Here is a 56,232-nt window from a genome sequence, read left to right on the forward strand (position 1 = left end):
CCTACAACCTGCCGGAACAAAACCGCAAGTTGCCGAACTTCCTGCGCAATGCGCTCAATCAACAGTTGTCGGCCGACCGGGTACCCGCGTGTTTCGTCTTGCAAATCCAGCGACAGGACGCCAACAAGTACATGCCGATTGAAGACACCAGCATTGAATGGCGCGAAAGCGATGCGCCCTTCGAGACGGTGGCGCAGATCAAGGTGCCGGCGCAGGACTTCGATACACCGGCGCTGAACCTGCAATGCGACAACCAGTCATTCAATCCCTGGTTCGGTATCGAGGCACACCGCCCTATCGGCGGCATCAATCGCCTGCGCAAAGCCGTTTATGAAGCTGTCAGCGACTACCGGCACAGCCGCAACGCCGAGCAATAACCGGGCAGACACAAAAAAAGCGATCCCGGGATCGCTTTGAGGACTGGCCAAATGCCAGACAGCAAAAAGCCCGCACAAGGCGGGCTTTCTGTGGTGACCTGGCGTTCAGTGTTCCAGGTTACCGAATATGGCGCAGCGGACGGGACTCGAACCCGCGACCCCCGGCGTGACAGGCCGGTATTCTAACCGACTGAACTACCGCTGCGCGAAACGCTTGAAACGAATGGTGGGTGATGACGGGATCGAACCGCCGACATTCTGCTTGTAAGGCAGACGCTCTCCCAGCTGAGCTAATCACCCTTCGCTTCGTTACGGGACGCATTATGCCACAAGTTTTCGTAATGTGTTGATTTAATTGAAGTTTTTTTCAAATAAATCCGAAAACCGGTAAAACGACACATCCCGCGGGTACAACGTACAAACTTGAGGCAGAAAAAAACCCGCTAGAGCGGGTTTTTCCGTGGTGACCTGGCGTTCAGTGTTCCAGGTTACCGAATATGGCGCAGCGGACGGGACTCGAACCCGCGACCCCCGGCGTGACAGGCCGGTATTCTAACCGACTGAACTACCGCTGCGCTAAACACATGAAACGAATGGTGGGTGATGACGGGATCGAACCGCCGACATTCTGCTTGTAAGGCAGACGCTCTCCCAGCTGAGCTAATCACCCTTCGCTTCGGTGTGGCGCGCATTCTACGGAGCGACCCAACCTCTGGCAAGCACTTTTTTAAATAATTTTCTCAGGCCTTCCAAAGGCTTAGAGAAAGGTTGGCCTATGGCACGGCGAAGACAATAATGCCCCCCTTTGTATAAAGGAGAGACTCACCCCATGTGGTTCAAAAACCTGCTTATCTATCGCCTGACCCAAGATCTGCCTGTTGATGCCGAGGCGTTGGAAACTGCACTGGCCACCAAACTGGCGCGCCCATGTGCAAGCCAGGAGTTGACCACCTACGGTTTCGTCGCGCCGTTCGGCAAAGGCGAAGATGCGCCACTGGTGCACGTCAGCGGTGACTTCCTGCTGGTTTCCGCGCGCAAGGAAGAACGTATTTTGCCGGGCAGCGTCGTACGTGACGCGGTCAAGGAAAAGGTCGAAGAGATCGAAGCCGAGCAAATGCGCAAGGTCTATAAGAAGGAGCGCGATCAGATCAAGGATGAAATCATCCAGGCCTTCCTGCCCCGCGCCTTTATCCGCCGCTCGTCGACCTTCGCCGCCATCGCGCCGAAACAGGGCCTGATCCTGGTCAACTCGGCCAGCCCGAAACGCGCCGAAGATTTGCTGTCGACCCTGCGCGAAGTGATCGGCACCCTGCCGGTGCGTCCGCTGACCGTGAAAATGTCGCCGACCGCGACCATGACCGAGTGGGTCACCACGCAGAAAGCCGCGGACGATTTCTTTGTGCTGGACGAGTGCGAACTGCGCGACACCCACGAAGACGGCGGCATTGTGCGCTGCAAGCGCCAGGACCTGACCAGCGAAGAAATCCAGCTGCACCTGAGCACCGGCAAAGTGGTCACTCAACTGTCCCTGGCCTGGCAGGACAAACTGTCGTTCGTCCTCGACGACAAGATGGTGGTCAAGCGCCTGAAGTTCGAAGACCTGCTGCAAGACCAGGCAGAACAGGACGGTGGCGACGAAGCCCTGGGCCAACTGGACGCCAGCTTCACCCTGATGATGCTGACTTTCGGCGACTTCCTGCCGGCGCTGGTTGAAGCATTGGGTGGGGAAGAGACGCCGCAAGGCATCTAAACCCTTGTGATCTCAAACTGTGGGAGCGGGCTTGCTCGCGAAAGCGGAGTATCAGTCAGTACTTATGTCGACTGACACTCCGCTTTCGCGAGCAAGCCCGCTCCCACATTTGGTTTTGTGGTGCTACTTAATAAAAAGGATCAAGCCATGCGCGCACTGGCTGCATTGAGTCGTTTTGTCGGCAACACCTTCGCCTACTGGGTACTGATTTTCGCCGTCGTGGCGTTCCTGCAGCCAGCATGGTTCATCGGCCTCAAAGGCGCCATCGTGCCGCTGCTGGGGCTGGTGATGTTCGGCATGGGCCTGACCCTCAAACTCGAAGACTTCGCCGAAGTCGCTCGCCATCCCTGGCGCGTGGCCCTGGGCGTGGTTGCCCATTTCGTGATCATGCCGGGCGTGGCGTGGTTGCTCTGCCAGGCGTTCCACTTGCCGCCGGAAATCGCCGTCGGCGTGATTCTGGTCGGCTGTTGCCCAAGCGGCACCTCGTCGAACGTGATGACCTGGCTGGCCCGTGGCGACCTGGCGCTGTCGGTGGCCATCGCCGCCGTCACCACCCTCCTCGCCCCCCTGCTGACGCCGGCGCTGATCTGGCTGCTGGCCTCCGCCTGGTTGCCGGTATCGTTCATGGAGTTGTTCTGGTCGATCCTGCAAGTGGTGCTGTTGCCGATCGTGCTGGGCGTGGTTGCCCAACGGGTGCTCGGCGACAAGGTTCGCCACGCCGTGGATGTGTTGCCGCTGGTATCGGTGGTCAGCATCGTGATCATTGTCACGGCCGTGGTGGCCGCCAGCCAGGCGAAGATTGCCGAATCCGGTCTGTTGATCATGGCCGTGGTCATGCTGCACAACAGCTTTGGCTACCTGCTGGGTTACTTCACCGGGCGCCTGTTCAAGCTGCCTCTGGCCCAGCGCAAGTCCCTGGCCCTGGAAGTCGGCATGCAGAACTCCGGGTTGGGCGCCGCGTTGGCCAGTGCGCACTTCTCGCCGCTGGCGGCAGTGCCCAGTGCATTGTTCAGTGTCTGGCACAACATTTCCGGGGCATTGCTATCCACATATTTCCGCCGCATGAGTGAAAAACAGGATCGGGAAATGCCGGCGCAACAGGTCAGCGACTGACTGGAAAACTTGATCCCCGGGTTAATGCTGGGCACTATATTGCCCATCGCGAGGACGACCTCGCGGCTCGATCGAGTCATTAATCAGGGGACGACCCCGTCAGACGATGGAGGTCTTCATGTCCTGGATCATTCTGTTTTTCGCCGGCCTTTTCGAAGTGGGCTGGGCCGTCGGCCTCAAGTACACCGACGGTTTCACCCGCCCGCTCCCCACTGTATTGACCGTTGCGGCCATGGCTATCAGCCTTGGCTTGCTCGGCCTTGCCATGAAGGAATTGCCGCTGGGCACAGCCTATGCGATCTGGACCGGTGTCGGCGCCGTTGGCACTGTGATCGCCGGGATCATTCTGTTTGGCGAGTCGATGGCGCTGGTGAGGTTGGCGAGTGTGGCGTTGATCATTAGCGGGCTCGTTGGCCTGAAGGTCAGCGCTTAGGCCACTGACCCCATCGCGGGCAAGCCCGCTCCCACAGGTTTCGTGTACTCCCACACATATAGAGCACACCATCAATCCTTGTGGGAGCGGGCTTGCCCGCGATGGGGCCCGCACATACAACCGTTATCTAACTGCCCCGCGCAACTCCCCCACCATCGCCTGCAACTTCAGCGGCTGCGCCACTTCAACCGCCACCGCCGGCCCGGCCACCAACGTCACCCGCGACCACAACCGGCGAAACAGCCCTTTATCCGGATCGCGGCTGAAGAAACTCCCCCACAACCCCTGCAAGGCCAGCGGAATCACCGGTACCGGCGTCTCTTCGAGAATCCGCGTCAGCCCGCCCTTGAACTCTTTGATCTCGCCATCGGCGGTCAATTTGCCTTCGGGGAAGATGCACACCAACTCACCGTCCTTCAGATACCGGGCAATGCGCGTGAAAGCTTGTTCATATATCTGGATGTCTTCCTGGCGCCCGGCAATCGGAATCGTCCCCGCGGTACGGAAGATGAAGTTCAGCACCGGCAGGTTGTAGATCTTGTAATACATCACAAAGCGAATCGGCCGACGTACCGCGCCGCCAATCAGCAAGGCGTCGACGAACGACACGTGGTTGCACACCAACAGCGCCGCGCCTTCATCGGGGATCAGGTCCAGATTGCGGTGCTCCACGCGATACATGGAATGGCTGAGCAGCCAGATCATGAAACGCATGGTGAACTCCGGGACAATCCTGAAGATGTAGGCGTTGACCCCGATGTTCAGCAACGACACGACCAGGAACAATTGCGGGATCGACAGCTTGACCACGCTCAGCAAGACGATCGAGACAATCGCCGACACCACCATGAACAGCGCGTTGAGGATGTTGTTGGCGGCAATCACCCGCGCCCGCTCGTTCTCCGCTGTGCGCGACTGGATCAGCGCGTACAGCGGCACAATGTAGAAACCGCCGAAGACGCCCAGGCCGAGGATGTCGAGCAACACCAGCCAGGTGTGGCCGAAACCGAGGATGTCGATCCAGCCATGGCCGGCGGCGCTGTCCGGAATTCCACCGGAATGCCACCACAGCAGCAGACCGAAGACGGTCAGGCCGAACGATCCGAACGGCACCAGGCCAATCTCGACTTTGCGTCCGGAGAGCTTCTCGCACAGCATCGAACCCAATGCGATGCCGACCGAGAACACCGTCAGAATCAGCGTCACCACGGTTTCGTCGCCGTGCATCCTTTCCTTGGCATAGGCCGGGATCTGCGTCAGATAGATCGCCCCGACAAACCAGAACCATGAATTGCCGACAATCGAGCGTGACACCGCCGGTGTTTGCCCCAGGCCCAGTTTCAATGTGGCCCAGGACTGGCTGAAAATGTTCCAGTTCAGGCGCATTTGCGGCGTGGCGGCCGCCGCCCGGGGAATGCTGCGGCTGGCCAGGTAGCCGAGCACGGCAATGCCGATGATCGCCGTGGACACCACCGGCGCGTAATGCGCCGAAGACATCATGACCCCGGCGCCAATGGTGCCGGCGAGGATCGCCAGGAAGGTGCCCATTTCCACCAGGCCGTTGCCGCCGACCAGTTCTTCCTCACGCAGGGCCTGCGGCAGGATCGAGTACTTCACCGGCCCGAACAGCGCCGAATGGGTGCCCATGGCGAACAGCGCCAGCAGCATCAGCGACAGGTGATCGAACATAAAGCCGACCGCGCCGACCGCCATGATGGCGATTTCCCCAAGCTTGATCAGGCGGATCAACGCGTCCTTGGCGAACTTTTCCCCGAATTGCCCGGCCAGGGCCGAGAACAGGAAAAACGGCAGGATAAACAGCAGCGCACACAGGTTGACCCAGACAGAACGGTCACCCTCGATGGTCAGCTTGTACAAAATCGCCAGGATCAACGACTGCTTGAACACGTTGTCGTTGAATGCCCCAAGCGACTGGGTAATGAAGAACGGCAGGAAGCGCCGGGTACGCAACAAGGTGAACTGTGAGGGGTGACTCATCTTCCATGTGTCCCTGATTATGTAGAGAGTGGCCTGGATACTGTAATTGGAGTATCGAAACTCGATCCAGGCCACACCTTACCTAATCTTTCCCGGTTATTTCTTCAAACCGGCAATGCATGGCGAGACAAACAGTTCGCCACGCCAGGCGCCCAGCACCGTGCGCTTGCCGACGATCAGCCACATCACCGCCAGCAACGCCACCAGCACACAGCCAAACACACTGAAAAACGTCAGGGTCAAGGTACTGGCCAGCTTCAACGTCGCCAGAGAATAGACGCCCAACGGGAAGGTGAAGCCCCACCAGCCCAGATTGAATGGGATGCCGGCACGCAGGTAGCGCACAGTGATCAGCAACGCCATCAGCATCCACCACAGGCCGAAGCCCCACAGGGTGATGCCGGCCACCAGGCCCAGTCCCGCCGCAATCTCACCGACGCCCGGCAAACCGTTGGCCGCGAAAATCAGCGGTGCATCGCCGCCCAGTACCAGCATGCCCAACGCGCCGGTGCCGATCGGGCCAAGGGCCAGCCAGCTCGAGGCGGCCATGTTTTCGTGGGGCAGTTTATGCAGGGCCATGCGCAGCAACAGAATGGTCAGGATGCTGAAGGCCACTGGCAAGGAAAATGCCCAGAGCACGTAGCTGGTCACCAGCACCACCAGTTGCGAGTGAGCGTCGGCCAAATGCGGCGCCAACAGGCCACCACTGACGGCCGCCACTTCTGCCGCGACCACCGGCAACAACCAGACGGCGGTCATCTGGTCGATGCTGTGCTCCTGACGCGTGAACATCATGTAGGGAATCAGCACGCCGCAGGCCAGCGACATCGCCACATCCAGCCACCACAGCGCTTCGGCGAGGTGAATGACACCGTCGCCCCAGCGCGGCAGGCCGAACACCAGGAAGCCGTTGATGATGGTCGCCAGGCCCATCGGGATGGTGCCGAAAAACATCGAGACCGTGGAGTGGCCGAAGATCCGTCGTGCTTCGTCGAAAAACAGTAGCCAACGCGCGGCGTACAGCGCCGTAAACAGCAGGAACAATGCGATGTTGAACAGCCACAAGGCTTCGGCAAAAGCGTGCAAGGCGGGCATGGCGACCGGCAATTGCGCCAGTGCCAACGCCAGCACACCGGTGCCCATGGTGGCCGCGAACCAGTTGGGCGTGAACTGGCGGATCACTTCGCGTGGGTGCTGCAGGTGACTGAACGGTTTGATTCCGGGCTTGATGCTGTTGGCGCATGTCATGGCGAACTCCTGTCCTCTCGTGAGGTAGAGCCCATCTTAGATCCGAATCGAATATCTATATAACGGGTAATATCTCTATATGTTATCTATTACATAGATACTTAATCAGGAACTGGCCTCGCATGCCCTGCCTGAACGCGGGCGCATCAAACCTGCCAAAGCGCCAAGGGCCAGGAGTATCAACACCGCACCATAACCGTCGACGGTCGCCACCAAACCGAGGGTTCGGCTCAGGTTCCCGGCCAGCAGCGATGGCAGGCAGAAGGCGAGATAGCTCAGTGCGTAGTACGTCGACACCAGCCCGGCACGCTCATGGGGCAAGGCCAGCGGCACCAGACTACGCAAGGTGCCAAGAAAACCGGAGCCGAAACCACAGCCTGCGACCAGGGTGCCAAGGAAGAACAGCAGCAGGCTGGCACTGTGTACACCCAGCAAAATCATCACGACACCCGCCGGCATCATGATGGCACCCAATAACAATGACTTGCCGGCGGGTCGGTTGCGCATGCGGTAAATCATCAGCGCACCGGTCAACGTCAAGGCGGCAACGGTGGCCCCGCCGATCATGTTCGAGGTCGAGCCTGTGGCCGTGCGCACCAACGAAGGCGCCAGGGAAGCGTAGAAACCGCCAAGGGCCCATAGGGCAGTATTGAGCGGCAGCACCCGCCACAAAGTCGAGCGCGCCTGCCGCGGTACGTGCAGAGTCGGTCGCAACGAGGCCCAAACCCCGGCCTGCCGCGAGGCGCTTTCCGGCAAGCGCCAGACATACAACGCCTGCATCACAAACAACGCCAGCAGCAGCCAGTACGTCAGGTGCAACGGCGCCGGGGCGAACTCGGCCAACACACCGCAGCCCAGCCCGCCAATGGCCATCCCGGTCAAGGGTGCAACGCTATTGACCAGCGGCCCCCGTTCGCGGTCGGTATCCAGTAGGGTTGCGCCCAGCACCGCGGTAGCCATGCCGGTGGCAAAACCTTGCAGGATTCGGGCACTGATCAGCCAAGTGACGCTGTCGGCGTGAATAAACAGCAGCATCGCCAGGATATTCAGCACCACCGCCGTGAAAATCACCGGCTTGCGCCCCAGGTAATCGGACAACGAACCGACGGTCAGCAACGCCACCAACAGGCTGAGGGCGTACACGCCAAAAATCAGGGTCAGGGTCGCGGCCGAAAACTGCATCTGCTCCTGATACAGGTGATACAGCGGCGTCGGCGCCGTGGAGGCCGCCAGGAAACTGAGCAAGGTAACGGCAAGAAACCACAGGCTGGCACGGTTTGAATGAGAACTGGACATAGGCGGGCTCCACAAAAGCTAAGTTTTTGCTTTTGCGGAGTGTGCTACCGGATCCCTCTTAAAGCAAATTCTTTGTGTTAAGGTCCGAGGCATGGCTTTTACAGGAACCCCAAGATGACAGCTCCCACCTTACGCCCGGGCGGACGCAGCGCGCGGGTACAAGAGTCGATTCATTCGGCCGTGCGTCAACTCCTCGAGGAGCAGGACCGCACCAGCCTGACCGTGCCGCAAATTGCTGCGCGCGCAGGCGTTACACCTTCGACCATCTATCGTCGCTGGGGTGATTTGTCGGCGCTGCTGGCCGACGTCGCCCTCGCCCGCATGCAACCCGACAACGACCCCAACCACACCGGCAGCCTGCGCGGCGATATTCGAGCCTGGGCGGAACAGTACCTGGACGAAATGAGCTCCGAACCTGGTCGCAACATGCTGCGCGACGTACAGGCGGCGCTCAAGCCAAGTTATTGCGCGACGATCATTGGCGGGCAGTTGCAGACGATCCTTGACCGTTTTCCCAACGAGCCCGTGCCGGGTGTCGATCGGCTGATCAACCTGATCGCCGCCCCCATCGTTTTCCGCATTCTGTTTTCCGAGGCCGCACTGGAGGTTGAAGAGCTGCATCGGTTGATCGAGATTGCATTCAGTCAGTGAGGCCCCCATCGCGAGCAAGCTCGCTCCCACAGGGGGCGGCGAACACAGGACAAATGTGGGAGCGAGCTTGCTCGCGATGAGGCCACTCCAGACACTGCAAATCCCCTGCGACACCCCGCCACGCCACGACCTTGGTCGACACTGACTAACGCTGGCGGTCGTGCGAGACTGTCTGTCCGGGCGGGATGCCCGGAAGTCTTTTGTCTGGAGTCCCCATGTCGCTGTCCACCGGGCTGATTGCCGCCGTCGCCCTGGCCTATATGGCCATCATGTTCGCCATCGCCTTCTATGGCGACCGTCGCAGCGCGCCCTTGCCGCCGCGTGTGCGCGCCTGGGTGTACAGCCTGTCGCTGGCGGTCTATTGCACCAGCTGGACGTTCTTCGGCGCCGTGGGCCAGGCCGCCGAACAGCTCTGGTCGTTCCTGCCGATCTACCTCGGGCCGATCCTGTTGCTGGTCGGTGCGCCGTGGGTCCTGCAGAAAATGGTGATGATCAGCAAACAGGAGAACATCACCTCGATCGCCGACTTCATCGCCGCGCGCTATGGCAAATCCCAGTCACTGGCGGTGGTGGTGGCGCTGATTTGCCTGGTCGGCGTGCTGCCCTATATCGCGCTGCAACTCAAGGGCATTGTGCTCGGCGTGAACCTGCTGATCGGCGCCGGCGCCGACGCCATGGGCACCCGGGCCCAGGACACCGCGTTGATCGTGTCGCTGGTGCTGGCGCTGTTCACCATCGTCTTCGGTACCCGCAACCTCGACGCCACGGAGCACCACCGCGGCATGGTGCTGGCCATTGCCTTCGAATCATTGGTCAAGCTGTTCGCGTTTCTCGCGGTCGGCGCGTTCGTGACCTACGGCCTGTACGACGGTTTCGACGACCTGTTCGACCAGGCCATGCTGGCGCCGCGTCTCGAACAGTACTGGAAGGAAACCATCAACTGGCCGTCGATGGTGGTGCAGACCGGTGTGGCGATGATGGCGATCATTTGCTTGCCGCGGCAGTTCCACGTGACCGTTGTCGAGAACATCGATCCCCAGGATCTGCGCCTGGCCAAGTGGGTATTCCCGGCCTACCTCGCCCTGGCTGCCTTGTTTGTCGTGCCGATCGCCCTGGCCGGCCAGATGCTGCTGCCCAGCTCGGTGTTGCCGGACTCGTTCGTCATCAGCTTGCCCCTGGCGCAGGCGCATCCGGCGCTGGCCCTGCTGGCGTTTATCGGTGGCGCATCGGCGGCCACCGGCATGGTGATCGTGGCCAGCGTGGCGCTGTCGACCATGGTGTCCAACGACATGCTGCTGCCCTGGCTGCTGCGTCGCAACAACGCCGAGCGCCCGTTCGAAGTGTTCCGCCAGTGGATGTTGTCGGTGCGCCGCGTCAGCATCGTGGTCATTCTGCTGCTGGCCTATGTCAGTTACCGGCTGCTGGGCTCGACCGCCAGCCTGGCGACCATCGGCCAGATCGCCTTTGCCGCCGTGACCCAACTGGCCCCCGCCATGCTCGGTGCGCTGTACTGGAAACAGGCCAACCGCCGCGGTGTTTTCGCCGGCCTCGCCGCAGGCACCTTCCTGTGGTTCTACACCCTGATCCTGCCGATTGCCGCCCTCAGCCTCGGCGTTTCCTTGAGCACATTCCCGGGGCTGGCGTGGTTGCACAGCAATCCACTGAACCTGCCGATTACACCCCTGACCCAAGGCGTGGTGCTGTCGCTGGCTGGCAACTTCACGCTCTTCGCCTGGGTCTCGGTACTGTCGCGCACCCGGGTTTCCGAGCACTGGCAGGCGGGCCGCTTCATCGGCCAGGAAATCAGTGCCCGCCCCAGCGCACGCTCGATGCTGGCGGTGCAGATCGACGACCTGCTGCAACTGGCGGCGCGCTTCGTCGGCGAAGAACGCGCCCGTCAAAGTTTTATCCGCTTTGCCTATCGCCAGGGCAAAGGCTTCAACCCGAACCAGAACGCCGACGGTGAATGGATCGCCCATACTGAACGCCTGCTGGCGGGTGTGCTGGGTGCCTCTTCGACCCGCGCGGTGGTCAAAGCCGCCATCGAAGGCCGGGAGATGCAACTGGAAGACGTCGTGCGCATCGCCGACGAAGCCTCGGAGGTGCTGCAATTCAACCGCGCCTTGCTGCAAGGCGCCATCGAGAACATCACCCAGGGCATCAGCGTGGTCGACCAGTCGCTGAAACTGGTGGCCTGGAACCGTCGCTACCTGGAGTTGTTCAACTACCCGGACGGCTTGATCAGTGTCGGTCGGCCAATCGCCGACATCATTCGCCACAATGCCGAGCGTGGCCTGTGCGGCCCCGGCGAAGCCGAAGTTCACGTCGCGCGTCGCCTGCACTGGATGCGCCAGGGCCGCGCGCATACCTCCGAGCGCCTGTTCCCCAACGGCCGGGTCATCGAGCTGATCGGCAACCCGATGCCGGGCGGCGGCTTCGTCATGAGTTTCACCGACATCACCGCGTTCCGCGAAGCCGAGCAGGCGCTGACCGAAGCCAACGAAGGCCTGGAGCAACGGGTCACCGAACGGACCCACGAACTGTCCCAGCTCAACATCGCCCTGACCGAAGCCAAGGGCATCGCCGAGGCGGCCAACCAGTCCAAGACCCGTTTCCTCGCGGCCGTCAGCCATGACCTGATGCAACCGCTGAACGCGGCACGCCTGTTCTCCGCCGCCCTCTCCCATCAGGAAGATGGACTCTCCGGCGAAGCGCAGAAACTGGTCGGGCACCTGGACAGCTCGCTGCGCTCGGCCGAGGATCTGATCAGCGACCTGCTGGACATCTCCCGCCTGGAGAACGGCAAGATCAACCCGAATCGCCAGCCGTTCGCGCTCAACGAACTGTTCGTCACCCTCGGTGCAGAGTTCAAGGTGCTGGCGCAGGAACAAGGCCTGGAGTTCCGCGTTCGCGGCAGCACGCTGCGGGTCGACAGCGACATGAAGCTGCTGCGGCGAATTTTGCAGAACTTCCTGACCAATGCGTTTCGCTACGGCAAAGGGCCGGTACTACTGGGCGTTCGCCGGCACAAGGAAGCATTGAGCCTGGAAGTCTGGGACCGCGGGCCGGGTATTCCGGAAGATAAACAACAGGTGATTTTCGAAGAGTTCAAGCGCCTCGACAGCCACCAGACACGGGCCGAAAAAGGCCTCGGCCTGGGGTTGGCCATTGCCGACGGGCTATGTCGCGTGCTCGGTCATACCTTGCGCGTGCGCTCCTGGCCGGGACGCGGCAGCGTGTTCAGCGTCAGCGTGCCGCTGGCCCCGGCGCAAACCGCAGCGCCGGTCAAAGTCGCCGAACTCAATGGCAAATTGCTCAATGGCGCACAGGTGCTGTGCATCGATAATGAGGACAGCATCCTGATCGGCATGAACAGCTTGCTCAGCCGCTGGGGTTGCCAGGTCTGGACCGCACGCAATCGCGAGGAATGCGCAACGCTGCTGGGCGAAGGCATGCGCCCGCAATTGGCACTGGTGGATTACCACCTCGATCACGGCGAAACCGGAACCGACCTGATGGCCTGGTTGCGTACGCAAATGGGCGAGCCGGTTCCTGGTGTGGTGATCAGCGCCGATGGCCGGCCGGAGACGGTCGACAAGGTGCATGCAGCAGGGCTGGATTACCTGGCCAAACCGGTGAAACCGGCGGCGTTGCGGGCGTTGTTGAGTCGGTATTTGCCGCTGTAGCGAGGTTTAACACAGCCTCCTGTGGCGAGGGGGCTCGCCCCCGTTCGGCTGCGCAGCAGTCGTCTGTCCGGTTTGGGGCCGCTACGCAGCCCAACGGGGGCAAGCCCCCTCGCCACAGGGTCCACGCTCGACCTAGGGCTACTCCGGCAATTCGACCAACCCATCGACATCGGTCATCGCCCGCTCCAGCAAATCCGCCGGCAGGCTCTTGCTCGCCCGTGCACCCAACAGCTTGAGTTGCTCACTGCGGCTGACCAGGTTGCCACGCCCCTCTGTCAGCTTGTTGCGTGCCGAACTGTAGGCCTTGTCCAGTTGCTGCAGGCGATTGCCGACCTCGTCCAGATCCTGAATGAACAGCACGAACTTGTCGTACAGCCACCCGGCCCGCTCGGCGATTTCCCGGGCGTTCTGGCTCTGGCGTTCCTGTTTCCACAGGCTGTCGATGACACGCAGGGTCGCCAGTAACGTCGTGGGGCTGACGATCACGATGTTGCGGTCGAATGCCTCCTGAAACAGTGTCGGCTCAGCTTGCAACGCGGCAGAAAACGCCGCCTCGATCGGCACGAAGAGCAACACGAAATCCAGGCTGTGCAAGCCATCGAGGCGCTTGTAATCCTTGCCGGCCAGGCCTTTGACGTGATTGCGCAATGAAAGCACGTGCTGCTTGATGGCGATCTGGCCGATGGCCTCGTCCTCAGCCGCGACGTATTGCTGATAGGCCGTCAGGCTGACCTTGGAGTCGACCACCACCTGCTTGTCGCCCGGTAGATAGATGATCACGTCCGGCTGGAAGCGTTCGCCGTCCGGTCCCTTGAGATTGACCTGGGTCTGGTACTCGCGGCCCTTCTCCAGCCCTGCATGCTCGAGCACACGCTCAAGGATCAGTTCGCCCCAATTGCCCTGGGTCTTCTGCCCTTTCAAGGCGCGGGTCAGGTTGGTGGCTTCGTCGCTCAAGCGCAAGTTCAGCTGTTGCAGGCGCTCCAGTTCCTTGGCCAGGGAAAAACGCTCACGGGCCTCGTTCTGATAGCTTTCCTCGACACGCTTTTCGAAGGACTGGATGCGCTCCTTGAGCGGATCGAGCAACTGCCCCAGGCGCTGCTGGCTGGTTTCTGCAAAACGCTGCTCGCGCTCATCGAAAATCTTCCCCGCCAACTCGGCAAACTGCGCGCGCAATTCGTCCCGCGAACCTTGCAGGTCGTCAAGGCGTTGCTGGTGGCTGTCCTGTTGTTCGCGCAATTCGGCGTTGAGTGACGCGGCCTGGGCATCCAGACGGCGCAGTTCGGCGTCTTTGCCGGCGCGTTCGATATTCCACGCATGGGCCGCATCCCGGGCGTCGTCGCGCTCGATCTGCAGCAGTTCGACTTCACGACGCAATGCAGCCAGATCAGCCTGCTTGGCGGAATTGGCCTGGGTCAGATCAGCGATTTCATCACGACTGGACTCCAGTTGTGCATTCAAGCCGTCCTGCGCCAGTTGCGCCATGGCCAGGCGTTCCTGCAGCAGTGCAACGTCTGACTGCGTGGTGCTGGCCCGACGCTGAAGTTGCCAGGCCAATACCAGCAACGGCAACCCTGCCGCTGCCAGACCCAGCAATACGCTGGTCAAGTCCATTGCCATAGCCACTCCTGCCATTCGGATAAAGCCTGAAGGTTAACCAAGGCGTCCGGTCTTGGACAGCTCAGTCTTCGATCAGCCCCAGTTCCTGTTGAGCGCGGCGATCGCCAGCCCGAGCGGCCTGACGCAGCAGGTCCTGACCGATACGGCGGTCCCGGGCATTCCCGCATTCGCGGCACATCAACTGGCCAAGGCGACTTTGCGCAGCCACCACGCCCTCACGGGCCGGTTGCTTGAGCAGACGTCCGGCAATGTGTTTGACGTTAGGGTTTTCGCCCAGGTGCGGACTGTCCAACAGCCACTCTGCCACGCGCATGGAAAAGCGCTTGGTAGGGGCAACAGAGGGTGGTGTGGAGGTAGAGGAAACAGGAGCTGAGCGAAACTTCATAAAGCACTGTGGGGCAGATCGGAAGGCGCGCAACTTTACTCTCTTTTTCTTACAGGTAAAGCTGAAAATGTCCCGGCACGCCCGTCCTAGAGCAAGCGCTCGGGACAATCCACAGAAGCTGTGGATAACTCAGTGGACAACCGCCCTTGAACCCGCTCAAAGCCCTGTGGAATGGGGTTCGCAGTCAAACTGACGATTTTTTCACCAGTAAAAAAAAGCGATGTTTTTCATTGACTTAAATTTTGGTTACAGGCAGCCATTGCGCTTGAACCTGAGATGACAGCGGGGTGACAGACTCTGCAACTAATGTGCACAAGTGCCTTTGCGACGGTTATATCAACGCACTTTTTCGGCGCGTTTTTTTGTCGTGCCTGGGGATAAGCCCTGGCAAACCCGGTGTTTAGACGGCTGCGATGCTACCAACGTCGATGACCGATGGTCGGATTTTGTTGTGCTACAGGGCCTATCCATCGGAGGCAGCGCCGCTTCATACGCTGGTCTGCAAGGTAAAACAGCCCGACCGAGCCCTGTCGGGGAGTCCTTTTTTGCTAACACACTTCCCTTATCAAGTTCAATCCGTTAGTATCCGCGGCGTTAGTACCAAGCTGAAAGTCAATTCTGGTCGAACAAATCCCCCCGGTCAGCCTTCCCGAAGGAAGCCTCCACCGAACAAGCGGGATCGACCACCTCGATGGTTTCCAGGTAAATCTTGCGCCGACACAACCTTTGAATCGAAAGCAAAGGGTGTTGCTCCGCCTGCCTACTCTGCTCGAACCAACCTGCAAATTGATCAGGATCTTCACCCCGGGCCCAGAACCTTTGCCCTCGATGTGTTGCCTGCCCTCCTAAGTACCTACCTGCCAGCCCAAGCGCGCCAACTTATCAGCGCTTCAAACTGGCTGCTTTGTTCCAGTCGGGTTCTTCGTTCGATCAATGGTGATCGACGTTACTGGAACGTTTTAACGTTGCACGGTTCTTATCCGTGTCATTTGTAGGAACACCAATAATGTCTACTCAAATCCACACTCAGGATGCCATTCGCACCCTAACCAACGCTTTTGCACCAATGAACTGCCTGATCATGGCCGCTCGCAAAGGCTGCTTCAGCTTCACCCTGGTCAACGAACACGGCATCGCTCGTCACAGCGAACGCCTGTACCCCGATCAATACTCCAGCGCCGAACCGCTGCAGGCCGTGATCGAGCGTACCCGTCAGGCCCTGGTTGCCTGAAACGCCAGAAAGGCTGAAAAACCCGAAAGCCCTGCCCGAAAAGCAGGGCTTTTTATTGCCCGATGTTTCCCCGCACTCGAACCACGACTAAGCACGATCCGATATAAGGGTTATAACTGGTCGCTGGAAATATTTTAAAAACAGTCCTTTACAGCGCGAATATGACACTACACTTCAACTCAAGCGGCTTGACCCGCTTGCGGCGAGCCTGAACCGATTTACAGCTGCCAAGCCCCCCCTTCAGGTATCGCCGTCCAATTCAGGTTTCGAGGGTTTTATGGGTATCGCTGCCAGCGAACTGTGCCGCTATGTAATTCGTCCGACATTGATCTACCTCGGACGCCATAGCGCTACTGCCGAATCCCTGCTGCTGGGCATTGCCGCCAGCCAGTCAGCCCTTGGTTCCGCCCTGCATGACCGCCGTGGGCACGGCCTGTACCGCATCGCCGAGCCCCGCCACCAGGCACTTTGGGACCATTACCTGGCCCTTGATCCGGAGCGTGCAAGCCTGGTCCGCGGCCTGGCCAGCCAGCATGCGTTTCTGAGCGGCCCGCACCTCGAGTTGACCGTCAACCTGCGTTACGCCACAGCCATCGCCTGGCTGCTGGTGGAGGAACAGAATACCCCCCTCCCCTCCCCTGATGATTTGTTGGGCATGGCCAGGATCTGGCGCCAGACATTTCATCCCCAAGGGCGTCTGCGTGATTTCACCAGCGCCTGGCAAACCTGTGTTTCACCTCTGAATCAGGTAGCCTGCTGACTCTTCTGGATCCAAACATCGCGTAACAGGTGGTGATTTTGGTCTGATTGTCCTACAAAACAGCTCTAAATCAAGGCATACAGCCTATGGCGCCAGGACGAAAATGTTGGTAATTTTCGCCCCGGTGATCACCAGGAGTTCTAATAATGAAAAAAGTAATGCTCAAAACCACCCTTAGCCTCGCCGTTACCCTGGCATCCACCCAGCTCTTTGCAAGTGGCTTTGCCCTCAACGAACAAAGCATCAGCGGGATGGGGACAGGTTTTGCCGGGCGATCTTCCTCTGCCGACGACGCATCCACCATTGCTGGCAACCCTGCCGGCATGTCCCGCATCAAGCGCGAACAAGTGACCGGCGGTGTTGCATTCATCGACGCGCACACTGACATCAGTGACGCCAGCTCCCGTCCGAACGGCGGTACCAACAAAGGTGACATGGTCCCTTTCATGGGCGTGCCGATGGGTTACTACGTCAAACCAATCGACGACCACTGGGCATTCGGTATCGGCGTGTACGCACCATTCGGTCTGGTCACCGACTACGAAAACAACTTTGCCGGCCGCTACTTCGGCAGCAAGAGCGAAGTTAGAATCGTCACCCTGCAACCGACTGTCAGCTACGCCTTCAACGACAAGGTCTCCATCGGTTTCGGCCCGACCATCAACCGCATCGACGGCACCCTGGAATCGAACCTGTCGATCACCCAGTCCCAGCCAGATGGCAAGGTCAAGATCGAAGGTGACGACACCGCGCTGGGCTACAACATCGGCGTGCTGGTTCAAGCCACCGACAGCACGCGCGTCGGCCTGACCTACCACTCGAAAGTGAAGTACAAGCTCGACGGCAACACCAAGGTCAACTACAACGTGCTGGGCTTGATCGGCCAGAACCCGAACCAGAAATACGACGCTTCGCTGGACCTGACCACACCTGAATCGGTGGACTTCTCGGTCACTCACCAGCTCGACGACAAGTGGACTCTGTACGCAGGCAGCACTTGGACCCGCTGGAGCCGCCTGAAAGAAATCACCGTTGAAAACAAAGGTGTTCCGGCCGTTCTGAATGGCCAGTTCGGTACCATCACCGAAGAACAGAACTGGCACGACACCTGGGCTCACGCCATCGGCGCGTCCTACCAGCTGAACAAGCAATGGGTACTGCGTACCGGTCTGTCCGTTGACCAGGCACCGACCAACAACGTTGACCGCTCTCCGCGCATCCCGACGGGCGATCGCAAGATTTTCAGCGTGGGCGCCGGCTGGAGTCCGACCGACGACCTGACCATCGACCTGGCGTATTCGTACCTGCGCGAAGAGTCGGTCAAGGTCAACAACAGCAACGACCGTGGCCAGAACTACAACGCCAAGTATGAAAACTACGCGAACGGTTTCGGCCTCGGTGCAACCTACCGCTTCTGATGATTCCCGGCGATCCTGAACCGCTCGCCACCGGACTCAAAAAAGCCCCGCTCTCTTCACTGAGGCGGGGCTTTTCATTTGTAGGAGCGAGCATGCTCGCAATGGACGCGAACGGTGACGCGTGCTTACTGGATGAACGAAGCGCCTTGAGGCGAGCAAGCTCGCCCCTGCGAGTCAGGGTGCAGAAGCAAGCGGTGCCGAAGCCAGGGCCTTTTCTACCGCGGCGATGAACTCGGGATCATCCGGCTTGGTCAAGCTGGAGAAGCTGGCGATCACCTTGCCCTGGCGATCCACCACATACTTGTAGAAATTCCACTTTGGCGCACCGGTTTGACGGGCGAGGACTTTGAACAAGTGTGTCGCATCGTCGCCTCGAACCTTCTGCGGTTCAGTCATGGCGAAGGTCACGCCGTAGTTGGCGTAGCAGACTTTCGCCGTCTCGGCGCTGTCTTTGGACTCCTGCTTGAAGTCGTTTGACGGCACGCCGAGTATTTCCAGCCCTTGCCCCTTGTAGCGCTGATTGAGTGCCTCAAGGCCCTCGAACTGCGGTGCGAAGCCGCAGAAACTGGCGGTGTTGACCACCACCAGCGGTTTATCGGCGTAACGCTGGCACAGGTCGATGGACTCCTTGGCCCGCAACTTCGGCAGCGAGCCCTGCAGCACCTCCGGGCAGTCAGCGGCCCAAGCCAGCCCGGACAACGTCATCAGCAACGCGGGAACAGCACACCAGCGCTTGAGCATCTCGAGCATCCTTGATAATTCGTCAAAAGCGACGTTACTCGCCCTCGCCGCTCACTAGCAAGCACCCATGCCCAACTGCATCAGCGCCAGCCCGCCCTGATGCCAGCCCCACCACGACAACGCCAGCAACAAGGCGCAGACGGCGGCTACAGCGATCCGTGGCCAAAGGCTGTTCATGTCGCACTCATTTGTGTTTGCAGGCGCGCCACCGGCCGTTCACGCACCGGCCAGTTGAGGGCGGCGGCCAACAGGCTGAGGAGAATTGCCACTTGCCAGATCAAGTCATAACTCCCGGTTCGGTCATACACCACCCCGCCCAGCCAGCCGCCCAGAAACGAACCGAGCTGGTGAAACAGGAAAACAATCCCGCCGAGCATGGACAGGTTTCGCACGCCAAACAAGGTCGCCACCGTACCGTTGGTCAACGGCACCGTCGACAGCCACAGGAAGCCCATGGCCATGCCGAACAGGTAGGCCGTGGTGGTGGTCACCGGTGCCCACAGGAACAACGCAATGACCACCGCCCGCAACAAATACAAACCGGTGAGCAAACGCGGCTTGGACATGCGCCCGCCGAGCCACCCGGCGGTATAGGTGCCGAAAATGTTGAACAGGCCAATCAGCGCCAGCACCGTGGTGCCGACCGTAGCCGGTAGATGCTGGTCCACCAGGTAGGCCGGCAAGTGCACACCGATGAACACCACCTGGAATCCACAGACAAAAAAGCCGAACGCCAGCAGCCAGAATCCGGAATGCGAGCAGGCTTCGCGCAGTGCTTCGCCAAGGGTTTGTTCGTGGCCCAGGACGGGCAACGGTTTGTCCTTGAGCATGCTCACCAGCGGTACGATCAGCGCCACCAGCAAGCCCAGCGCGAGCAACGCCGCAGACCAGCCAAGCCATCCGATCAAACCGAGCGTACCAGGCAACATCGCGAACTGGCCGAACGAGCCTGCAGCACTGGCGATCCCCATGCCCATGCTGCGCTTTTCCGGCGGTACTGCGCGGCCGACCACCCCCAGAATCACCGAGAACGACGTGCCGGACAGCCCGATGCCGATCAACAGGCCGGCGCTCAGGGACAGGGTCACTGCCGAATCGGAGAGCCCCATGCAAATCAGCCCCGCTGCGTACAGGACGCCACCGATCAGTACCACTTTCGCCGCGCCGAAGCGGTCGGCCAGCGCACCGGTGAATGGCTGGGCGAGGCCCCAGATCAGGTTCTGCAAGGCGATGGCGAAGGCAAAGACTTCACGACCCCAGCCGAACTCGGCACTCATCGGCGCCAGAAACAGCCCGAAGCCATGTCGAACCCCCAGAGACAACGCAAGGATCAGCGCACTCCCCAACAGAACCCAACCGCACGTACGCCACATCGATGTCATTGTTGTTCTCCGGTAGCGGGTATATACCCGCTTATGTTCGGAAAAACCGGCATCACGCCAGTTCGTCCAGCAGCTTCAATAAGGTTTCGCGCTTCTCGGCACCCAGGCGATCGATCAAGCGCTGCTGCGCGGCCTCCCAGGCCGGCAAGGCAGCCTTGAGACGCTCCGCCCCGGCCTCGGTCAGCAGGACGATGCGGTTACGCATGTCCTCGCCCTCGACCAGCGTCACCAGGCCGTCACCCTCCAGCACCCGCAAATTGCGCCCCAAGGTGCTGCGATCCAGGCCCATGGCCTCGGCCAGGGTTGAAATGCTCGGCTGATCCAGACGCTGCAGATTGCACAGCAAAGAATACTGCGCAACGTTGATCCCGAAGCCGTCGAGAGCGCCGTCGTAATGCCTGCTGACGCCACGGGCGGCGCGACGCAGGTTGATGCATAAACATTGGGAATCGAGCATGGTGCGTGTATATACCCGTGAGTCGGTTAAATCAAGTTACATGGTTCTTTCAATGACTGAGCGGCGCCTGGTAGACCGCCATCGCGAGCAAGCTCGCTCCCACAGTGATTTTCGGTGTGCCCACCATTTTGTCAACAAAACAGAAACCCTGTGGGAACGGGCTTGCCCGCGAAGAGGCCAGAACAGTCACCATCACTGCGCTCAGACTAATGCCAATCCAACCAACACCCCAACCTCCAGCAACTCCAGCATTGCCCCTGCCGTATCGCCCGTCGTTCCACCGAGCCGCCGCAGCATCACCTGCCGCAACCAGAAAAACCCGAGAACCGCCAACACCACCGCCACCACACCACTCAGACCGGCAATCAAAACACAAGCCAGTGCACTGCCAGCCAACACCCACCTGCCCGCCACACGCGGAAGATGATCGGCCAAGGCCTGCCCCAGGCCACCGGCACGCACATAGGGTGTGGTCAGGAACAAGCCGAGCAAGGCGCTGCGACCGATCAACGGCACGATGATCAAGGCCAGCGAATGCGGCTGTTCGATCAACGCCAACAGCGCAGTGAACTTGAGCAACAACACCAGCACCAGCGTCACCACAGCGATCGGCCCGCTGCGCGGGTCTTTCATGATGGTCAGCGTACGCTCACGGTCGCCAAAACCGCCGAGCCAGGCGTCGGCGCTGTCCGCCAGACCATCGAGATGCAACCCGCCGCTGAGCAGCACCCAAACACTCAGCAACAACGCCGCGTGCAGCAACGCCGGCGCACCCTGCAACAGCCAGCTCACTGCCCACAGAATCACGCCAAAGAGCAATCCCACCAACGGATAAAACAGCAGTGACCGCCCCAGTTCCCCAGGCTCAGGCATGCCGGGCAGGCGAATCGGCAGGCTGCTGAGAAATTGCAGGGCGATCCAGAATGGCAACATGGTCAGAGCACTTCCCTCAACAAACCAGCGGACTCCATCGTCAGCGAAAACAGTGCGCCATGCCCGACCTCAACGTTGAGCAGCTGCTCTCGCGGCAGCCCGCGAGCTTGTGCCAGCAACAGGCGCATCACCCCGCCGTGGCTGATCAGCAGAATGCGCTCACCGGCACAGGTCGCGTGCAAACGCTCCAGCGCTGCCAGCACACGTGTCGAAAAGTCTGCAACCGGCTCGCCCTGAGGCGGCGTGAACGAGTAAGGATCGGCCCAGAACAAGCCCAGCGCCTGCGCGTCGGTTTCCATCAACGCCGCCGCGCTCTGTCCTTCCCAGGCACCGAAATGCAACTCTTGCAGGTCTTTATCCAATTGCACCGGCACATCCAGTTGCGCACCGAGTTCCTCGGCAAACCGCGCACAACGCTGCAACGGCGAACTGACCAACCGGTCCCATGGCCCCTGCCCGACCACGGCGGCGCGCATCTGCGCCCAGCCCGTGTCGGTCAAGGCATCATCGATGCTGCCGCGCAAGCCACCGCCAAATTCGGTTTCACCGTGTCGCAACAGATCCACGCGCAGGGTCATGCCGGACGATCTGCCACGGAGGCTTCGGCGAAGGTCGCCATCTGCCCGTGCAGGTCGCACGCCAGACGCAACAGCGGCACAGCCAATGCCGCGCCACTGCCTTCGCCAAGCCGCAGACCAAGATCGAGCAAGGGTTGCGCATCCAAGGTTTCCAGCACATGACGATGTCCCGGCTCGGCGCCGCGATGACCGAACATCAGCCACTGACGGCATTCAGGATTCAAGCGCACCGCAACCAGCGCAGCGACACTGCAGATGAAGCCGTCCACCAGCACCGCGACACCTTCTTGAGCACAGGCGAGATAGGCACCGACCAGCGCGGCAATCTCGAAGCCACCGAGGTTGAACAGGGTCTGCAAGGCATCGCCACGCTGTGCACCATGCAATGCCAGGGCGCGCTCGATCACCTGGGCTTTGTGGCTCACACCTTCGGCGTTGAGCCCGGTGCCAGGCCCGGTCAAATGGCCCACCGGGCAATCGAGCAAGGCACAGGCCAGGGCGCTGGCGGCGGTGGTGTTGCCAATGCCCATTTCGCCACCGATGAACAACTGCGCACCGCTGGCAATCGCCCGCTGCACGCTGTCACGGCCTGCCTGCAAAGCGAGTTGTCCCTGGGCTTCGGTCATGGCTGGCCCCTGTACGAAATTCGCCGTGCCCGGGCCGACGTTCAGGTGACGCACACCCGGCAGGTTCAGCGACGGCGTCACCGTGCCAAGGTCAACCACCTCAAGGGAAGCGCCCAGTTGCCGCGCCAACACGCTGATCGCCGCACCACCGCTGACGAAGTTGAGCAGCATCTGCCAGGTGACTTCCTGGGGAAAGGCCGACACGCCCTCGGCGACGACGCCATGGTCGCCGGCAAATATCGCGATCCACACCTGTTCCAGACTCGGCTTGACCCGCCCCTGCAATCCCGCCAGTTGCACCGCCACCGATTCCAGCTGACCGAGGGAGCCGGCCGGTTTTGTCAGTTGCTGTTGCCGCGCCAGTGCCTGTTCGAGCGCTTGGGTATCGACCGGCCGGCACGGGTTCAGCCACCAGGATTGAGTCATAACGCAGTTCCTTTCAGAGTCAGGGGCAGGCCGGCGACGGTCAGGACGACACGCTGACAGCGCTCAGCCAGAGCTTGATGCAGCCAACCGGCTTCATCGACATAGCGGCGAGTCAACTCGCCCAGCGGCACGACACCCATTCCGGTCTCGTTGCTGACAAAAATAATTTCACCCGGCAGCGACGCCAGGCAGTCCAGCAGGGCATCACGCTCGGCGGCCAGGCGCCCGGCATCGTCGAGCATCAGCAGGTTGGTCAGCCACAGGGTCAGGCAATCCACCAGCAGGCAGTGGTCGGCACGGGCGCTTTCACGCAGTACCCGGGCCAGTTCCAGGGGTTCTTCAATCAGTGCCCATTCGGCAGGACGACGGGCACGGTGATGGGCGACCCGCTCGCTCATTTCGCCATCCAGTGGTTGGCTGGTGGCGATGTAGGTGACGGTCAGGGCGCTGTCGATGGCGAGTTTTTCAGCCAGGCGACTCTTGCCGGAGCGGGCGCCGCCGAGGATCAGTTGGAGCATTGCTTATTCCTTAAAATCTTCGGGGAGGCGACGGCCCTCATCGCGAGCAAGCTCGCTCCCACAATTGATCCAGGCTGAACATAAATTTTGAGTACACCTCGTAGCCTGTGGGAGCGAGCTTGCTCGCGATGGGGCCGCAACAGCCACCTCAGAACCCACAGAGCCGACGCAGCAGAGAAGTATCCAGATGCTTCTCCACCAGATCCGCCAGCCGCTCGATATCGCGCTCGCGCAAGGCGTGATAATCCACGTCCTGCACCTCCTGCAAACCGGCCCAGCGCAACAGCGCACTGCACGCTGCCGGCGATTCGAACAGCCCGTGCAGGTAAGTGCCGAAAATCTGCCCGTCCGCACTTTGCGCACCGTCGCAGCGGCCGTCATCCAGATGCACAGCGGCATTTTCCAGGGCGGCTCCGGTGGTCACGCCTGCGTGGATTTCATAACCCGATACCGGCGCATCTTCCAGCGCCAGGCGACCGCAGACATTGCGCAGTTGTTTCTCTTGTTCGAGCCGGGTCTGGAACGCCAGCAGACCCAAACCGGCACTGGAACCCGGCGCACCCTCGAGGCCAAGCGGGTCATGCACCTGCTCACCGAGCATCTGCAGGCCGCCACAAATCCCCAGCAGTTTTCCGCCGTATCGCAGATGCCGGGCAATAGCGGTTTCCCAGCCGTTGGCCCGCAGGTACGCGAGGTCGCTGCGGACACTTTTCGAACCCGGAAGAATGATCAGGTCGGCAGGTGGAACCGCTTGGCCGGGCCCGATGAATTGCAGGTCCACTTGCGGATGCAGGCGCAGCGGATCGAAATCGGTGTGATTGCTGATGCGCGGCAGCACCGGCACCACGACTTTCAGCACCTGCTCGGCCTTATCCGTCTGGCGTTGATCGATGCCGTCCTCGGCCTCCAGGTGCAGGTCCATCACGTACGGCAGCACACCCATCACCGGTTTGCCGGTGCGTTCTTCAAGCCAGTCGAGACCGGGTTGCAGCAAGGCGATGTCACCGCGAAAACGATTGATGATGAAGCCTTTGACCCGCGCCTGTTCGCTCGGCGACAGCAGTTCGAGGGTCCCCACCAGATGGGCGAAAACCCCGCCGCGATTGATATCGGCAATCAGCAACACCGGACAATCCACCGCCTCGGCGAAGCCCATGTTGGCGATGTCGCCAGCACGTAAATTGATTTCCGCCGGCGAGCCTGCGCCTTCGACCATCACCAGCGGATACGCCGCGCTCAAGCGCTCGTGGGAGGCCAGCACCGCTTGCATGGCAATGCTTTTGTAGTCGTGATAGGCGACGGCGTTCATGGTCGTGACGGCGCGGCCATGGATGATCACCTGGGCACCGGTGTCACTGTTGGGCTTGAGCAATACCGGATTCATGTCGGTGTGCGGTTCGAGGTGCGCGGCCTGGGCCTGAACCGCCTGGGCACGACCAATCTCGCCGCCATCGGCGGTCACCGCACTATTGAGTGCCATGTTCTGCGGCTTGAACGGCACTACCCTGACACCCTGACGCGTGGCCCAACGGCACAACGCAGTCACCAGCGTGCTTTTACCGGCATCCGACGTGGTGCCCTGCACCATCAGCGTAGTCATTGCTTTTCCTTGGCGAAATCTTCGAATGCCTGCGCCAGCCGCACCCGGGCGGCTTCGTCACCGGGCAGGCCGAATCGCAGGCTGCTGTTGTGCGTGAACAACCGCAGGAGAATGCCGCGCCGGGCCATGAACTCATGCAGTGCTTCGGCGCGCTCGGTGATCAGCCACTGGAACAGCGCACAGCCGCCATGGGGCTCGAAGCCGTATTGCTGCAGCAACGACGCCAGGCGCTCGCTGGCCTCTTCGGTGCGCAGCCGCTGCCGCGTTTGCCCCTCGGTATCGCGCAGGCAGGCCTGCCCCACTACCCGGGTTGCCCCGCTCACGGCCCAGGGCCCCACTTGTTCAGCCAGCAACTTGAGCAACTTGCGCTCGGCCAGCACAAACCCCAGGCGCACGCCGGCCAGGCCGAAAAACTTGCCAAAGGAGCGCAAGACGATCAGCCCGACCTGATGGGCAAACGGCGCCAGGCTCAGTTGCGGCGTGTTATCCATGAACGCTTCGTCCACCACCAGCCAGCCACCGCGCTGGGCCAGTCGCGTGTGCCAGTCGAGCAGGCGACTGGGGGTGAGGCTCAGGCCCGTGGGGTTATTCGGATTGACCACCACCAGCACGTCGATGCTGTCGATGAAGAAGTCGACTTCCTGCTCCAGCACTTCCCGCACGATGTAGCCGTTGCGACGCCACGCTTCGGCGTGCTCGGCGTAGCACGGCGACAGCACGCCGACCTTGCCCGCCCGACGCAATCGCGGCAGCAGCTGGATCGCCATTTGCGAACCGGCCACCGGCAATGCCTGCAAGGTGCCGTAGTAATCACAGGCTGCCTGCTCCAGACCATCGTCCGCCTCCGGCAAACGGGCCCAGGCCCGCAGCGGAATATCCGGCACCGGGAACGGCCAGGGCGCCAGGCCCGTCGACAAGTCCAGCCAGTCGGCTTCATCTATGCCGTATTCGAGCGCCGCCTTGCGCAATCGTCCACCGTGCTCAAGCATAAAATTCGGCCCCCAGGCAGAGAATCAGCAGCCATAACCATACCCCGCGCTGGACCAGTTGCCAGCCCCGGTCTATGGAGTCGGCGTCCGCGGGCACGCCTTCGCCCAGTTGCGGACGCTGGTGCAGTTCGCCGTGATAAATCGCCGCCCCGCCCAATTCGACGCCAAGGGCCCCTGCCCCTGCCGCCATCACCGGGCCGGCGTTCGGACTGTCCCAGGTCGGGCCCTGGGTGCGCCAGCATTTCAACGCCAGCCGGGTTTTGCCCAGCAGCGCGTAAGTCAGTGCCACCAGACGCGCTGGAATGTAATTGAGCACGTCGTCGATCTTCGCCGCCGCCCACCCAAACCGTTCGAAGCGCTCATTGCGATAGCCCCACATCGCATCCAGCGTATTGCTCAGGCGATAGAGCACCACGCCCGGCGCACCGGCCACGGCAAACCAGAACAACGCGGCGAACACCGCGTCGCTGCCGTTTTCCAGCACCGACTCGGTGGCGGCACGGGCCACTTCGGTTTTATCCAGGTCACTGGTTTTACGGCTGACCAGATAACTCACACGCTTGCGCGCTTCATCAAGATCATCACCGCGCAAGGCCTTGGCCACCGGCGTGACGTGTTCACCGAGGCTGCGCATGCCGAGGGCGCAATAGAGCGCGAGAATCTCGACGATCCAGCCAACGTAAGGCGCCCAGGAGAATGCCGTGACCAACAGCACCAGCGGCAGCACGGCGATCACCCACGCGGTGACGCCATGGCTGCGCCAGCCGCGACCGCCGCCGTTGAAACGTTGCTCGATGCGATCGGCAAAACGGCCGAACGCCACCAGCGGATGCCAGCGTTTGGGTTCGCCCAGCAGCGCATCCAGCGCAACCGCGGCGACACTCAACAACGCCACACTCATTGACTCACTCCCCAATAGTTCTCATACAGCAATTCATGCAGCGGACGCGCCTGCGCCCAACCTTCGAGCACCAGCATCGGCGCCGGGTAGAACGCCTTCACCGGTCCCAGGCACAGCACCGCCAGCGGTTTGGCTCCCGGCGGCAGCCTCAACAAGTCCGCCAGTGCCTGGGGTTCGAACAGCGACACCCAGCCCATCCCCAGCCCTTCGGCACGGGACGCGAGCCACAGGTTCTGGATGGCACAGGACAGCGAGGCCATGTCCATTTCCGGCAAGGTGCGGCGGCCGAAAATATGTTGCTCACGGTCGTCCATCAGTGCGGCGACCAGGACCTCGGCGCAATCGTTGATGCCTTCCACCTTGAGCTTCATGAACTCGTCGCTGCGCTCGCCGAGGGCTTCGGCGGTGCGGATGCGCTCCTCCTCCACGAGCCCCTGGATTTGCCCGCGCAAGGCGCGATCACTGATGCGGATGAAGCGCCAAGGCTGCATCAGGCCGACGCTGGGTGCCTGGTGCGCAGCCTCGAGCAGGCGCTGGAGCAACTCGGGCTCGACGCTGCCACCACTGAAGTGGCGCATGTCGCGGCGCTCGCCGATGGCGCGGTAGACCGCTGCGCGTTCGGCTTCGGTGAATGCGTTGTCGGTCATGGCCTCTTCGCGGGCAAGCCCGCTCCCACATTCAAAAGTGAGCTGCCTGAAGAAACGCAATCCCCTGTGGGAGCGAGCCTGCTCGCGAAGGCGGCCCCACGGTCCGGCGCAAACAATGCGGCAATCGCCGAGGGATTGGACGGAAAATAAAAGTGCACGTAGGAGGCAGTCATCCGCCCCTCGCGATAAACCGCTTCCGCTCCGCGCCCGCCATTCGGGCTCACGCCCCGGGCAATCGGCGCCAGTTCCGTGGTGGTCAGCGAATGGTGATAGGTGTGCCCGCGCAGCGATCCTTCCGGCAGTTCCACCGCTTGCAACGCCAGCGCCGCCAGACGCTTTTGCATGACCGCATCACCGGCCAGCAAGCCCGCCAGTTCGGCACGAGTGCCCTCGACATCGGTCAGGGAGTCGAGCAGATACAGCATGCCACCACACTCGGCGAGCAACGGTTTGCCGGCGGCGTGGTGCGCGCGGATCGCGTCGAGCATCGCGGTATTTTGTGCCAGCGCAACATGGTGCAGTTCCGGGTAACCGCCCGGCAGATACAGGCTGTCCGCCTCCGGCAATTGGCGGTCGCGGATCGGCGAGAAGAACGACAACTCGGCACCCATCGCCCGCAGCAAATCCAGGCTCGCACCGTAGGTGAACGCAAAGGCTTCATCACGGGCCACGGCAATGCGCACACCGGCCAGCAGCGGTTCGGCGACGATGACATCGGGGGCGGCGAACTCGACGGCCGGCGGAAGCGCGACCTCACAACTGCTGGCCAGGGCATCGGCCGCGGCATCGAGGCGCAGGTCGAGATCGTTCAGTTCACTGGCTTGAACCAGCCCCAGGTGTCGGCTCGGCAGTTCAATCCCGGTTTCCCGGGACAGCGCGCCGTACCAGCGCAATCCTTCAGTCAGGCTGCCTTCGAGCAGTTGCGCGTGGCGCAGCGTGCCGACGCGGTTGGCCAACACGCCGGCGAACGGCAGGTCCGGCTGATAACGCGCCAGCCCCAGGGCCAGTGCGCCAAAGGTCTGGGCCATGGCGGTGCCGTCGATCACACCCAGCACCGGCACACCGAAATGCCGCGCCAGATCGGCGCTCGACGGCGTACCGTCGAACAGCCCCATGACGCCTTCGATCAGGATCAGGTCGGCTTCAGCGGCCGCTTCCCACAGCAACCGGCGACTCTCCTGCTCGCCGACCATCCACATGTCCAGTTGATACACCGGTGCACCGCTGGCGCGTTCGAGGATCATCGGATCGAGAAAGTCGGGGCCGCACTTGAACACGCGAACCTTGCGCCCCTGATTGCGATGCAATCGGGCCAGCGCCGCGGTGACGGTGGTCTTGCCCTGGCCGGAGGCCGGCGCGGCAATCAGTACCGCCGGGCAATGACGAGGCTGGTTCACAGCTCGACGCCTTTCTGCGCTTTGATTCCGGCCTGGAAGGCGTGCTTGATCATGCCCATTTCGGTGACCGTGTCGGCCATCTCGATCATTTCCGGCTTGGCGGCACGCCCGGTAATCACCACGTGTTGCATTGGCGGCCGGGCCTGCAAGTCGCTGAGCACCTGATCGAGATCGAGGTAGCCGTGCTTGAGGGCGATGTTCAGCTCATCCAGAACCACCAGGCCGATGGACGGATCGCGCAGCAGTTCCCGCGACACCGCCCACGCAGCTTCAGCGGCAGCGATGTCGCGCTGACGGTCCTGGGTTTCCCAGGTAAATCCTTCGCCCATCACATGAAAACGCACCTGCTCGGGAAAGCGCCGGAAGAACAGCTCTTCGCCGGTACTGTTGCGGCCCTTGATGAACTGCACCACGCCGCATTGCATGCCGTGCCCCATGGCGCGGGCGAGCATGCCGAAAGCCGAACTGCTCTTGCCCTTACCGTTGCCGGTCAGCACCAGCAACAGACCACACTCGTTCGGGGAATTGGCGATGCGCTCGTCGATCACGGCTTTTTTGCGCTGCATGCGCGCCAGGTGGCGTTCGTCACGATCGGGGGTATCAGTCATGGGGGAGCTCTCCGTTGAGGCAGGAATAACGGCGGGCAGGCACAAGAATAGAAGGCAACAAGCCTGGCATCGCCCACCGTGATGCCGCTGGATGAATCAGGCCGGTCTCCGGGCTCATGAGTGGCGCAAAGCCAGACTGTGCGCCTTCCCGCATCGAATCGACACAGTGGCATCAGACACAGTTTTCACTCATTTACCGTTGCGGGGGCAGCGCCGGAATTGCGGTTCTTCGACCAACGAAAGAACTCGCTCACCGGCTTCCCTGTTTCACTCTGTCGACCCAAGTCACAGAGCACCTGAAACAAGCCGCGAAGGTTAGAGGGTTGGGGGTGGAGCGTCAATTAAAGCCGGGAGGCCATCCTCCGAATAACTGTCGCCAAGCAAAAAACTGACGTCAATCTTGTGCCTCGCTCTCAGCGGTGATATCAAAGAGCCATAACCTCACAACACAATAATAAGGGTGAGCCCATGCAAGGCATGATCATCAGCAATCCAAAGCTGGAATTCCTGCGTCCTGTGCTCGAGCGCTGGTTCGAATGCATCGACCGCTACAACGCCGTCCGCGGTGATGGCGACACCCCCTACTGGCACGACGAAAAAGCCAATCTCGGACTGCTGTCGGCCGCCGCCTGGATGGCCGAGATGGTCACACTGCAACAGACACCCACCCGCAAGCACACCGAAGAAGGTGAACGCAACAGCCGCGCCGACCTGTTCCTCGCCTCGCCCGAAACCCGCGCCTACATCCAGGCCAGCCAGCGCTGGCCACGGGTCAACAGCCTCAATCTGAGCCAGGCGCTGCTCGACATCGCCAGCGATGCGAAGCGCCTGAGCCACGCCAGCGACCTGAAACTCGGCTGCCTGTTCGTCGCCCCGCAAAAAGCCCAGCAAGGCGCGACACCGGAAGAACTGCAGGACATGGTCGACGATCTGCAAAAGGAACACACCTGCGCGGTCGCCTGGTATTTCCCTTATGCCTACCGCAAGTTGCGCAATGAAGCCGGTAACTATCACCCCGGCATTGCGGTGCTGTTCAAGGAAGCACGCGGCTAGAGGTTGAACCATTGGACGACGACGCGTCTCTATGATTAGAACAAGGCATTCATAGGGAACACCCGTATGCGCACGCCCCCGCTCGTTCTCGTTATCGCGATCTGCGGAGGGCTCGCCGGTTGCAGTGAGACCGCCGGCCTGCAAGTCTCCGACGGCACCGGCCCCTCTCCTCAACTGCCGCCCCCCAACAAAACCCTGCTCCCGACCGTGAACATCGCCCCGGCCATCGGCTGGCCCCAGGGCGCGAAACCCGTCGCCGCCGCGGGCACTCAAGTGGCCGCTTTTGCCGAAGACCTGGATCACCCCCGCTGGCTTTATGTGCTGCCTAACGGCGACGTACTGGTGGCGGAAACCAACGCGCCACCCAAACCCGAAGACGGCAAAGGCATTCGCGGCTGGGTCATGAAGAAAGTCATGGGCCGCGCCGGAGCTCGCGTGCCCAGCGCGAACCGCATCACCTTGCTGCGCGACAAGAACCACGATGGCGTCGCGGAAACCCGCACGGTGTTTCTGCAAAACCTCAACTCGCCCTTCGGCATGACCCTGGTCGGCAATGACCTGTATGTGGCCGACACTGACAGCCTGCTGCGATTCCATTATGAAAACGGCGATACGTCGATCAAGTCGCCGCCGGTCAAAGTGGTCGACCTGCCGGGTGGGCCGCTGAACCACCACTGGACCAAAAACGTCATCGCCAGCAAGGACGGTCGCAAGCTCTACGTCACCGTGGGCTCCAACAGCAACGTCGCGGAAAACGGCATGGACAAGGAAGAAGGTCGTGCAGCGATCTGGGAAGTGGACCGTGCCACCGGCCAGCACCGGATCTTCGCCGCCGGCCTGCGCAACCCCAACGGCATGGCCTGGGAACCGCGCAGTGGCGCGCTGTGGACCGCGGTCAACGAGCGGGATGAAATCGGCAGCGACCTGGTCCCGGACTACATCACTTCGGTCAAGGACGGCGCATTCTATGGCTGGCCTTACAGCTACTACGGCCAGCATGTCGATATTCGCGTCGAGCCGCAAAACCCTGGCCTGGTGGCCAAGGCCATCGCTCCGGACTATGCCGTCGGCCCACACACGGCATCACTGGGCCTGACCTTCGCTGAAAACAGCAAGCTGCCGCCGCCGTTCACCCAAGGGGCCTTCATAGGACAGCACGGCTCCTGGAACCGCAAACCCCACAGTGGCTACAAAGTGATTTTCGTGCCGTTCAGCGCAGGCAAACCTGCGGGACAACCGATTGAAGTGCTCAGCGGCTTTCTCAACGAAAAGGAAGAAGCCATGGGCCGCCCAGTGGGCGTGGTGATCGACCGGCAGGGCGATCTGCTGGTGGCCGATGATGTGGGGAACAAGGTGTGGCGGGTGTCGGCAGGAAAATAAATTCCAACTGCCAACATATTCCCCTGTGGGAGCGGGCTTGCTCGCGAATGCAGGCTGTCAGTCGACTGATGTTTTGACTGATACACCGCCTTCGCGAGCAAGCTCGCTCCCACAGGGTTCAGGGTTCAGGGTTCAGGGTTCAGGGTTCAGGGTTCAGGGTTCAGGGTTTAGCGTTTGCGACAGAGTGTGAGCCCGTCACCCAACGGCAACAACGACAAGTCCACCCGCACATCATCCTTCAACGCCAGGTTGAGCGCCTGGATCGCCCGGGTGTCCGCGCTCTCGGGGCTGGTCTCAAGCACGCGCCCGCTCCAGAGGGTGTTGTCGAACACCGCCAGCCCACCGACCCGTAGCAAACGCAGGGCATGTTCCAGATAACTGGGGTAGTTGGCCTTGTCGGCATCGATGAACACCAGATCGAATTGCTCGGCCTGTCCTTGCAGCTCAAGCTCGGCGAGAGTCTCCAGTGCGGGTGCCAGACGCAGGTCGATCCGCCCGGCGAGTCCCGCCTCCTGCCAGTAGCGCCGTGCGATGGCGTTGTAGTCGCCGGGGATATCACAGCACATCAGCGAACCGTCAGCCGGCAATGCCGCCGCCATGCACAGCGCGCTGTAACCGGTGAACGTACCGATTTCGAGCAAGCGTCTGGCGCCGGTCAGCTTCACCAGCAAGGCAAGAAACTGTCCCTGCTCCGGCGCCACCTGCCAGCGTGCCATCGGCAGCGCCTGGGTCTCATCGCGCAAGCGCTTGAGCAGGGGTGTTTCGCGCAGGGAAACATCGAGCAGGTATTGGTACAGGGCGTCGTCGAGATTGAGCGTGCGAGCAGTCATGAGCAGCAGCTCCGGACGTTACGGGTTGCGCGCAAGATGTTCAGGCTGCAGCACACGCTTGGCGCTCAGGTAGGCCTTTTGCCAATAGGCCTTGGATAGACTGTCGAGCTTCACGGTGCCGCCGGTGGCCGGTGCATGGACGAAACGCCCCTCCCCCACGTAGATGCCGGCATGACTGACCTGGGAACCGCCATTGGTGGCGAAGAAAAGCAGGTCGCCGGTTTGCAGGCCTTCCTTGCCGACATTCGCCGCTTGCATGGAGATCATCTCGCGCGTGGTGCGTGGCAAGGCAATACCGGCGACATCGCGATACACATAGGCGATCAGGCCGCTGCAATCAAATCCGGAATCCGGCGTGTTGCCACCCCAGCGATAAGGCGTACCCACCAGACCGAGCGCGCGAAACAGCACGTCTTCCGCTTCGGGCGAAAAAGCTTGCGGGGAACCAAACACGATGGGCGCGCGCACCACCGGCGCGGGAGGCGGTGTGCGGCTGGCGCAGGCACTGAGCAGCGCGGCGAAGAACATGATTGCGAGGCGGGCCGACGTCGTCATAAGCAGAGCATCCTGATCTGGCTGCGGCTTTTTCTGCCGGGAGTGCAGAAAAGAAAACCGCCTGCGCGGGACGCAGGCGGTTTGCCATCATTAATAGATCAGGATTCTAGCTGCTATGGGGCAAACTTCAAGTAAGACTTTAAGTTCACCCTACAATCTGTGCACTTATTTGCGGGCAGTAACGATTGGCGACGCGTTAGGTGCCATCGCCAGGGCGCGCTTGGCCTCGATGAAGGTCTTGCTCCAGTAGCTATCGCCCAGGCTATCGATGCGCACACCACCGCTGCGGCGGCTGCTGGAGTGGATGAACTGGTTGTCACCCAGATAGATACCGGCGTGACTGACGCGACCACGACGACCGTTGGTTGCGAAGAACAGCAGATCGCCCGGCTCAAGCTTGCTGCGCGAGACCAGCGGAGCGTCCACGTTGATCATTTCGCGAGTGGAGCGTGGCAGGTTCATGCCCGCTTCTTCGCGGAACAGGTAACCGATGAAACCGCTGCAATCGAAGCCGGCTTCAGAAGTGCCACCGAAACGGTAACGGGTACCGATCAGGGACATGCCGCGTTCGAGGATGCTGTCGGCCAGGACCGGAAGCTGGTAGGACTTGCCGCCAGCGAAGTCTGCGAGTTCTTTTTCGGTGGCCTTCTCTTCTTGGTAAAGAGCTTCCTGAAAGAGGGCGGAAGACTGGGCAGTGGCCGAGTTTTGAACCTGCTGTTGCGGCGCTTGCTGGACCACTGGAGTGTGAGCAGCGCAACCGAACAACAGGGTGACGAGTGCGAGAGGCACGAGGGGTGCGAAGCGATTTAGCATGGGCACGACCGTGGCTGAAGTTGTAAAGAAGTCGAGACTATGCCCGCTATCGACCTCATTTGCAAATTCAATCAATCTTTTTGTGACTTATTGGTTTCTCGTTTACATCTAAGCGCTTAAGCCCATTTTAAACATGCACGCGGCCTGCAACCTTGCAGGAAAGCGGAATTTCTGGCGCCTGAAATATGCCGAAACGGCTGTAAGCCCCGGTTTCAGAGGGTCTACCAGCCGAGGGTTTCTTTCAAAAACGGGATTGTCAGCTTGCGCTGAGCCTGGAGGGAGGCCTGATCGAGACGCTCAAGCAACTCGAACAGCGCACTCATGCTGCGGGTACCGCGAGTCAGGATGAAATGCCCGACCTCATCGGTCAGGTGCAGTCCGCGACGGGACGCGCGCAATTGCAGGGCACGCAATTTGTCCTCGTCGGACAGTGGACGCATCTGGAAGATCAAGGCCAGGGTCAGGCGCGACTTGAGGTCTGCCAGCTTCACCGGCAACTCGCGCGGTGATGTCGACGCGGCAATCAGCAGGCGCCGGCCGCTGTCGCGCAGCCGATTGAACAGATGGAACAGCGCTTCTTCCCAGTCCGCCTTGCCGGCAACCGCCTGCAGGTCATCGAGACAGACCAGTTCGTATTGCTCAAGGTTATCGAGAATTTCGATCCCACGATCAAGCAACTCGGCCAGCGGCAGATACACCGCAGGCTCTCCCAATTGCTCGAAGCGCAGGCAGGCAGCCTGCAACAGGTGCGTACGCCCTACCCCATCCTTGCCCCAAAGGTAGATCAGGCTTTCGGTCCAGCCGGCGTCGGCTTCGCATAGCCGCTCGACATAGCCGAGTGCAGCGGCATTGGCGCCTGGGTAGTAGTTGATAAAGGTGGCGTCGTCACGCAGACGCACACCTAGGGGCAACTGAATCGGTTTCATGCTGACTGAACAGTTCCAAAGGAACCGTTAGTGGCCTCTGTGTAAAGTTTGCGAAGTTTATACCCGTGAAGCGGGCCGCACAATGCGATAGACCACAAGCAAAATCAAAGGTTTGCGTTAACGCACCGGTTTTATGACAGTTTCTTTGGCGGTGCATGTGACAGTCGCGCTGTGTAATCAGGCGGACCCGGTACGAACCCGAGGCAGCCCGCCATCGCCCATCGACACCTTTTACAGCTGCTGTTCGTCAACGCCCCCGTAGATATCGGAATCCTTATACAAATCTTGCACATGGCGAACCAGCACCATGATCACCGCGGCGACCGGCAATGCCAGCAGCACACCGGTAAAGCCAAACAGCTCCCCCCCGGCCAGGATCGAAAAAATCACCGCCACCGGGTGCAGACCAATCCGGTCACCGACCAGCAGCGGCGTCAGCACCATACCCTCCAGCGCTTGGCCGACCATGAACACCGCGACAATGCCAAGCATCGGGTATAGATCGCCACCGAACTGGAACAGCCCTGCAATCAGCGCCGCACCGATGCCGATGATAAATCCCATGTACGGCACGATCGCTGCCATACCGGCAATCACGCCAATCAGCAAGCCCAGCTCCAGCCCGACCAGCATCAGGCCCGCGGCGTAGATCACCCCCAGGGCCACCATGACCAGCAACTGGCCACGAATGAATGCTCCGAGCACTTCATGGCATTCACCCGCCAGCGACACCGCTCGCTCCTCACGATCACGGGGCAGCAGGCTGCGGACCTTGGCCATCATCAGGTCCCAATCGCGCAACAGATAGAAGCTCACCACCGGGATCAACACCAGATTCGCCAGCCAGCCAATCAACGCCAGCCCCGAGGCAGTGGCATGACTCAGTACCACGCCGACAACATCGGAGGTCTGGCTCATATGTTCGCCGATGGCTGCCTTCAGCCGGTCGAACTTCCAGAAGCCCTCCGACAGGCCGAACTTCGATTGCGCCCAAGGCAACGCCGTGTGCTGCAGCCAGTCGAGCATCTGCGGGGCCAACTCATACAAACGAAACAGCTGTCGGGCGAGCAACGGCACCAAGACCAACAGCAGCGCGGTGAGGATCAATGTAAACAGGGCAAACACCGCCACTACACCCCAGGTGCGAGACAGCCCCGCCTTCTCCAGTCGATCCACCAGCGGGTCGAACAGATAGGCCAACAGCAGGGCCACCAGGAACGGCGTCAGGATCGGATGCAACAACCAGACAAAAACACAAAGCAGGACCACCCCACCGAGCCAGAACCAACGCCGCGTATCGGCCATGAACCACTCCATTGCTTCTATATAAAGAGAGAAAAACTACCAGCGAAACCGCAGTTGCGGAGTCGGGGCTGGCGCAGGTGCCGGGGCTGGCACCGCACCACCGGCGGCCGGCTGAACCGGCACTGCCGGCGTCGGTGCCTGAGCCGCCGGCGCTTCCTGCAACCGTGCCAGCGACAGTTGTGCACGCAACTGCTCGGCGCTGCCATTGACCCGGTAGACGATCCGGTCGCCGTCGACACTTTGCACGCGCCCGCCAAATGGCTCCAGCAAGCGCCCAAGGGACGCGTAGTGCTCAAGATTCATACCTTGCACTTCCAGCAATTGCGCGCTCGAAGCACCGGGCTTGGCGACAAACCGCGGCGCCAGGCGCTCATTGACCGCCAGCATCACAGCATCGGCCACGGCGGCCTGATCGGCGCCCTGCACGCTGCCTGCCTCTTTTTTATCCCCCAGCCACAATTGCCACTTGGCTTGCCACTGCCCGCCCTCCTCTTTGGCGTGTACCGCGAGCAGGGCGTCGGCGTTGTAGCGTTCCGATGCCGCAAGCAAAGGGCCGGAATCTGCGCCTTCCAGATTCGGCGCGGTCGCGACGATCTGTTCGTTCAAGTCCGCCAATGGCAAGCGCAATGGCAAGCCCCGGTGCTGGGCAGCCCGACGCAGCGGAGCCGCACTGGCCTGACCGTCGCCCACCAGGCTTGAACCCTCGGTGGAATCGTTGAGCCACCAGCCGAGGATCGACGGCCGATTGGCCCCCCACATGGCCAGTCCGGCGCGGCGCAGGGCCTGCTCGGTGGTACCCGGGTCGAAATCGACTTTCAGGACTTCCGGCGGACCGGCTTCAAAGCCGTATTGGCTGATGATCTGTTGCGGATCTTTGCGAATCGCCGCCAGCCCCGGATTTTGAGCGGCCTTGGGGTCACCGGTCAGGCGCAACACCAAAGTGTCCAATGCTCGTTGAGTCGCCTGGTCACGCTCCTCGGGCGACTGGCCATTCACCGGCTCACGTACCTGATAAAGGCCTTTGACGGTTTCGGCATGACTGACCAGGCTGACCACTGACAAACAACTCACTAGCAAGAATTTACAAAAACGCATGGAAGATTCCTGACGACAAGAGCGGCTGGAACAGACCGCATGAAGACGATCGAGCAAGGCTGTGACCATTGCCCGACGCAAAACATTCACACGTTCCGGGTAAGTTTTCGCACTGTCATAACGATAGACGGTTAATCGCGACACCTTATACAGCCATGCAGGATGCCATCGACACCGCGCATCAACGTTTTTTTTAACGGATATGGCCCTGCTGTCGGCCTGAGGATGGCCGCTGCGGCTCAAGCCTGATAAAATCGCGCGCCTTCGCAGACCGGCAACAGCCGGGCACTTTCGAAATTCGCGTGAGGCAATCGCCTTCGTCGATTTCGGCGGCCCCGCTGGACTCGGTCGTTACCCCTGAATCCCCCCTAAAGGCCTGGATCATGAGCAAGCAACCCTCCCTGAGCTACAAGGACGCCGGTGTAGACATCGACGCCGGTGAAGCATTGGTCGAACGCATCAAGAGCGTCGCCAAGCGCACTGCGCGCCCGGAAGTCATGGGCGGCCTGGGCGGTTTCGGCGCCCTCTGCGAAATCCCGGCCGGCTACAAACAGCCTGTGCTGGTTTCCGGTACTGACGGCGTCGGCACCAAGCTGCGCCTGGCATTGAACCTGAACAAGCACGACAGCATCGGCATCGACCTGGTTGCCATGTGCGTCAACGACCTGGTGGTGTGCGGCGCCGAGCCACTGTTCTTCCTCGACTACTACGCCACCGGCAAACTGAACGTCGACACCGCTGCCCAGGTTGTTACCGGCATCGGCGCTGGCTGCGAACTGTCGGGCTGCTCGCTGGTGGGCGGTGAAACCGCTGAAATGCCGGGCATGTACGAAGGCGAAGACTACGACCTGGCCGGCTTCTGCGTCGGCGTCGTGGAAAAATCCGAAATCATCGACGGCTCCAAGGTTGCTGCCGGCGACGCCCTGCTCGCCCTGCCGTCTTCCGGCCCGCACTCCAACGGCTACTCGCTGATCCGCAAGATCATCGAAGTGTCCGGCGCCGACATCGAAAACACCCAGCTCGACGGCAAACCGCTGACCGACCTGCTGATGGCCCCGACCCGCATCTACGTGAAGCCGCTGCTCAAGCTGATCAAGGAAACCGGCGCGGTCAAAGCCATGGCCCACATCACCGGTGGCGGCCTGCTGGACAACATCCCGCGCGTTCTGCCAAAAGGCGCGCAGGCTGTGGTTGACGTGGCCAGCTGGAACCGTCCGGCCGTGTTCGACTGGCTGCAAGAGAAAGGCAACGTTGACGAGAACGAAATGCACCGCGTGCTGAATTGCGGCGTGGGCATGGTCATCTGCGTGGCTCAGGAGCACGTTGAAACCGCGCTGAACGTTCTGCGCGAAGCAGGCGAACAGCCTTGGGTCATCGGCCAGATCTCCACCGCTGCCGAAGGCGCGGCTCAGGTAGAACTGAAGAACCTCAAGGCTCATTGATGTCTCAGACCTGTGATGTGGTGGTGCTGTTGTCCGGCACCGGCAGTAACTTGCAGGCCCTGATCGACAGCACGCGGACCGGCAACAGCCCGGTCCGCATCGCTGCGGTGATTTCCAACCGCGCCGACGCCTACGGCCTGCAACGCGCCAGGGACGCGGGTATCGACACCCGCACCCTGGATCACAAGGCTTTCGAAGGTCGCGAGGCCTTCGATGCCGCGCTGATCGAACTGATCGACGCCTTCAACCCCAAACTCGTGGTACTGGCCGGATTCATGCGCATTCTCAGCGCGGGTTTCGTACGCCACTATCAGGGTCGCCTGCTCAATATCCATCCCTCGCTGCTACCCAAATACAAAGGGTTACACACTCATCAGCGCGCACTGGAGGCCGGCGACGCCGAGCACGGCTGCTCCGTGCACTTCGTCACCGAGGAACTCGATGGCGGACCACTGGTCGTACAGGCTGTAATACCGGTAGAGTTACAGGATTCGCCGCAGAGTCTGGCGCAGCGGGTCCATGTTCAGGAACACCTGATCTACCCGATGGCCGTACGCTGGTTTGCCGAAGGTCGTCTGGCCCTCGGCGAGCAAGGTGCTTTACTGGATGGACAGCTACTCGCGGCCAGCGGCCACTTGATTCGAATCTAGGAGATTTTATGCGTCGCGCCCTGCTCTTCGCTTGCGCTCTGCTCGCTTTGCCCTTCGCTCAGGCGGCAGAACTTCAACCTTTCTCCGCCAGCTACACCGCCGACTGGAAACAGCTCCCCATGAGCGGCACTGCCGAGCGCAGCCTCGAAAAAACCAGCGACGGCAAATGGAAACTGAGTTTCAAGGCATCGATGATGATTGCCAGCCTGTCCGAGGAAAGCACCCTGACCCTGGACAAGGACACGCTTCTTCCGGAGTCGTACCACTTTGAGCGTGGCGGCCTGGGCAAGGCCAAGAAATCGGATCTGGATTTCGACTGGAACACCAAGATGATCACCGGCACCGATCGCGGTGACGCCGTCAAGCTTCCACTCAACCGCGGCATGGTCGACAAGTCCACCTACCAGCTGGCACTGCAACATGATGTCGCTGCCGGCAAGAAGACCATGAGCTATCAAGTGGTCGATGGCGGTGAAGTCGACACCTATGACTTCCGCGTGCTGGGTTCGGAAAAAGTCGACACCAAGGCCGGTCAGATCGATGCGATCAAGGTTGAGCGCGTGCGCGACCCGACGCAGAGCAAACGCATCACCGTGATGTGGTTCGCCAAGGACTGGGATTACCTGCTGGTCCGCCTGCAACAGGTCGAAAACGACGGCAAGGAGTACAACATCATGCTCCTGGACGGCAAGGTCAACGGCAAGACTGTCAAAGGCAGCTGATCCGGACCGACACGAAAAGCCCCGCCATCGCGGGGCTTTTTTTTGCTCTTCTGTAGGAGCCAGCTTGCTGGCGATGGACTCAAGTGCGCCGCGCTTATCCAGCTCACACGCGTCATCGTTAAAGCCCATCGCCGGCAAGCCAGCTACAGGTATTGCGTTATCCGTGTTTCCCGGTATTGCGCGATGAACCTTCTTCGCCCGTCATTCACACCGAAAACCGTGCCACCAGCGTATTGAGATCAACCGCCAACCGCGACAACTCCTGACTCGCCGCACTGGTCTGATTCGCTCCGGCCGAGCTCTGTTGCGCCAGGTCACGGATGTTCATCAAGTTGCGATCGACCTCCCGCGCCACCGCCGCCTGCTCCTCCGAGGCACTGGCAATCACGATGTTGCGCTCATTGATCACCGTGAATGCCGAGGCGATGTCTTCCAGGGCAACCCCCGCCGCTTTTGCCGCCTCCAGCGTCGAGCGCGCCCGGGTGTTGCTCTGCTGCATCGAGCTGACGGCCAGGTCGGTACCCTGCTGGATACCGGTGATCATCTGCTCGATTTCCCGGGTCGATTGCTGGGTGCGATGCGCCAGGGCGCGCACCTCATCGGCTACTACCGCAAACCCGCGCCCGGCCTCCCCGGCTCGCGCGGCTTCGATCGCGGCGTTCAAGGCCAGCAGATTGGTCTGTTCGGCAATCGCGCGAATCACGTCCAGCACGGTAGTGATGCCATATACCTTCTGCGCCAGATCTTCGACCTGAGCGACGTTGGTCGTGACATCTTCAGCCAGAGACTCGATCGACAGCACCGTCTGGTGCACTTGTTCGCGGCCGTGCTGGGCAATGCGGTCGGACTCGCGAGAAGCTTGCGAAGTTGCTGCGGCATTGCTCGCCACCTCCTCCACGGCAGCGGTCATCTGATTGACCGCCGTGGCCGCCTGCTCGATCTCCAGGCTCTGCTGATGCAGGCCTCGGGTAGCGTCTTCCGTGACGCAACTGAGCTCTTCCGAAGCCGAAGCCAATTGACTGGATGAGTCGGATATACGCTGGATGGTTTCGCGCAAACTCTGCTGCATGCTCTTGAGCGCGTGCAGCAGTCGCGCGGGCTCATCCTTGCCGGAAATGCTGATGGCTGCAGTCAGGTCGCCGCCGGCGACCACCTCCGCCACTTTCAATGACTGTGACAACGGCAACACGATGCTGCGCGTCAACAGCAGCGCCAGGCCAATGGTGATCAACGCGGTCACACCGATCATTACCCCGACCCAGACCCGCGACTGGCTGAACACCAGGCGACCCGCTTCGGTTGCCAGATTGGCGTTGTGCCGATTGAGCTCGACCAGCTCCCTGAGCGCAACCGTGATTTCATCGGCCAGAGGATTCATCTCGCCATTGAGAATGGCCGCCGCCTCTTCCACCCGTCCCTGGGTAGCTTCGGCCATCACCTGCCCCTGAAATTGCAGATACTTTGCTTCGGCGGCCTTGAAGCGGTCGAACAACACGCGCTCTTCAGGCAGCACGATCAACTTGTCATAACGTTGCTGTGCACCATCGAGGACAGTTTTGAGATCGTTGATCTTGCTGACGTTCTGCGCCTGTGCCTGCGGGTCGCGATTGATCAGCAGACGCATGGTCAATGCTCGCAGCCGCAACATGTCCTGACTCATATCACCGACCGCCATGACACTGGGCAGCCAGTTGTCATCGACTTGATCGGACTGCGCCCGCATGTTCGACATCTGCAGCAGAGCGAACGCACCCAAGCCAAAAACCATCAACGCCAACAGGCCAAAACCGAGACTCGCACGCGGCGCAATATTGAGACTTCTGATACTCATTCCCCTGGTTCCTTCCAAAAGCGCTGCGTCGGGCAGCGGGTTCTTTAGACGGTATCGGACTGTTGAAAAATTGCGTAAGACGAAAAAATGATATCAAAACAACATTACTGCTACGGTAACGATTCAGCGAAAAGCCCCATCTGTACAAGAAAACCGGAACGCACATCCGGCACCATGCTCTATACCTTCAAGGTCTTTTTGATCGAACAAATATCCCGTTGCTTTCGAGGTTTCCCATGACCGTTACCGTCAACACCGTTTCTGCCGAAGGCTTTCGCCACAGCGTACAAATCGATGACCACGAACTCTTCGCCGACGTGCCCGTCACGGCAGGCGGAGAAGGCACCGCGCCGGAACCGCATGATTATTTCGATGCCGCGCTCGGCGCCTGCAAAGCCCTGACCCTCAAGCTCTATGCGAAGAAGAAGGACATCCCGCTGACCGGTGTCGGCGTCGAGGTCAAGCGCGACAACAGCCTGGAACAGAAAGGCCAATACACGCTGCACGTCAAACTGACCCTCAAGGGCGTACTCACTGACGCCCAGCGCGACGAGCTGCACCGCGTGGCCGATCGCTGCCCGATCCACAAGCTGATGACCACCTCTGAAGTCAGCATCGAAACGCATTTGTCCGAAGGCGCCTTCAGCCAATAGCGGCAAGGGCTGCGCAAGCGGGTTATGCTCGAACGCATCACCCGCCCAGCCTGGAACGCACCATGAACACTCCGCTCGTGATCCGCCCCCGCACCGAAGACGTCGAAGGCCAGCCGATCCTGCGCCCACTGCCATCCGCCAAGTGCCGCAGCGTCGGGCCATTCGTGTTTTTCGATCACATGCTGGAAACCCGTTATCCGCCGGGCAAAGGCATGAACATCCGCCAGCATCCGCACATTGGCCTGTCCACCCTGACCTATTTGTTCCAGGGGCAAATCCAGCACAAGGACAGTCTGGGCTCCGACCAGGTTGTTGATACCGGCGATGTCAGCTGGATGACGGCTGGCAGCGCCATTGCCCACGTCGAACGCACGCCCGAGGCACTCAAGGAGAGCGGCTTCACAATGCACGGCTTGCAGATCTGGCTGGCATCGCCCAAGGACAAAGAACAGGGTCCGGGGCATTACAGCCACCATCCGGCGTCCACCTTGCCAGTCAGCGAAAACCTGGGGGTGAAGATCCGCATGATTGCCGGATCGGGCTTTTGCCTGGAGTCACCGGTGCCGGTGCTTTCTCCTACGTTGTACGCGGAATTGCACCTGCAAACGGCGACGACATTGCTGATTCCCAACGAGCATGAAGAACGTGCGCTGTATGTGTTGAGCGGCGAGGTGCAACTGGATGGCGAGCTGATAGAACCGCTTTCGCTGGTGGTACTGCCTGCCGGAGAAGAGTTGACTCTGTTTGCTGAAAGCGACAGTCACGCCGTGTTGTTTGGCGGCGCGCCGCTGGACGGGCCACGGCGGATCAACTGGAATTTTGTCGCAAGCGATCCGGCGGCGATTGATGAAGCGCGGCGGCGTTGGGCGGCCGGGGACTGGCCGACGGTGCCGGGAGAAAGTGAGAGGATCGAATTGCCTTAGTTTTTCTATCGTTAGTCAGGCCGCCTTCGCGGGCAAGCCCGCTCCCACAGTTTCCATGTTGTCCGCAAAAATTGCGCATGGACCAAATCCCTGTGGGAGCGGGCTTGCCCGCGAAGGGGCCGGCACTCACACCGACCCAATCATGGTCAGCCCCTGAACACTTCATCCAGCAAGTTATGCATCGAAGTGAACGCCCGGGCAGCCACCTTGGCGTCATACATCATCATGCCCGGCACATTCGCGTGCGGATCGGTGAACGAGTGAAATGCACCGCCGTAGCTCAGCAACTGCCAGTCCACACCGGCCGCGTTCATTTCATCTTCGAACGCCGGCAACTGTTCCTTCGGCACCAGTGGATCGGAAGCACCGTGCAGGACCAGCACCTTACCCTTGATATTTTTCGCATCGGCCGGATTCGGGGTGTCCAGCGTGCCGTGGAAGGATACCGCGGCCTTCACCGGCGCTCCGGTACGGGCAAACTCCAGGGCACAGCAGCCGCCGAAACAGAACCCGTAGGTCGCCAGCTTCGACGTATCGACTGCCGCCTCGCCCTGGCTCTGCAACTGCTCGAACGCCACCTGCATGCGCTTGCGCAGTAGCCCACGGTCATTCTTCAACGGCATCATTGCCGCCCCGGCCTCGTCATTGTTCGACGGACGAACCGATTGCCCGTAAAGATCAGCGATCAGCACCACGTAGCCCTTGGCTGCCACGGACCTGGCGATCTCCTCGGCACCGGCGCTGACGCCCATCCAGTTCGGTGCCATCAACAAACCCGGACGCGAACCTTTATGGTCGGCATCGAAGGCCAGACGGCTTTCGTAGGCTTGGCCATCGATCTGATAGGCAACGGAACGTACAGTGATTTGGCTCATTTCTGACTCCTGATTGTTGAACACCAGAATGAAAAAACCCGCCGAAGCGGGTTTTTCTGCAACACAGTTAAGCGGATAGCTCGACCAACAGTTTGTTCAGACGGCGCACATAGGCCGCCGGATCTTTCAAGCTGTCGCCGGCCGCCAGGGCCGCCTGATCGAAGAGGATGTGCGACAGATCGCCGAAGCGCTCGTCGCTCTGCTCGTTGTCGAGCTTCTCGATCAGCGGGTGAGCCGGGTTGAATTCGAATATCGGCTTCGAATCCGGAACCTTCTGCCCGCTGGCTTCGAGGATCTGGCGCATCTGCAGGCCCAGGTCCTGCTCACCGATGGCCAGAATCGCCGGCGAATCGGTCAGGCGATGGGACACCCGAACTTCCGCAACGGATTCGCCCAGTGCAGTTTTCAGACGCTCAACCAGACCTTCTTTGGACTTCGCGACTTCTTCCGCGGCCTTCTTGTCCTCTTCCGAGTCCAGGTTGCCCAGGTCCAGGTCACCGCGCGCCACGTCGACGAAGCTCTTGCCGTCGAAGTCGCTGAGGTAGCTCATCAGCCACTCGTCGATGCGGTCGGTCAACAGCAGCACTTCGATGCCTTTCTTGCGGAAGACTTCCAGGTGCGGGCTGTTCTTGACCTGCGCGTAAGTTTCGCCGGTCAGGTAGTAGATCTTGTCCTGACCTTCCTTGGCGCGCGCCAGGTAATCGGCCAGGCCCACAACCTGCTCGCCATCGTCACCATGGGTCGATGCGAAACGCAGCAGACCGGCGATTTTTTCCTTGTTGGCGAAATCTTCTGCCGGGCCTTCCTTCATGACCTGACCGAAGTTTTTCCAGAAGCCCTTGTATTGCTCAGGCTCGTTCTTCGCCAGTTTTTCCAGCATGTCCAGCACGCGCTTGGTCAGCGCCGACTTCATGGAGTCGATGATCGGGTCTTTCTGCAGGATTTCCCGCGACACGTTCAGCGACAGGTCGTTGGAGTCGACCACACCCTTGATGAAGCGCAGGTACAGCGGCAGGAAAGACTCGGCCTGATCCATGACGAACACGCGCTGCACGTACAGCTTCAGGCCTTTTGGCGCTTCACGCTGGTACAGATCGAACGGAGCGCGGGTCGGCACGTACAGCAGCGAACTGTATTCCAGCTTGCCTTCGACCTTGTTGTGGCTCCAGCTCAGCGGATTCTCGAAATCGTGAGCGATGTGCTTGTAGAACTCCTGGTATTCCTCGTCCTTGATCTCGGTACGCGGACGGGTCCACAGAGCGCTGGCGCGGTTGACGGTTTCCCATTCAACGGCCGGTTTGTCTTCGCCTTCAGCGGCCGCCACTTCTTTCGGCAACTCGATCGGCAAGGCGATGTGGTCGGAGTACTTCTTGATGATGTTGCGCAGGCGCCAGCCATCGGCGAACTCGTCTTCACCGGATTTCAGGTGCAGGACAATGCGAGTGCCGCGCTCGGCCTTGTCGATGGTCGCAACTTCGAAGTCACCTTCGCCCTTGGACGACCAGTGCACGCCTTCGCTGGCAGCGCTGCCGGCACGACGGCTATACACATCGACTTTGTCGGCGACGATGAAGGCGGAGTAGAAACCGACACCGAACTGGCCGATCAGGTGCGAGTCTTTCTTCTGGTCGCCGGTCAGGTGCTTCATGAAATCGGCGGTGCCGGACTTGGCGATGGTACCCAGGTGGGTGATCGCGTCTTCGCGGCTCATGCCGATACCGTTGTCTTCGAGGGTGACGGTTTTAGCGTCCTTGTCGAAGCTCACGCGGATTTTCAGTTCGGCGCCGCCTTCCAGCAGCTCTGGCTTGGCCAGGGCTTCGAAACGTAATTTGTCGACAGCGTCAGAGGCGTTCGAGATCAATTCGCGAAGGAAAATTTCCTTGTTGGAATACAGCGAATGGATCATGAGATGCAGCAGCTGCTTCACCTCGGTCTGGAAGCCCAGGGTTTCCTTTTGAGTTTCCACACTCATGGTCATCAAACTCCAATCAGATGGCATAAGCCGCGACCTTGAGGGTCGGCGGCGGGTTGTCATCAGAGTTTGGGGCTGAGTTCAGGATTTCAAGGGCTCCTCGAGTTTGAAATGTGCACGGGCCGTGGCAATGGGTTCGGCCTCGGTACTTTGCCAGGCGGTAATCGCCACGTTGGCAACCCGCCGTCCCTGGCGGCAAACCTGGCATCGGGCCCAGGTGTCGCGAAACTGCCCAGCCCGCAGGTAATCCAGGGAGAAGTCGATGATCTTCGGCACCCCGGATGATCCGGTAAACACCAGCAGGTGCAGCGCCGCTGCCAATTCCATGAACCCGGCGATCACACCGCCATGAATCGCCGGCAGCAAAGGGTTACCAATGTTGTCCTTGTTCGCCGGCAGCTTGAACAGCAGCTCATCGCCCACCCGTGAACATTCGACGCCAATCAGCCGGGCATAGGGAATCAAATCCAGCAGAGAGGCGTAATCGCCCTGCTCATGGGCCTTTTGCAATTGATCCTTCAGCGACTCGCTCATTGCGCACCTCCGGCAACTGCGCCACCAAAGCCCTTGGTGCCTTTGATGCCCTTGCCCATGCGCATGAATGTGCCCATCACATGGGCAATGGGTTGTCCGGGGTCATCCTGATAGGCGAAGCCACGGGCAAAAATCACGTCGGTGGTGACCCGGTAGCACTGGGCGAAGCCATAGACATCCTTGTGCGGTTCGGCGGCGTGCATATAGTCGATGCGCAGGTCTAGGGTCGGGCAGACTTCGAACTCCGGGAGCACACAGAGCGTCGCCATGCCACAGGCCGTGTCCATCAGCGAGGTCACTGCACCGCCATGAATCACGCCGGTTTCGGGATTGCCAACGATATGCGGGCTGTATGGCAGCACAATCGTCAGTCCTTCGCTGCTGGCGCTGTGAACGCTTAGTCCAAGTACCTGACAATGTCGCAGCGCCGACAGAAAGCGCTTCGCTCGCTCAAAAACGGGGTTCTCAGCCATTTGATAAACACTCTTGTTTAGGTTCGTGCAATGCGGTGGCAGTCCAGGTAAAAGTTCCGCATTAGAATAAAACTTATATATCTGAAAGAATTAAGGAACTTAACCCTGATGTGTGAGCTCTTAATGCCAGTACATGCTTTTCATCAGGAGAAACACCCCATGCGTAAGACTTTAGCTATTGCCTTGATGTTGACCGCTTCCCTCGGTCTCGCTGCCTGCGATAAAAAATCCGAGGACAAAGCTCAAGAAGCTAACAAACATGCTGAGCAAGCTCAGCAAGACATGAGCAAAGCTCAGGATAAAGTGAACGACGCGGCGAAAGAAAACGCCGAAGCTGCCAAAGCTCAGGCTGAATCGAACGCGGAAGCGGCAAAAGAGGCTGCTCCGGCCACTCCAGCCGCTCCGGAAGCGCCTAAGAACTAATCCGGTTTTTAGCGTGACAAAAGAAAACCCGCCAAGTGCGGGTTTTCTTTTGCTTTCAAAAAAATGCTTAGAGCAAAATCGTTCGAAAAGTCGGACTAATCATCAGCAACAGTGAGCAGATTAATCCCACCAGCCAGACCAGACTGCGTTGCCAGGCCAGGTCCTTCCAGTAACACACCAGATAAATAACCCTAGTGATCACAAAGATGATCGCGAGCAAATCGATGAGCCAGCCTGCCGTCTGCGTTGTATGCGCCATCAACACACCCACCGCAAACAATATGAAGGCTTCAAAACTATTCTGATGCGCCGCCAGCGCACGGGCACCGAAACCTGTGAGTTGGTCCTGCTGCTGACGCGGCAGGTGATTGTTGTAACCGCCCTGTTCTTTCATGGCTTTGGTCACGGGCATACGCGCCACGTAAATCAGCACGGCACTTATGAACACACACCAGAACGGAATACTCATCAAGCAGCCTCTTTGATCACCTCGGGCAATGGCGCCTCTGTAGGGGTATAGACCATCACGTCGAGAACGTCAGAGTGAAACTCGCGGCGGTACAACACGAATACCACGCCGGCACTCATCAACATGAACAACCAGGGGCTGACAAACCAGGCCAGCATGGTCATGCCGAAATAGTAGGAACGCAGCCCGAAGTTGAACTGGTTGGCGGCCATGGAGATGACGCGAGCCGCGCGGGAAGCAAACGCTTTGCGCTCTTGTTCCGACACAAGACGCTCGCCGACCATTGGCGCCGAACCTACCAGTACCGCCGCAAAGTTGTACTGGCGCATGCACCAGCTGAACGTGAAGAACGCATAGACAAACACCAGCGCCAGGCACAGCAACTTGATTTCCGACATACCCTGGGACGCCTGTTGCACCATCGGGATATCCGCCAGCAACGACACGGCCCTTTCCGAAGCCCCCAGCACCGTAAGAATACCGGCCAGGATAATCAACGTACTGGAGGCGAAGAACGAAGCGTTGCGCTCCAGGTTACCGATCACGCTGGCATCGGCGATGCGGTTGTCGCGCAGCAGCATGCGGCGCATCCAGTCTTCACGATAGAGGTGCAGCACACTGGCCAGGCACGCGGTGTCACGGCCTTTCCAAGTGGCATAGCGGGTGTATCCGCCCCAGCAGATGACAAACCAGATGGCGGCAAGGATGTGAATCAGGTTGGCTTGGATGAACGACATGCAGGTCCTTGTGATGTGCAAGAGGAGTACCGAATCCCTGTGGGAGCGGGCTTGCTCGCGAAGGCGGCTTATCATCCAACATGGATGTTGACTGAGCCACCGTCTTCGCGAGCAAGCCCACTCCCACATCAGGATTTGCAATGCTTCGACGTTAGCGCAACGCAAAAGACACCGCATCCCCCCATAAAAAAATGCCCCGTATCGATTGATACGGGGCATTTCTGTTTTTTTCACAGGCCCGCTTGTGGCGGGCCGGTAAAGCTTAAGCCAGCGCTTCTTCGCGCTTGCCCAGCAGACGGTCGCAGACCACGGCAACCACCAGCGTCATCACCGAAGGCACCAGCCAGGCCAGGCCCTGCTCGCTCAGCGGCAGGTGGGCCATTTGCGTCGGCATCCAGTCCGCCAGGCCTGCGCCCTTGAGGGCGTCGATCAGGCCGAAGATGAACGACACCAGCATCACCGGGCCGAGGATACGACCCTGCTCATGCCAGAAGTCCTTGCAGAAGCTCAACGCCACCAGAACGATGCACGGCGGGTAGATTGCGGTGAGCACCGGGATCGAGAACGCAATCAGCTTGGTCAGGCCCAGGTTGGACACCAGCAGCGAGAACGCCGCGAGGATGATCACCAGTGTCTTGTAGGACAGCGGCACCACACGGCTGAAGTACTCGGCGCAGGCACAGGTCAGGCCGACCGCGGTCACCAGGCACGCCAGGGAGATCAGCACGGCCAGGAAACCACTGCCCAGCGAACCGAAGGTGTGCTGCACGTAGGCGTGCAGCACCGCCGCGCCATTGGTAGCGCCAGCGGCCACTTCATGGCTGCCCGAACCGAGACGGAACAGGCTGACGTAAACCAGTGCCAGGCCGACACCGGCGATCAGGCCGGCGATGATCGCATAACGGGTGATCAGTGCTGGGGACTCGACGCCGCGGGAGCGAATGGCGTTGACGATGACGATGCCGAACACCAGGGCGCCCAGGGTATCCATGGTCAGGTAACCATTGATGAAGCCCTGGGAAAACGGCGCCGCCACGTATTCAGGCGTGGCCTGGCCAATGTCTCCGGCCGGCAGGGCGAATGCTGCAATGCCCAGCACGGCCAGGGCGATGATCTTCAGCGGAGCGAGGAAGCGCCCTACGGTATCCAGCAAACGGCCTGGGTACAGCGAGATGAAGAACACCAGCAGGAAGTAAACCGAGCTGTACAGGAACAATGCCAGCGGGCTCTCGCCGGTCAGCGGCGCCAGGCCGACTTCGAAGGAGACCGTCGCGGTACGTGGCGTCGCGAAGAGCGGGCCAACAGCGAGGTAGCAGGCCGCTGCCAACAGGCCACCGGCGACTTTACCGATCGGGCTGCTCAAGGCATCCATTGCGCCGCCGACCTTCGCCAGCGCCACAACGGTGATCACCGGCAGCCCAACGGCCGTGACCAGGAAACCCAGCGCCGCCATCCAGACATTAGGCCCGGACTGCAAGCCGACGATAGGCGGGAAGATGATGTTGCCAGCCCCGACGAACAGGGCAAACGTCATAAAACCAAGTGCCAGGATGTCCTGGCCTTTCAACACTTTCATTAAGGAAATACCACACTACTGAATCGGAATTTAGAGAGGGATTTCCCTATGGGTGAGGGAAATGCTGTCGGTCCGTATAAGACCAACCCTTTTAGCGCGTTGGTGCCTTGTGGGCCGCAGACGCAAAAATGGCGCGTAGCCTAACGAATTTGTCTGACAAACGCACTGTTTGAGGGCGAACTATCCGATACGCGACATTTCCGTGTCGCGTTTATGCATATAAATGGTTGGTGTCTGTAAGTCCGCCTTCGCGGGCAAGCCCGCTCCCACAGGGATTTGTAGTGGTCATGCAATCTGATCCATACCGCAAAAACTGTGGGAGCGAGCTTGCTCGCGATGAGGCCCTGCCAAACAACGCATAAACCCCGGAAATGACAAAGGCCACCCGAAGGTGGCCTTTGTTTGGTAAAGCGTCAGCCAAGCACGAGGCTTACTTGACAGCCCAACCAGTCAGCTCGGCCAGGGCCTTGCCGATGTCTGCCAGCGAACGCACGGTTTTAACGCCTGCGTCTTGCAGAGCAGCGAATTTCTCGTCTGCAGTGCCTTTGCCGCCAGAGATGATTGCGCCAGCATGGCCCATGCGCTTGCCCGGAGGAGCAGTCACACCAGCGATGTAGGAAACAACCGGCTTGGTCACGTGTGCCTTGATGTAGGCAGCCGCTTCTTCTTCAGCCGAACCGCCGATCTCACCGATCATCACGATCGCTTCGGTCTTCGGGTCTTCCTGGAACAGCTTCAGGATGTCGATGAAGTTCGAACCCGGGATCGGGTCACCACCGATGCCGACGCAAGTCGACTGACCGAAACCGGCGTCAGTAGTCTGCTTCACAGCTTCGTAGGTCAGGGTGCCGGAACGGGAAACGATACCGACCTTGCCTGGCAAGTGAATGTGACCTGGCATGATGCCGATCTTGCATTCGCCTGGAGTGATCACGCCTGGGCAGTTAGGGCCGATCAGGGTAACACCCAGCTCGTCGCACTTAACTTTAGCGTCCAGCATGTCCAGGGTAGGAATGCCTTCGGTGATGCAGACGATCAGCTTGATGCCGCCGAAAGCAGCTTCCAGGATCGAGTCCTTGCAGAAAGGAGCCGGAACGTAGATCACGCTGGCGGTGGCGCCAGTGGCAGCTACGGCGTCTTTCACGGTGTTGAACACTGGCAGGCCCAGGTGCTCGGTGCCGCCTTTGCCTGGAGTTACACCACCAACCATCTTGGTGCCGTACTCGATGGCTTGCTGGGTGTGGAAACTACCTTGCGAACCGGTAATACCCTGGCAGATAACTTTGGTGTCTTTATTGATCAGGACGCTCATTATTTGCCCTCCGCAGCTTTGACAACTTGTTGAGCAGCGTCGGTCAGGCTGGTAGCAGCGATGATGTTCAAACCGCTTTCTGCCAGTACTTTAGCGCCCAGCTCAGCGTTGTTGCCTTCAAGGCGAACAACAACCGGGATTTTCACGCCGACTTCTTTCACCGCGCCGATGATGCCTTCGGCAATCATGTCGCAACGAACGATGCCGCCGAAGATGTTGACCAGTACTGCAGCGACGTTAGTGTCGGACAGGATGATCTTGAACGCTTCGGTAACGCGTTCCTTGGTAGCACCGCCGCCCACGTCGAGGAAGTTGGCTGGCTTGCCGCCATGCAGGTTGACGATGTCCATGGTACCCATGGCCAGGCCAGCACCGTTGACCATGCAACCGATGTTGCCTTCCAGCGCTACGTAGTTCAGTTCGAACTTGGCAGCGTGCGCTTCGCGCGGATCGTCTTGCGACGGATCGTGGAAAGTCTTCAGCTTAGGCTGACGGTACATGGCGTTGGCGTCGATGTTGATCTTGGCGTCCAGGCAGTGCAGATCGCCGTCAGCCTTGATCACCAGCGGGTTCACTTCCAGCAGGGCCAGATCGTGATCCTGGAACAGTTTGGCCAGACCTACGAAGATCTTGGCGAACTGGGCAACTTGCTTGCCTTCCAGACCCAGCTGGAAAGCCAGTTCGCGACCCTGGAATGGCTGAGCGCCAACCAGTGGATCGATAGTGGCCTTCAGAATTTTTTCTGGAGTGTCGTGAGCGATTTTCTCGATGTCCACGCCACCTTCGGTGGAAGCCATGAACACGATGCGACGGCTCGAACGGTCAACGACAGCGCCCAGGTACAGCTCTTTAGCGATATCAGTGCACGATTCAACCAGGATCTTGGTGACTGGCTGACCATTGGCGTCAGTCTGGTAAGTCACCAGACGCTTGCCCAGCCACTGCTGTGCGAAGGCTTTGGCGTCTTCTTTGTTGCGAACCAGCTTGACGCCGCCCGCTTTACCGCGACCACCGGCGTGGACCTGGGCTTTGACAACCCACTCGCTGCCGCCGATTTTGTCGCAAGCTTCTGCTGCTGCTTCCGGGGTGTCTACCGCGTAACCGGTGGATACTGGCAGGCCGTACTCAGCGAACAGCTGCTTACCCTGATACTCGTGAAGATTCATGCTTATTACCGTCTTCGTTAGGTACTGCGCATTCGGTGCTGCACTCGTTCAAGTGCCGCACCACCTGTGACTGCTGCTTGCATAGCTGAGCTATGCAAGACTGCGTCCAGCGGATATTCCGCGGTGAGTCTTGCGTGCAAGGCTCACGACGGGCCAAACCGCCGTGGTTTCTTATTATGTCTTAACGCTTCTTGCGGTTGGCGATGTGGATGGCGCCGCCATTCACTGCCAAAGCAGCTTCGTGCAAGGCTTCAGACAGGGTCGGATGGGAGAAAACCATCATGCCCAGGTCTTCAGCGCTGGTGCCGAATTCCATACCGATCGCGCCCTGCTGAACCAGTTCGGCAGCGCTTGGGCCAATCACGTGGACGCCCAGTACGCGGTCCGTCTTGGCATCTGCGATGACCTTGACGAAACCACCGGTGTCGTTGGCAGCCATGGCACGGCCGGAGGCTGCGAACGGGAAGGTGCCGACGTTAACTTCAACGCCTTCGGCTTTCAAGGCCTGCTCGGTTTTACCAACCCACGCGATTTCCGGGTGAGTATAAATAACCGAAGGGATCAAATCATAGTTCATCTGGGCCTTGTGGCCCTTGATGCGCTCGACAACCATGATGCCTTCTTCGGACGCTTTGTGCGCCAGCATCATGCCGCGAACCACGTCGCCGATGGCGTAAACGCCCGGTACGGTGGTGGCGCAGTGATCGTCAACGTGCACGAAACCGCGCTCGTCCAGGGTCACGCCGCAGTCGGCAGCCAACAGATCAGTGGTCACCGGACGGCGACCAACGGCTACGATCAGCTTGTCGAAAGTGATGTTCTGTTCGCCATTGGCATCGGTGTAGTTCACCACGACTTCGTCGCCGTTCACTTTGGAACCGGTGACGCGAGCGCCCAGCTTGATGTCCAGACCTTGCTTGGTCAGGGTTTTCAGCGCTTCCTTGGAAACAGCGGTGTCGGCTGCCATCAGGAAGGTGTCCAGGGCTTCCAGGACAGTCACTTCTGCACCCAGACGCGACCAGACCGAACCCAGTTCCAGACCGATCACGCCAGCGCCGATCACGCCCAGACGTTTTGGAACGGATTGGAATTCCAGGGCGCCAGTCGAATCGACGATCACATTCTGGTCAACCGGAGCTGGCGGAATGTCGATCGGACGCGAACCTGGTGCCAGGATGACGTTTTCGGCTTCGATGATTTCTACCGAGCCATCAGGCTTGGTGACTTCGACTTTCTTGCCGGCCAGCAGCTTGCCGTGACCCTGGATGGAGGTCACACCGTTGGCTTTGAACAGGGTCGCAACGCCGGAGGTCAGGCCTTTGACGATGTTGGCTTTACGGCCGACCATCGCTGGCACGTCCATGGTCACGCCAGCGTGATTGATACCGTGGATCGCGAAACCGTCCTGGGCTTCGTGGAATTTCCACGAGCTGTCCAGCAGGGCCTTGGATGGAATGCAGCCGACGTTCAGGCAAGTACCGCCCAGAGCCAGTTTGCCTTCCTTGTCGGTGTATTTCTCGATGCAGGCAGTGGAGAGACCCAGCTGCGCGGCCTTGATGGCAGCGACATAACCGCCAGGGCCCGCACCGATCACTACTACGTCAAATTTCTGCGACATTCAAAAAATCCTCTTTAGCGAAAAGCTTCAAGCCGCGAGCGGCAAGCCAGGCTGCGGGTTTTCCGACAGCACGGGTTTGCAGCTCATGGCTGCTTCTATCAGATATCCAGCAACAGACGAGCCGGATCTTCCAGCAGGTTCTTGATGGTCACCAGGAAGGTCACAGCTTCTTTGCCATCGATCAGGCGGTGATCGTAGGACAGTGCCAGGTACATCATCGGACGGATAACGACCTGACCGTTGATGGCCATAGGACGCTGGATGATGTTGTGCATGCCCAGGATGGCGGCTTGTGGCGGGTTGACGATCGGGGTCGACATCATCGAACCGAAAGTACCGCCGTTGGTGATGGTGAACGTACCACCGGTCATTTCGTCCATCGACAGTTTGCCGTCGCGGGCTTTCTTGCCGAAGGTGGCGATGCCGCCTTCGATTTCAGCCAGGCTCATCAGTTCGGCGTTACGCAGAACCGGTACTACCAAGCCGCGATCGCTGGAAACTGCAACGCCGACGTCAGCGTAACCGTGGTAAACGATGTCGCCGCCGTCGATCGAGGCGTTGACAGCCGGGAAGCGCTTCAGTGCTTCGGTGGCCGCTTTCACGAAGAAGGACATGAAGCCCAGGCGCACGCCGTTGTGGGACTTCTCGAACAGGTCTTTGTACTTCGAACGCAGCGCCATGACTTCGGTCATGTCGACTTCGTTGAAAGTGGTCAGCATCGCCATGTTCGACTGGGCTTCAACCAGACGCTTGGCCACGGTGGCACGAACGCGGGTCATCGGAACGCGCTTCTCGATGCGGTCGCCAGCAGCGAACACAGGAGCAGCGGCAGCCGGAGCAGCAGCCTTGGCAGGTGCGGCAGCAGGAGCCGCTTTCTTGGCTTCGACAGCGGCAACCACGTCTTCCTTGGTTACACGGCCATCTTTGCCGGTGCCCTTGACGGAAGCCAGGTTGATGCCGTTTTCTTCGGCCAGCTTGCGAGCGGCTGGAGCGGCGATAGCGTCTTCGTCAGCGCCGGCAGCCGGAGCGGCAGCAGCAGCGGCCGGAGCAGCAGCGGCAGCCGGAGCGGCAGCAGCAGCGCCGCCTTCAACGATGGAGCCCAGGACTTCGTCGGACAGAACGGTGTCGCCTTC

General features: G+C 60.3%; 54 protein-coding genes, 4 tRNA genes and 1 riboswitch (2 of these 59 only partly in view). Of the genes, 17 read left to right on the forward strand and 41 right to left on the reverse strand.

Going from position 1 to position 56,232, the window contains the following annotated elements; genetic code table 11:
* On the forward strand, positions 1-377 hold the 3' portion of the coding sequence (locus tag KW841_RS08515) for a catalase family protein (RefSeq protein ID WP_218475215.1). The gene continues 760 nt to the left of window position 1, outside the view; 377 of the gene's 1,137 nt are visible here — the last part of the coding sequence; the start codon falls outside the window, past its left edge; it ends in the stop codon at positions 375-377.
* 128 nt (positions 378-505) lie between these two features.
* Here the strand turns inward: KW841_RS08515 and KW841_RS08520 are convergent.
* The 4 genes from KW841_RS08520 to KW841_RS08535 form a co-directional block, all read right to left on the reverse strand.
* Positions 506-582, reverse strand: a tRNA-Asp gene (locus tag KW841_RS08520).
* Positions 583-601: 19 nt separating this feature from the next.
* Positions 602-677, reverse strand: a tRNA-Val gene (locus KW841_RS08525).
* A 198-nt stretch (positions 678-875) separates the two neighbouring features.
* Positions 876-952, reverse strand: a tRNA-Asp gene (locus KW841_RS08530).
* Positions 953-971: 19 nt separating this feature from the next.
* Positions 972-1,047, reverse strand: a tRNA-Val gene (locus KW841_RS08535).
* A gap of 159 nt (positions 1,048-1,206) precedes the next feature.
* Between KW841_RS08535 and rdgC the strand changes: the two genes are divergently transcribed.
* The 3 genes from rdgC to sugE all read left to right on the forward strand — a co-directional run bounded on the left by rdgC (position 1,207) and on the right by sugE (position 3,673).
* On the forward strand, positions 1,207-2,127 hold the full coding sequence (gene rdgC, locus KW841_RS08540; RefSeq protein WP_007969735.1) for a recombination-associated protein RdgC: 921 nt from the start codon (positions 1,207-1,209) through the stop codon (positions 2,125-2,127).
* Positions 2,128-2,274: 147 nt separating this feature from the next.
* On the forward strand, positions 2,275-3,240 hold the full coding sequence (locus KW841_RS08545; protein WP_218475217.1) for a bile acid:sodium symporter family protein: 966 nt from the start codon (positions 2,275-2,277) through the stop codon (positions 3,238-3,240).
* A gap of 118 nt (positions 3,241-3,358) precedes the next feature.
* On the forward strand, positions 3,359-3,673 hold the full coding sequence (sugE, locus tag KW841_RS08550) for a quaternary ammonium compound efflux SMR transporter SugE (protein WP_007977599.1): 315 nt from the start codon (positions 3,359-3,361) through the stop codon (positions 3,671-3,673).
* Between the two features lie 123 nt (positions 3,674-3,796).
* Here sugE and KW841_RS08555 read toward each other — a convergent pair whose 3' ends face one another.
* The 3 genes from KW841_RS08555 to KW841_RS08565 form a co-directional block, all read right to left on the reverse strand.
* The gene (locus KW841_RS08555) at positions 3,797-5,671 is read right to left on the reverse strand and encodes an MFS transporter (protein ID WP_218475219.1); all 1,875 of its coding nucleotides are present in this window, start codon (positions 5,669-5,671) and stop codon (positions 3,797-3,799) included.
* A gap of 96 nt (positions 5,672-5,767) precedes the next feature.
* Positions 5,768-6,919, reverse strand: a complete 1,152-nt coding sequence (locus KW841_RS08560; RefSeq protein ID WP_218475221.1) for a TDT family transporter — start codon at positions 6,917-6,919, stop codon at positions 5,768-5,770.
* Positions 6,920-7,024: 105 nt separating this feature from the next.
* The gene (locus tag KW841_RS08565) at positions 7,025-8,215 is read right to left on the reverse strand and encodes an MFS transporter (protein WP_218475223.1); all 1,191 of its coding nucleotides are present in this window, start codon (positions 8,213-8,215) and stop codon (positions 7,025-7,027) included.
* Positions 8,216-8,329: 114 nt separating this feature from the next.
* Between KW841_RS08565 and KW841_RS08570 the strand changes: the two genes are divergently transcribed.
* The gene (locus KW841_RS08570; RefSeq protein WP_218475226.1) at positions 8,330-8,866 is read left to right on the forward strand and encodes a TetR/AcrR family transcriptional regulator; all 537 of its coding nucleotides are present in this window, start codon (positions 8,330-8,332) and stop codon (positions 8,864-8,866) included.
* A gap of 215 nt (positions 8,867-9,081) precedes the next feature.
* On the forward strand, positions 9,082-12,552 hold the full coding sequence (locus KW841_RS08575) for a PAS domain-containing hybrid sensor histidine kinase/response regulator (protein WP_218475230.1): 3,471 nt from the start codon (positions 9,082-9,084) through the stop codon (positions 12,550-12,552).
* Positions 12,553-12,690: 138 nt separating this feature from the next.
* Here KW841_RS08575 and rmuC read toward each other — a convergent pair whose 3' ends face one another.
* Both rmuC and KW841_RS08585 read right to left on the reverse strand, forming a co-directional pair.
* Entirely contained in the window at positions 12,691-14,055 is a 1,365-nt protein-coding gene (gene rmuC, locus KW841_RS08580; protein ID WP_167399541.1) for a DNA recombination protein RmuC, read from the reverse strand.
* Between the two features lie 175 nt (positions 14,056-14,230).
* Complete coding sequence (locus KW841_RS08585; protein ID WP_015096151.1) at positions 14,231-14,554, reverse strand: sel1 repeat family protein; 324 nt, start codon at positions 14,552-14,554, stop codon at positions 14,231-14,233.
* 1,006 nt (positions 14,555-15,560) lie between these two features.
* Here KW841_RS08585 and KW841_RS08590 point away from each other — a divergent pair.
* The 3 genes from KW841_RS08590 (at position 15,561) to KW841_RS08600 (ending at position 17,963) form a co-directional block, all read left to right on the forward strand.
* On the forward strand, positions 15,561-15,785 hold the full coding sequence (locus KW841_RS08590; RefSeq protein ID WP_007898912.1) for a hypothetical protein: 225 nt from the start codon (positions 15,561-15,563) through the stop codon (positions 15,783-15,785).
* A 277-nt stretch (positions 15,786-16,062) separates the two neighbouring features.
* Positions 16,063-16,545, forward strand: coding sequence for a hypothetical protein (locus KW841_RS08595; RefSeq protein WP_007977587.1), 483 nt, complete (start codon positions 16,063-16,065; stop codon positions 16,543-16,545).
* A gap of 146 nt (positions 16,546-16,691) precedes the next feature.
* Positions 16,692-17,963 (forward strand): OmpP1/FadL family transporter, encoded by a 1,272-nt coding sequence (locus tag KW841_RS08600; protein WP_218475232.1) that lies wholly within the window; start codon positions 16,692-16,694, stop codon positions 17,961-17,963.
* Between the two features lie 174 nt (positions 17,964-18,137).
* Here the strand turns inward: KW841_RS08600 and KW841_RS08605 are convergent, their stop codons facing one another.
* The 14 genes from KW841_RS08605 to cobO all read right to left on the reverse strand — a co-directional run bounded on the left by KW841_RS08605 (position 18,138) and on the right by cobO (position 29,766).
* Entirely contained in the window at positions 18,138-18,704 is a 567-nt protein-coding gene (locus KW841_RS08605) for a glutathione peroxidase (protein ID WP_218475234.1), read from the reverse strand.
* Positions 18,705-18,758: 54 nt separating this feature from the next.
* Entirely contained in the window at positions 18,759-18,881 is a 123-nt protein-coding gene (locus KW841_RS29635) for a hypothetical protein (protein WP_007977581.1), read from the reverse strand.
* On the reverse strand, positions 18,878-20,086 hold the full coding sequence (locus tag KW841_RS08610) for an MFS transporter (RefSeq protein WP_015096156.1): 1,209 nt from the start codon (positions 20,084-20,086) through the stop codon (positions 18,878-18,880). The genes KW841_RS29635 and KW841_RS08610 overlap by 4 nt, the downstream gene beginning before the upstream one ends.
* Before the next feature lie 52 nt (positions 20,087-20,138).
* Positions 20,139-20,543, reverse strand: a complete 405-nt coding sequence (locus tag KW841_RS08615) for a MarR family winged helix-turn-helix transcriptional regulator (RefSeq protein ID WP_046037619.1) — start codon at positions 20,541-20,543, stop codon at positions 20,139-20,141.
* A 201-nt stretch (positions 20,544-20,744) separates the two neighbouring features.
* On the reverse strand, positions 20,745-21,476 hold the full coding sequence (locus KW841_RS08620) for an adenosylcobinamide-GDP ribazoletransferase (protein ID WP_218475236.1): 732 nt from the start codon (positions 21,474-21,476) through the stop codon (positions 20,745-20,747).
* A gap of 2 nt (positions 21,477-21,478) precedes the next feature.
* Positions 21,479-22,054, reverse strand: coding sequence for an alpha-ribazole phosphatase family protein (gene cobC, locus KW841_RS08625; protein WP_218475238.1), 576 nt, complete (start codon positions 22,052-22,054; stop codon positions 21,479-21,481).
* Positions 22,051-23,106, reverse strand: a complete 1,056-nt coding sequence (cobT, locus tag KW841_RS08630) for a nicotinate-nucleotide--dimethylbenzimidazole phosphoribosyltransferase (RefSeq protein WP_218475240.1) — start codon at positions 23,104-23,106, stop codon at positions 22,051-22,053. The genes cobC and cobT overlap by 4 nt, the downstream gene beginning before the upstream one ends.
* Positions 23,103-23,624, reverse strand: a complete 522-nt coding sequence (gene cobU / locus KW841_RS08635; protein ID WP_218475245.1) for a bifunctional adenosylcobinamide kinase/adenosylcobinamide-phosphate guanylyltransferase — start codon at positions 23,622-23,624, stop codon at positions 23,103-23,105. The genes cobT and cobU overlap by 4 nt, the downstream gene beginning before the upstream one ends.
* Before the next feature lie 148 nt (positions 23,625-23,772).
* A complete protein-coding gene (locus tag KW841_RS08640) occupies positions 23,773-25,224 on the reverse strand; it encodes a cobyric acid synthase (protein ID WP_218475247.1) in 1,452 nt (483 codons plus the stop codon).
* A complete protein-coding gene (gene cobD, locus KW841_RS08645) occupies positions 25,221-26,213 on the reverse strand; it encodes a threonine-phosphate decarboxylase CobD (RefSeq protein ID WP_218475249.1) in 993 nt (330 codons plus the stop codon). Before cobD ends, KW841_RS08640 begins: the two co-directional genes overlap by 4 nt.
* Complete coding sequence (gene cbiB, locus KW841_RS08650) at positions 26,206-27,114, reverse strand: adenosylcobinamide-phosphate synthase CbiB (RefSeq protein WP_102701785.1); 909 nt, start codon at positions 27,112-27,114, stop codon at positions 26,206-26,208. Before cbiB ends, cobD begins: the two co-directional genes overlap by 8 nt.
* Positions 27,111-27,761 carry a 5,6-dimethylbenzimidazole synthase gene (bluB, locus tag KW841_RS08655; RefSeq protein WP_218475251.1) on the reverse strand — a complete coding sequence of 217 codons (651 nt, stop codon included), beginning with the start codon at positions 27,759-27,761 and terminating at the stop codon, positions 27,111-27,113. Before bluB ends, cbiB begins: the two co-directional genes overlap by 4 nt.
* Positions 27,758-29,158: a cobyrinate a,c-diamide synthase gene (locus KW841_RS08660; RefSeq protein ID WP_218475253.1), complete on the reverse strand. Its 1,401-nt coding sequence runs from the start codon at positions 29,156-29,158 to the stop codon at positions 27,758-27,760. Before KW841_RS08660 ends, bluB begins: the two co-directional genes overlap by 4 nt.
* Positions 29,155-29,766, reverse strand: coding sequence for a cob(I)yrinic acid a,c-diamide adenosyltransferase (gene cobO, locus KW841_RS08665; RefSeq protein ID WP_218475255.1), 612 nt, complete (start codon positions 29,764-29,766; stop codon positions 29,155-29,157). Before cobO ends, KW841_RS08660 begins: the two co-directional genes overlap by 4 nt.
* A gap of 81 nt (positions 29,767-29,847) precedes the next feature.
* Positions 29,848-30,081: riboswitch (cobalamin riboswitch) on the reverse strand.
* A gap of 153 nt (positions 30,082-30,234) precedes the next feature.
* Between cobO and KW841_RS08670 the strand changes: the two genes are divergently transcribed.
* Together KW841_RS08670 and KW841_RS08675 are read left to right on the forward strand one after the other, a co-directional pair.
* Positions 30,235-30,819: a hypothetical protein gene (locus KW841_RS08670; RefSeq protein ID WP_218475257.1), complete on the forward strand. Its 585-nt coding sequence runs from the start codon at positions 30,235-30,237 to the stop codon at positions 30,817-30,819.
* A gap of 66 nt (positions 30,820-30,885) precedes the next feature.
* Positions 30,886-32,199 (forward strand): sorbosone dehydrogenase family protein, encoded by a 1,314-nt coding sequence (locus tag KW841_RS08675; protein ID WP_218475259.1) that lies wholly within the window; start codon positions 30,886-30,888, stop codon positions 32,197-32,199.
* 167 nt (positions 32,200-32,366) lie between these two features.
* Here KW841_RS08675 and KW841_RS08680 read toward each other — a convergent pair whose 3' ends face one another.
* From KW841_RS08680 to KW841_RS08705, 6 genes are all read right to left on the reverse strand, one after another.
* Positions 32,367-33,029 carry a class I SAM-dependent methyltransferase gene (locus KW841_RS08680; protein WP_218475261.1) on the reverse strand — a complete coding sequence of 221 codons (663 nt, stop codon included), beginning with the start codon at positions 33,027-33,029 and terminating at the stop codon, positions 32,367-32,369.
* A gap of 18 nt (positions 33,030-33,047) precedes the next feature.
* A complete protein-coding gene (locus KW841_RS08685) occupies positions 33,048-33,584 on the reverse strand; it encodes a C40 family peptidase (RefSeq protein ID WP_104449855.1) in 537 nt (178 codons plus the stop codon).
* A 165-nt stretch (positions 33,585-33,749) separates the two neighbouring features.
* Positions 33,750-34,397: a C40 family peptidase gene (locus KW841_RS08690; RefSeq protein WP_218475263.1), complete on the reverse strand. Its 648-nt coding sequence runs from the start codon at positions 34,395-34,397 to the stop codon at positions 33,750-33,752.
* 221 nt (positions 34,398-34,618) lie between these two features.
* Positions 34,619-35,323 carry a DnaA regulatory inactivator Hda gene (gene hda / locus KW841_RS08695; protein ID WP_007898944.1) on the reverse strand — a complete coding sequence of 235 codons (705 nt, stop codon included), beginning with the start codon at positions 35,321-35,323 and terminating at the stop codon, positions 34,619-34,621.
* 231 nt (positions 35,324-35,554) lie between these two features.
* Entirely contained in the window at positions 35,555-36,628 is a 1,074-nt protein-coding gene (locus KW841_RS08700; protein ID WP_218475265.1) for an AI-2E family transporter, read from the reverse strand.
* A gap of 36 nt (positions 36,629-36,664) precedes the next feature.
* Entirely contained in the window at positions 36,665-37,723 is a 1,059-nt protein-coding gene (locus KW841_RS08705) for a DUF2066 domain-containing protein (RefSeq protein ID WP_102673324.1), read from the reverse strand.
* Between the two features lie 383 nt (positions 37,724-38,106).
* Between KW841_RS08705 and purM the strand changes: the two genes are divergently transcribed.
* From purM to KW841_RS08720, 3 genes are read left to right on the forward strand one after another with little or no spacing between them, the layout of a single operon-like run.
* A complete protein-coding gene (gene purM / locus KW841_RS08710; RefSeq protein WP_007984558.1) occupies positions 38,107-39,165 on the forward strand; it encodes a phosphoribosylformylglycinamidine cyclo-ligase in 1,059 nt (352 codons plus the stop codon).
* Complete coding sequence (gene purN / locus KW841_RS08715; protein ID WP_218475268.1) at positions 39,165-39,815, forward strand: phosphoribosylglycinamide formyltransferase; 651 nt, start codon at positions 39,165-39,167, stop codon at positions 39,813-39,815. Before purM ends, purN begins: the two co-directional genes overlap by 1 nt.
* Positions 39,816-39,823: 8 nt before the next feature.
* Positions 39,824-40,537 (forward strand): DUF3108 domain-containing protein, encoded by a 714-nt coding sequence (locus tag KW841_RS08720; RefSeq protein WP_007977541.1) that lies wholly within the window; start codon positions 39,824-39,826, stop codon positions 40,535-40,537.
* Between the two features lie 205 nt (positions 40,538-40,742).
* Here KW841_RS08720 and KW841_RS08725 read toward each other — a convergent pair whose 3' ends face one another.
* Entirely contained in the window at positions 40,743-42,368 is a 1,626-nt protein-coding gene (locus KW841_RS08725; protein WP_218475270.1) for a methyl-accepting chemotaxis protein, read from the reverse strand.
* Positions 42,369-42,604: 236 nt separating this feature from the next.
* On the opposite strand from KW841_RS08725, the gene KW841_RS08730 reads away from it, so the two are divergent.
* Both KW841_RS08730 and KW841_RS08735 read left to right on the forward strand, forming a co-directional pair.
* A complete protein-coding gene (locus tag KW841_RS08730; RefSeq protein WP_104449859.1) occupies positions 42,605-43,021 on the forward strand; it encodes an OsmC family protein in 417 nt (138 codons plus the stop codon).
* Positions 43,022-43,083: 62 nt separating this feature from the next.
* Positions 43,084-43,944 carry a pirin family protein gene (locus tag KW841_RS08735; RefSeq protein ID WP_218475273.1) on the forward strand — a complete coding sequence of 287 codons (861 nt, stop codon included), beginning with the start codon at positions 43,084-43,086 and terminating at the stop codon, positions 43,942-43,944.
* A 146-nt stretch (positions 43,945-44,090) separates the two neighbouring features.
* On the opposite strand, the gene KW841_RS08740 is transcribed toward KW841_RS08735, so the two are convergent.
* From KW841_RS08740 to KW841_RS08755, 4 genes are all read right to left on the reverse strand, one after another.
* Positions 44,091-44,819 (reverse strand): dienelactone hydrolase family protein, encoded by a 729-nt coding sequence (locus tag KW841_RS08740; protein WP_218475275.1) that lies wholly within the window; start codon positions 44,817-44,819, stop codon positions 44,091-44,093.
* 67 nt (positions 44,820-44,886) lie between these two features.
* The gene (gene htpG / locus KW841_RS08745; RefSeq protein WP_218475277.1) at positions 44,887-46,791 is read right to left on the reverse strand and encodes a molecular chaperone HtpG; all 1,905 of its coding nucleotides are present in this window, start codon (positions 46,789-46,791) and stop codon (positions 44,887-44,889) included.
* An 81-nt stretch (positions 46,792-46,872) separates the two neighbouring features.
* Complete coding sequence (locus KW841_RS08750; RefSeq protein ID WP_218475279.1) at positions 46,873-47,325, reverse strand: PaaI family thioesterase; 453 nt, start codon at positions 47,323-47,325, stop codon at positions 46,873-46,875.
* Positions 47,322-47,798, reverse strand: coding sequence for a PaaI family thioesterase (locus tag KW841_RS08755; RefSeq protein WP_218475281.1), 477 nt, complete (start codon positions 47,796-47,798; stop codon positions 47,322-47,324). The genes KW841_RS08750 and KW841_RS08755 overlap by 4 nt, the downstream gene beginning before the upstream one ends.
* A gap of 159 nt (positions 47,799-47,957) precedes the next feature.
* Between KW841_RS08755 and KW841_RS08760 the strand changes: the two genes are divergently transcribed.
* The gene (locus KW841_RS08760; protein WP_104449973.1) at positions 47,958-48,221 is read left to right on the forward strand and encodes a hypothetical protein; all 264 of its coding nucleotides are present in this window, start codon (positions 47,958-47,960) and stop codon (positions 48,219-48,221) included.
* Positions 48,222-48,288: 67 nt separating this feature from the next.
* On the opposite strand, the gene KW841_RS08765 is transcribed toward KW841_RS08760, so the two are convergent.
* The 7 genes from KW841_RS08765 to odhB form a co-directional block, all read right to left on the reverse strand.
* Positions 48,289-48,690 carry an MAPEG family protein gene (locus tag KW841_RS08765; RefSeq protein WP_218475284.1) on the reverse strand — a complete coding sequence of 134 codons (402 nt, stop codon included), beginning with the start codon at positions 48,688-48,690 and terminating at the stop codon, positions 48,289-48,291.
* Complete coding sequence (locus KW841_RS08770) at positions 48,690-49,427, reverse strand: DUF599 domain-containing protein (protein ID WP_007977519.1); 738 nt, start codon at positions 49,425-49,427, stop codon at positions 48,690-48,692. The genes KW841_RS08765 and KW841_RS08770 overlap by 1 nt, the downstream gene beginning before the upstream one ends.
* 262 nt (positions 49,428-49,689) lie before the next feature.
* Positions 49,690-51,003, reverse strand: coding sequence for a branched-chain amino acid transport system II carrier protein (gene brnQ / locus KW841_RS08775; RefSeq protein ID WP_007977517.1), 1,314 nt, complete (start codon positions 51,001-51,003; stop codon positions 49,690-49,692).
* A 430-nt stretch (positions 51,004-51,433) separates the two neighbouring features.
* The gene (sucD, locus tag KW841_RS08780) at positions 51,434-52,315 is read right to left on the reverse strand and encodes a succinate--CoA ligase subunit alpha (protein ID WP_003223019.1); all 882 of its coding nucleotides are present in this window, start codon (positions 52,313-52,315) and stop codon (positions 51,434-51,436) included.
* Complete coding sequence (gene sucC / locus KW841_RS08785; RefSeq protein ID WP_003223015.1) at positions 52,315-53,481, reverse strand: ADP-forming succinate--CoA ligase subunit beta; 1,167 nt, start codon at positions 53,479-53,481, stop codon at positions 52,315-52,317. The genes sucD and sucC overlap by 1 nt, the downstream gene beginning before the upstream one ends.
* 181 nt (positions 53,482-53,662) lie before the next feature.
* Positions 53,663-55,099 carry a dihydrolipoyl dehydrogenase gene (gene lpdA / locus KW841_RS08790; RefSeq protein WP_007977515.1) on the reverse strand — a complete coding sequence of 479 codons (1,437 nt, stop codon included), beginning with the start codon at positions 55,097-55,099 and terminating at the stop codon, positions 53,663-53,665.
* A 98-nt stretch (positions 55,100-55,197) separates the two neighbouring features.
* A protein-coding gene (gene odhB / locus KW841_RS08795; protein ID WP_007977514.1) for a 2-oxoglutarate dehydrogenase complex dihydrolipoyllysine-residue succinyltransferase crosses the window boundary here: on the reverse strand, positions 55,198-56,232 show its 3' portion. 186 nt of this gene lie beyond the right edge of the window; the window shows 1,035 of its 1,221 coding nt (coding positions 187-1,221); its start codon lies beyond the right edge, outside the window; its stop codon occupies positions 55,198-55,200.

The sequence above is a fragment of the Pseudomonas sp. PDM28 genome (assembly GCF_019219115.1).
Classification (GTDB): Bacteria; Pseudomonadota; Gammaproteobacteria; order Pseudomonadales; family Pseudomonadaceae; genus Aquipseudomonas; species Aquipseudomonas laurylsulfatiphila.

Excerpts from the sequence above, each read along its gene's own strand:
- rdgC (WP_007969735.1), top strand. The coding sequence starts at position 1,207 with ATGTGGTTCAAAAACCTGCTTATCTATCGCCTGACCCAAGATCTGCCT.
- KW841_RS08545 (WP_218475217.1), top strand. The coding sequence starts at position 2,275 with ATGCGCGCACTGGCTGCATTGAGTCGTTTTGTCGGCAACACCTTCGCC.
- sugE (WP_007977599.1), top strand. The coding sequence starts at position 3,359 with ATGTCCTGGATCATTCTGTTTTTCGCCGGCCTTTTCGAAGTGGGCTGG.
- KW841_RS08555 (WP_218475219.1), bottom strand. The coding sequence starts at position 5,671 with ATGAGTCACCCCTCACAGTTCACCTTGTTGCGTACCCGGCGCTTCCTG.
- KW841_RS08560 (WP_218475221.1), bottom strand. The coding sequence starts at position 6,919 with ATGACATGCGCCAACAGCATCAAGCCCGGAATCAAACCGTTCAGTCAC.
- KW841_RS08565 (WP_218475223.1), bottom strand. The coding sequence starts at position 8,215 with ATGTCCAGTTCTCATTCAAACCGTGCCAGCCTGTGGTTTCTTGCCGTT.
- KW841_RS08570 (WP_218475226.1), top strand. The coding sequence starts at position 8,330 with ATGACAGCTCCCACCTTACGCCCGGGCGGACGCAGCGCGCGGGTACAA.
- KW841_RS08575 (WP_218475230.1), top strand. The coding sequence starts at position 9,082 with ATGTCGCTGTCCACCGGGCTGATTGCCGCCGTCGCCCTGGCCTATATG.
- KW841_RS08585 (WP_015096151.1), bottom strand. The coding sequence starts at position 14,554 with ATGAAGTTTCGCTCAGCTCCTGTTTCCTCTACCTCCACACCACCCTCT.
- KW841_RS08590 (WP_007898912.1), top strand. The coding sequence starts at position 15,561 with ATGTCTACTCAAATCCACACTCAGGATGCCATTCGCACCCTAACCAAC.
- KW841_RS08595 (WP_007977587.1), top strand. The coding sequence starts at position 16,063 with ATGGGTATCGCTGCCAGCGAACTGTGCCGCTATGTAATTCGTCCGACA.
- KW841_RS08600 (WP_218475232.1), top strand. The coding sequence starts at position 16,692 with ATGAAAAAAGTAATGCTCAAAACCACCCTTAGCCTCGCCGTTACCCTG.
- KW841_RS08605 (WP_218475234.1), bottom strand. The coding sequence starts at position 18,704 with ATGCTCAAGCGCTGGTGTGCTGTTCCCGCGTTGCTGATGACGTTGTCC.
- KW841_RS29635 (WP_007977581.1), bottom strand. The coding sequence starts at position 18,881 with ATGAACAGCCTTTGGCCACGGATCGCTGTAGCCGCCGTCTGCGCCTTG.
- KW841_RS08610 (WP_015096156.1), bottom strand. The coding sequence starts at position 20,086 with ATGACATCGATGTGGCGTACGTGCGGTTGGGTTCTGTTGGGGAGTGCG.
- KW841_RS08615 (WP_046037619.1), bottom strand. The coding sequence starts at position 20,543 with ATGCTCGATTCCCAATGTTTATGCATCAACCTGCGTCGCGCCGCCCGT.
- KW841_RS08620 (WP_218475236.1), bottom strand. The coding sequence starts at position 21,476 with ATGTTGCCATTCTGGATCGCCCTGCAATTTCTCAGCAGCCTGCCGATT.
- cobC (WP_218475238.1), bottom strand. The coding sequence starts at position 22,054 with ATGACCCTGCGCGTGGATCTGTTGCGACACGGTGAAACCGAATTTGGC.
- cobT (WP_218475240.1), bottom strand. The coding sequence starts at position 23,106 with ATGACTCAATCCTGGTGGCTGAACCCGTGCCGGCCGGTCGATACCCAA.
- cobU (WP_218475245.1), bottom strand. The coding sequence starts at position 23,624 with ATGCTCCAACTGATCCTCGGCGGCGCCCGCTCCGGCAAGAGTCGCCTG.
- KW841_RS08640 (WP_218475247.1), bottom strand. The coding sequence starts at position 25,224 with ATGACTACGCTGATGGTGCAGGGCACCACGTCGGATGCCGGTAAAAGC.
- cobD (WP_218475249.1), bottom strand. The coding sequence starts at position 26,213 with ATGCTTGAGCACGGTGGACGATTGCGCAAGGCGGCGCTCGAATACGGC.
- cbiB (WP_102701785.1), bottom strand. The coding sequence starts at position 27,114 with ATGAGTGTGGCGTTGTTGAGTGTCGCCGCGGTTGCGCTGGATGCGCTG.
- bluB (WP_218475251.1), bottom strand. The coding sequence starts at position 27,761 with ATGACCGACAACGCATTCACCGAAGCCGAACGCGCAGCGGTCTACCGC.
- cobO (WP_218475255.1), bottom strand. The coding sequence starts at position 29,766 with ATGACTGATACCCCCGATCGTGACGAACGCCACCTGGCGCGCATGCAG.
- KW841_RS08670 (WP_218475257.1), top strand. The coding sequence starts at position 30,235 with ATGCAAGGCATGATCATCAGCAATCCAAAGCTGGAATTCCTGCGTCCT.
- KW841_RS08675 (WP_218475259.1), top strand. The coding sequence starts at position 30,886 with ATGCGCACGCCCCCGCTCGTTCTCGTTATCGCGATCTGCGGAGGGCTC.
- KW841_RS08680 (WP_218475261.1), bottom strand. The coding sequence starts at position 33,029 with ATGACTGCTCGCACGCTCAATCTCGACGACGCCCTGTACCAATACCTG.
- KW841_RS08685 (WP_104449855.1), bottom strand. The coding sequence starts at position 33,584 with ATGACGACGTCGGCCCGCCTCGCAATCATGTTCTTCGCCGCGCTGCTC.
- KW841_RS08690 (WP_218475263.1), bottom strand. The coding sequence starts at position 34,397 with ATGCTAAATCGCTTCGCACCCCTCGTGCCTCTCGCACTCGTCACCCTG.
- hda (WP_007898944.1), bottom strand. The coding sequence starts at position 35,323 with ATGAAACCGATTCAGTTGCCCCTAGGTGTGCGTCTGCGTGACGACGCC.
- KW841_RS08700 (WP_218475265.1), bottom strand. The coding sequence starts at position 36,628 with ATGGCCGATACGCGGCGTTGGTTCTGGCTCGGTGGGGTGGTCCTGCTT.
- KW841_RS08705 (WP_102673324.1), bottom strand. The coding sequence starts at position 37,723 with ATGCGTTTTTGTAAATTCTTGCTAGTGAGTTGTTTGTCAGTGGTCAGC.
- purM (WP_007984558.1), top strand. The coding sequence starts at position 38,107 with ATGAGCAAGCAACCCTCCCTGAGCTACAAGGACGCCGGTGTAGACATC.
- purN (WP_218475268.1), top strand. The coding sequence starts at position 39,165 with ATGTCTCAGACCTGTGATGTGGTGGTGCTGTTGTCCGGCACCGGCAGT.
- KW841_RS08720 (WP_007977541.1), top strand. The coding sequence starts at position 39,824 with ATGCGTCGCGCCCTGCTCTTCGCTTGCGCTCTGCTCGCTTTGCCCTTC.
- KW841_RS08725 (WP_218475270.1), bottom strand. The coding sequence starts at position 42,368 with ATGAGTATCAGAAGTCTCAATATTGCGCCGCGTGCGAGTCTCGGTTTT.
- KW841_RS08730 (WP_104449859.1), top strand. The coding sequence starts at position 42,605 with ATGACCGTTACCGTCAACACCGTTTCTGCCGAAGGCTTTCGCCACAGC.
- KW841_RS08735 (WP_218475273.1), top strand. The coding sequence starts at position 43,084 with ATGAACACTCCGCTCGTGATCCGCCCCCGCACCGAAGACGTCGAAGGC.
- KW841_RS08740 (WP_218475275.1), bottom strand. The coding sequence starts at position 44,819 with ATGAGCCAAATCACTGTACGTTCCGTTGCCTATCAGATCGATGGCCAA.
- htpG (WP_218475277.1), bottom strand. The coding sequence starts at position 46,791 with ATGAGTGTGGAAACTCAAAAGGAAACCCTGGGCTTCCAGACCGAGGTG.
- KW841_RS08750 (WP_218475279.1), bottom strand. The coding sequence starts at position 47,325 with ATGAGCGAGTCGCTGAAGGATCAATTGCAAAAGGCCCATGAGCAGGGC.
- KW841_RS08755 (WP_218475281.1), bottom strand. The coding sequence starts at position 47,798 with ATGGCTGAGAACCCCGTTTTTGAGCGAGCGAAGCGCTTTCTGTCGGCG.
- KW841_RS08760 (WP_104449973.1), top strand. The coding sequence starts at position 47,958 with ATGCGTAAGACTTTAGCTATTGCCTTGATGTTGACCGCTTCCCTCGGT.
- KW841_RS08765 (WP_218475284.1), bottom strand. The coding sequence starts at position 48,690 with ATGAGTATTCCGTTCTGGTGTGTGTTCATAAGTGCCGTGCTGATTTAC.
- KW841_RS08770 (WP_007977519.1), bottom strand. The coding sequence starts at position 49,427 with ATGTCGTTCATCCAAGCCAACCTGATTCACATCCTTGCCGCCATCTGG.
- brnQ (WP_007977517.1), bottom strand. The coding sequence starts at position 51,003 with ATGAAAGTGTTGAAAGGCCAGGACATCCTGGCACTTGGTTTTATGACG.
- sucD (WP_003223019.1), bottom strand. The coding sequence starts at position 52,315 with ATGAGCGTCCTGATCAATAAAGACACCAAAGTTATCTGCCAGGGTATT.
- sucC (WP_003223015.1), bottom strand. The coding sequence starts at position 53,481 with ATGAATCTTCACGAGTATCAGGGTAAGCAGCTGTTCGCTGAGTACGGC.
- lpdA (WP_007977515.1), bottom strand. The coding sequence starts at position 55,099 with ATGTCGCAGAAATTTGACGTAGTAGTGATCGGTGCGGGCCCTGGCGGT.